Source organism: Flagellimonas maritima, assembly GCF_003269425.1.
In the GTDB taxonomy this organism is placed as follows: Bacteria; Bacteroidota; Bacteroidia; order Flavobacteriales; family Flavobacteriaceae; genus Flagellimonas; species Flagellimonas maritima.
This window is the reverse complement of the sequence record NZ_CP030104.1, coordinates 1,102,843-1,160,513: the sequence shown is the minus strand read 5'-3', so window position 1 is coordinate 1,160,513 and position 57,671 is coordinate 1,102,843. Positions and strand designations below refer to the sequence as shown.

The 57,671-nt window shown below is 37.9% G+C and carries 49 protein-coding genes and 1 tRNA gene (2 of these 50 only partly in view); 15 read left to right on the top strand and 35 right to left on the bottom strand.

The features are described 5' to 3' along the window. From HME9304_RS05085 to HME9304_RS05020, 13 genes are all read right to left on the bottom strand, one after another. Positions 1–445, bottom strand: partial view of an aspartate aminotransferase family protein gene (locus HME9304_RS05085; protein WP_112377550.1) — the 5' portion only. Its footprint begins 725 nt before the window's first position; the window shows 445 of its 1,170 coding nt (coding positions 1–445); the start codon lies at positions 443–445; its stop codon lies off the left edge, out of view. A 124-nt stretch (positions 446–569) separates the two neighbouring features. Next, entirely contained in the window at positions 570–1,364 is a 795-nt protein-coding gene (gene proC / locus HME9304_RS05080; RefSeq protein WP_112377549.1) for a pyrroline-5-carboxylate reductase, read from the bottom strand. Positions 1,365–1,475: 111 nt separating this feature from the next. Then, positions 1,476–2,450: an N-acetyl-gamma-glutamyl-phosphate reductase gene (gene argC, locus HME9304_RS05075; RefSeq protein WP_112377548.1), complete on the bottom strand. Its 975-nt coding sequence runs from the start codon at positions 2,448–2,450 to the stop codon at positions 1,476–1,478. Further along, positions 2,443–3,630, bottom strand: coding sequence for an argininosuccinate synthase (argG, locus tag HME9304_RS05070; protein ID WP_112379730.1), 1,188 nt, complete (start codon positions 3,628–3,630; stop codon positions 2,443–2,445). The genes argC and argG overlap by 8 nt, the downstream gene beginning before the upstream one ends. 106 nt (positions 3,631–3,736) lie before the next feature. Then, positions 3,737–4,351: a GNAT family N-acetyltransferase gene (locus HME9304_RS05065; RefSeq protein WP_112379729.1), complete on the bottom strand. Its 615-nt coding sequence runs from the start codon at positions 4,349–4,351 to the stop codon at positions 3,737–3,739. 205 nt (positions 4,352–4,556) lie between these two features. Then, on the bottom strand, positions 4,557–5,933 hold the full coding sequence (locus HME9304_RS05060) for an MptA/MptB family glycosyltransferase (protein WP_112377547.1): 1,377 nt from the start codon (positions 5,931–5,933) through the stop codon (positions 4,557–4,559). 136 nt (positions 5,934–6,069) lie between these two features. Then, positions 6,070–6,528 (bottom strand): GyrI-like domain-containing protein, encoded by a 459-nt coding sequence (locus HME9304_RS05055; RefSeq protein ID WP_112377546.1) that lies wholly within the window; start codon positions 6,526–6,528, stop codon positions 6,070–6,072. A 584-nt stretch (positions 6,529–7,112) separates the two neighbouring features. Next, positions 7,113–7,835: a helix-turn-helix transcriptional regulator gene (locus tag HME9304_RS05045; protein WP_112379728.1), complete on the bottom strand. Its 723-nt coding sequence runs from the start codon at positions 7,833–7,835 to the stop codon at positions 7,113–7,115. 235 nt (positions 7,836–8,070) lie between these two features. After that, on the bottom strand, positions 8,071–9,555 hold the full coding sequence (locus HME9304_RS05040) for a cellulose synthase family protein (protein WP_112377544.1): 1,485 nt from the start codon (positions 9,553–9,555) through the stop codon (positions 8,071–8,073). Position 9,556: 1 nt separating this feature from the next. Beyond that, entirely contained in the window at positions 9,557–10,246 is a 690-nt protein-coding gene (locus HME9304_RS05035; protein WP_112377543.1) for a glycosyltransferase family 2 protein, read from the bottom strand. A 4-nt stretch (positions 10,247–10,250) separates the two neighbouring features. Beyond that, positions 10,251–10,583: a toxin-antitoxin system YwqK family antitoxin gene (locus HME9304_RS05030; protein ID WP_112377542.1), complete on the bottom strand. Its 333-nt coding sequence runs from the start codon at positions 10,581–10,583 to the stop codon at positions 10,251–10,253. A gap of 132 nt (positions 10,584–10,715) precedes the next feature. Next, on the bottom strand, positions 10,716–12,320 hold the full coding sequence (locus HME9304_RS05025) for a 4Fe-4S binding protein (RefSeq protein WP_112377541.1): 1,605 nt from the start codon (positions 12,318–12,320) through the stop codon (positions 10,716–10,718). Positions 12,321–12,383: 63 nt separating this feature from the next. Further along, positions 12,384–13,745 (bottom strand): NAD(P)/FAD-dependent oxidoreductase, encoded by a 1,362-nt coding sequence (locus tag HME9304_RS05020; RefSeq protein WP_112377540.1) that lies wholly within the window; start codon positions 13,743–13,745, stop codon positions 12,384–12,386. Between the two features lie 270 nt (positions 13,746–14,015). Here HME9304_RS05020 and HME9304_RS05015 point away from each other — a divergent pair, with 270 nt between their 5' ends. Next, positions 14,016–15,020 (top strand): glycoside hydrolase family 113, encoded by a 1,005-nt coding sequence (locus HME9304_RS05015; protein ID WP_112377539.1) that lies wholly within the window; start codon positions 14,016–14,018, stop codon positions 15,018–15,020. Between the two features lie 143 nt (positions 15,021–15,163). Further along, the gene (locus tag HME9304_RS05010) at positions 15,164–16,096 is read left to right on the top strand and encodes an N-acetylmuramoyl-L-alanine amidase (RefSeq protein WP_112377538.1); all 933 of its coding nucleotides are present in this window, start codon (positions 15,164–15,166) and stop codon (positions 16,094–16,096) included. 1 nt (position 16,097) lies between these two features. Here the strand turns inward: HME9304_RS05010 and HME9304_RS05005 are convergent, their stop codons facing one another. The 6 genes from HME9304_RS05005 to HME9304_RS04980 form a co-directional block, all read right to left on the bottom strand. Further along, positions 16,098–17,003 carry a hypothetical protein gene (locus tag HME9304_RS05005; protein ID WP_112377537.1) on the bottom strand — a complete coding sequence of 302 codons (906 nt, stop codon included), beginning with the start codon at positions 17,001–17,003 and terminating at the stop codon, positions 16,098–16,100. 216 nt (positions 17,004–17,219) lie between these two features. After that, positions 17,220–17,927 (bottom strand): TIGR04283 family arsenosugar biosynthesis glycosyltransferase, encoded by a 708-nt coding sequence (locus HME9304_RS05000; RefSeq protein ID WP_112377536.1) that lies wholly within the window; start codon positions 17,925–17,927, stop codon positions 17,220–17,222. Then, on the bottom strand, positions 17,914–18,660 hold the full coding sequence (locus tag HME9304_RS04995) for a DUF547 domain-containing protein (RefSeq protein ID WP_112377535.1): 747 nt from the start codon (positions 18,658–18,660) through the stop codon (positions 17,914–17,916). Before HME9304_RS04995 ends, HME9304_RS05000 begins: the two co-directional genes overlap by 14 nt. Positions 18,661–18,739: 79 nt before the next feature. Then, positions 18,740–19,705: an arsenosugar biosynthesis arsenite methyltransferase ArsM gene (gene arsM / locus HME9304_RS04990; RefSeq protein ID WP_112377534.1), complete on the bottom strand. Its 966-nt coding sequence runs from the start codon at positions 19,703–19,705 to the stop codon at positions 18,740–18,742. Continuing rightward, positions 19,702–20,517, bottom strand: a complete 816-nt coding sequence (locus tag HME9304_RS04985; RefSeq protein WP_112377533.1) for a purine-nucleoside phosphorylase — start codon at positions 20,515–20,517, stop codon at positions 19,702–19,704. Before HME9304_RS04985 ends, arsM begins: the two co-directional genes overlap by 4 nt. After that, positions 20,514–21,137 carry a TIGR04282 family arsenosugar biosynthesis glycosyltransferase gene (locus HME9304_RS04980; RefSeq protein WP_112377532.1) on the bottom strand — a complete coding sequence of 208 codons (624 nt, stop codon included), beginning with the start codon at positions 21,135–21,137 and terminating at the stop codon, positions 20,514–20,516. Before HME9304_RS04980 ends, HME9304_RS04985 begins: the two co-directional genes overlap by 4 nt. A 235-nt stretch (positions 21,138–21,372) precedes the next feature. Between HME9304_RS04980 and HME9304_RS04970 the strand changes: the two genes are divergently transcribed. The 3 genes from HME9304_RS04970 (at position 21,373) to gap (ending at position 25,988) form a co-directional block, all read left to right on the top strand. Further along, on the top strand, positions 21,373–22,917 hold the full coding sequence (locus HME9304_RS04970; protein ID WP_112379727.1) for a glycoside hydrolase family 32 protein: 1,545 nt from the start codon (positions 21,373–21,375) through the stop codon (positions 22,915–22,917). Between the two features lie 110 nt (positions 22,918–23,027). Then, the gene (locus HME9304_RS04965; RefSeq protein ID WP_112377530.1) at positions 23,028–24,842 is read left to right on the top strand and encodes a pyruvate kinase; all 1,815 of its coding nucleotides are present in this window, start codon (positions 23,028–23,030) and stop codon (positions 24,840–24,842) included. A gap of 153 nt (positions 24,843–24,995) precedes the next feature. Continuing rightward, positions 24,996–25,988 (top strand): type I glyceraldehyde-3-phosphate dehydrogenase, encoded by a 993-nt coding sequence (gap, locus tag HME9304_RS04960; protein WP_112377529.1) that lies wholly within the window; start codon positions 24,996–24,998, stop codon positions 25,986–25,988. Positions 25,989–26,811: 823 nt separating this feature from the next. On the opposite strand, the gene HME9304_RS04955 is transcribed toward gap, so the two are convergent. Continuing rightward, positions 26,812–27,039 carry a hypothetical protein gene (locus tag HME9304_RS04955; protein WP_112377528.1) on the bottom strand — a complete coding sequence of 76 codons (228 nt, stop codon included), beginning with the start codon at positions 27,037–27,039 and terminating at the stop codon, positions 26,812–26,814. A 153-nt stretch (positions 27,040–27,192) separates the two neighbouring features. Beyond that, positions 27,193–27,265: transfer RNA gene (locus HME9304_RS04950), tRNA-Phe, on the bottom strand. A 111-nt stretch (positions 27,266–27,376) separates the two neighbouring features. Here HME9304_RS04950 and HME9304_RS04945 point away from each other — a divergent pair. The 6 genes from HME9304_RS04945 to HME9304_RS04915 all read left to right on the top strand — a co-directional run bounded on the left by HME9304_RS04945 (position 27,377) and on the right by HME9304_RS04915 (position 35,144). Further along, entirely contained in the window at positions 27,377–28,105 is a 729-nt protein-coding gene (locus HME9304_RS04945; RefSeq protein ID WP_112377527.1) for a type III pantothenate kinase, read from the top strand. Continuing rightward, the gene (locus HME9304_RS04940; RefSeq protein ID WP_112377526.1) at positions 28,106–29,365 is read left to right on the top strand and encodes a BamG family beta-barrel-assembly machinery protein; all 1,260 of its coding nucleotides are present in this window, start codon (positions 28,106–28,108) and stop codon (positions 29,363–29,365) included. Positions 29,366–29,468: 103 nt separating this feature from the next. Continuing rightward, complete coding sequence (locus HME9304_RS04935) at positions 29,469–30,839, top strand: hypothetical protein (protein ID WP_112377525.1); 1,371 nt, start codon at positions 29,469–29,471, stop codon at positions 30,837–30,839. Position 30,840: 1 nt separating this feature from the next. Beyond that, a complete protein-coding gene (lptC, locus tag HME9304_RS04930) occupies positions 30,841–31,440 on the top strand; it encodes an LPS export ABC transporter periplasmic protein LptC (protein ID WP_112377524.1) in 600 nt (199 codons plus the stop codon). 209 nt (positions 31,441–31,649) lie between these two features. Beyond that, positions 31,650–32,939, top strand: a complete 1,290-nt coding sequence (locus tag HME9304_RS04920) for a hemolysin family protein (protein WP_112377522.1) — start codon at positions 31,650–31,652, stop codon at positions 32,937–32,939. 84 nt (positions 32,940–33,023) lie between these two features. Continuing rightward, the gene (locus HME9304_RS04915) at positions 33,024–35,144 is read left to right on the top strand and encodes a peptidylprolyl isomerase (RefSeq protein ID WP_112377521.1); all 2,121 of its coding nucleotides are present in this window, start codon (positions 33,024–33,026) and stop codon (positions 35,142–35,144) included. A 59-nt stretch (positions 35,145–35,203) separates the two neighbouring features. Here HME9304_RS04915 and HME9304_RS04910 read toward each other — a convergent pair whose 3' ends face one another. Together HME9304_RS04910 and HME9304_RS04905 are read right to left on the bottom strand one after the other, a co-directional pair. Continuing rightward, positions 35,204–36,112 (bottom strand): GYDIA family GHMP kinase, encoded by a 909-nt coding sequence (locus HME9304_RS04910; protein WP_112377520.1) that lies wholly within the window; start codon positions 36,110–36,112, stop codon positions 35,204–35,206. Continuing rightward, entirely contained in the window at positions 36,112–37,428 is a 1,317-nt protein-coding gene (locus HME9304_RS04905; protein ID WP_112377519.1) for a hydroxymethylglutaryl-CoA reductase, degradative, read from the bottom strand. Before HME9304_RS04905 ends, HME9304_RS04910 begins: the two co-directional genes overlap by 1 nt. A 513-nt stretch (positions 37,429–37,941) precedes the next feature. Between HME9304_RS04905 and HME9304_RS04900 the strand changes: the two genes are divergently transcribed. Together HME9304_RS04900 and HME9304_RS04895 are read left to right on the top strand one after the other, a co-directional pair. Next, the gene (locus tag HME9304_RS04900) at positions 37,942–40,101 is read left to right on the top strand and encodes a S9 family peptidase (protein WP_112377518.1); all 2,160 of its coding nucleotides are present in this window, start codon (positions 37,942–37,944) and stop codon (positions 40,099–40,101) included. Positions 40,102–40,118: 17 nt separating this feature from the next. Then, positions 40,119–41,684: a peptide MFS transporter gene (locus tag HME9304_RS04895; protein ID WP_112377517.1), complete on the top strand. Its 1,566-nt coding sequence runs from the start codon at positions 40,119–40,121 to the stop codon at positions 41,682–41,684. Here the strand turns inward: HME9304_RS04895 and HME9304_RS04890 are convergent. The 5 genes from HME9304_RS04890 to surE all read right to left on the bottom strand — a co-directional run bounded on the left by HME9304_RS04890 (position 41,678) and on the right by surE (position 46,635). Further along, positions 41,678–43,705 carry a ComEC/Rec2 family competence protein gene (locus HME9304_RS04890; RefSeq protein ID WP_112377516.1) on the bottom strand — a complete coding sequence of 676 codons (2,028 nt, stop codon included), beginning with the start codon at positions 43,703–43,705 and terminating at the stop codon, positions 41,678–41,680. The genes HME9304_RS04895 and HME9304_RS04890 overlap by 7 nt on opposite strands. After that, the gene (locus HME9304_RS04885; RefSeq protein WP_112377515.1) at positions 43,705–44,253 is read right to left on the bottom strand and encodes a C40 family peptidase; all 549 of its coding nucleotides are present in this window, start codon (positions 44,251–44,253) and stop codon (positions 43,705–43,707) included. Before HME9304_RS04885 ends, HME9304_RS04890 begins: the two co-directional genes overlap by 1 nt. 33 nt (positions 44,254–44,286) lie before the next feature. Beyond that, positions 44,287–45,399 (bottom strand): lipid-A-disaccharide synthase, encoded by a 1,113-nt coding sequence (lpxB, locus tag HME9304_RS04880; protein ID WP_112377514.1) that lies wholly within the window; start codon positions 45,397–45,399, stop codon positions 44,287–44,289. A gap of 182 nt (positions 45,400–45,581) precedes the next feature. After that, positions 45,582–45,866: a hypothetical protein gene (locus HME9304_RS04875; protein WP_112377513.1), complete on the bottom strand. Its 285-nt coding sequence runs from the start codon at positions 45,864–45,866 to the stop codon at positions 45,582–45,584. Then, positions 45,859–46,635 (bottom strand): 5'/3'-nucleotidase SurE, encoded by a 777-nt coding sequence (gene surE, locus HME9304_RS04870; protein WP_112377512.1) that lies wholly within the window; start codon positions 46,633–46,635, stop codon positions 45,859–45,861. Before surE ends, HME9304_RS04875 begins: the two co-directional genes overlap by 8 nt. A gap of 205 nt (positions 46,636–46,840) precedes the next feature. Between surE and HME9304_RS04865 the strand changes: the two genes are divergently transcribed. After that, positions 46,841–49,015, top strand: coding sequence for a carboxy terminal-processing peptidase (locus HME9304_RS04865; RefSeq protein WP_112377511.1), 2,175 nt, complete (start codon positions 46,841–46,843; stop codon positions 49,013–49,015). A gap of 164 nt (positions 49,016–49,179) precedes the next feature. After that, positions 49,180–49,980, top strand: coding sequence for a DNA/RNA non-specific endonuclease (locus HME9304_RS04860; protein ID WP_112377510.1), 801 nt, complete (start codon positions 49,180–49,182; stop codon positions 49,978–49,980). Here the strand turns inward: HME9304_RS04860 and rodA are convergent. The 7 genes from rodA to HME9304_RS04825 form a co-directional block, all read right to left on the bottom strand. After that, the gene (rodA, locus tag HME9304_RS04855; protein ID WP_112377509.1) at positions 49,977–51,260 is read right to left on the bottom strand and encodes a rod shape-determining protein RodA; all 1,284 of its coding nucleotides are present in this window, start codon (positions 51,258–51,260) and stop codon (positions 49,977–49,979) included. The genes HME9304_RS04860 and rodA overlap by 4 nt on opposite strands. Beyond that, positions 51,250–53,118: a peptidoglycan D,D-transpeptidase FtsI family protein gene (locus HME9304_RS04850; protein WP_112377508.1), complete on the bottom strand. Its 1,869-nt coding sequence runs from the start codon at positions 53,116–53,118 to the stop codon at positions 51,250–51,252. The genes rodA and HME9304_RS04850 overlap by 11 nt, the downstream gene beginning before the upstream one ends. 53 nt (positions 53,119–53,171) lie before the next feature. Beyond that, positions 53,172–53,678 carry a rod shape-determining protein MreD gene (locus HME9304_RS04845; protein WP_112377507.1) on the bottom strand — a complete coding sequence of 169 codons (507 nt, stop codon included), beginning with the start codon at positions 53,676–53,678 and terminating at the stop codon, positions 53,172–53,174. Beyond that, entirely contained in the window at positions 53,671–54,486 is an 816-nt protein-coding gene (gene mreC / locus HME9304_RS04840; protein ID WP_112377506.1) for a rod shape-determining protein MreC, read from the bottom strand. The genes HME9304_RS04845 and mreC overlap by 8 nt, the downstream gene beginning before the upstream one ends. A gap of 62 nt (positions 54,487–54,548) precedes the next feature. Continuing rightward, positions 54,549–55,577, bottom strand: a complete 1,029-nt coding sequence (locus HME9304_RS04835) for a rod shape-determining protein (protein WP_112377505.1) — start codon at positions 55,575–55,577, stop codon at positions 54,549–54,551. 54 nt (positions 55,578–55,631) lie between these two features. After that, complete coding sequence (gene purH / locus HME9304_RS04830) at positions 55,632–57,164, bottom strand: bifunctional phosphoribosylaminoimidazolecarboxamide formyltransferase/IMP cyclohydrolase (RefSeq protein ID WP_112377504.1); 1,533 nt, start codon at positions 57,162–57,164, stop codon at positions 55,632–55,634. A gap of 92 nt (positions 57,165–57,256) precedes the next feature. Further along, positions 57,257–57,671 carry the 3' portion of a GAF domain-containing protein gene (locus tag HME9304_RS04825; protein ID WP_112377503.1) on the bottom strand. The gene runs 38 nt beyond the window's last position, so 415 of the gene's 453 nt are visible here — the last part of the coding sequence; its start codon lies off the right edge, out of view; it ends in the stop codon at positions 57,257–57,259.

Sequence of the window (57,671 nt, the reverse complement as noted above, 5' to 3'; positions counted from 1 at the left end):
CCTCTTGCTGTTTGTTTATGGGTGCATTTATATTGGGATTGTCCGTAGCGGCAACTGCGGCCGAGGTTCTTCCATGGAAGCTGTTGTTAAAGGCGATTACCTTGGATTTTTGGGTATGAAAGGATGCCAGTTTTAAAGCATTTTCATTGGCTTCTGCGCCCGAATTGCACATAAAAAGGTTATAAGCTTCACAATTTGAAGCTTTTCCCAGAGCGGAAGCAAGCTCTTTTTGAATTGGATTTTGGATGGAGTTGCTGTAAAATCCAATCTTGTCCAATTGCTCTTTCAACCGATTCACATAATGTGGATGGGAATGCCCAATGGAAATCACGGCATGGCCTCCGTAGAAATCGAGATATTTTTTGCCTTTGTCATCTGTTAGTTCAATACCCTTGGCAGATACTGGGGTAACATCATATAAAGGATATACATCAAATAGTTTCATCTAGAATTCAAGTTCATGTTCAAATATCAAGTTCAAGTATCAAATTCAAACTCAAATATTAAATACAAGTGCAATTTTTTAGGCTTGAGTTTATGTTTGATATTTGAGTTTGTGTTTATATTTTTCATCCTTTTCTGATTTGGCTTATTTTTTCAAAAGAGGTGACTATCCCTCGAATTAAAGAAGAACTCAATCCTTGATGCTCCATTTCGTTCAAACCTGAAATTGTGCATCCTTTTGGGGTAGTGACCCGATCTATCTCTTCTTCGGGGTGGCTTTTAGACTCGATTAAAAGACTAGCTGCACCATTGCAGGTATGCATTGCCAGTTCTTGCGCTTCCTTGGCATCGAAACCCAATTGAATTGCTCCCTGGGTAGTTGCTCGAATCAAACGCATCCAAAAGGCGATACCACTGGCACAGATTACGGTAGCAGCCTGCATCTGCTCTTCGGGAATTTCCAAAGTATGTCCCATTCTATTGAAAATAGCTTTTGAAAGGTCAATCCTTTTTTCCCCCAACTCGTTGCTACAAAGGCATGTCATTGAATTTCCTACGGAAATCGCAGTATTGGGCATACTTCGAATAATGTATTTATCCGAACCAATGATTTCCTCTATTTTGGAAATACTGAAGCCTGTAATTGTACTGATGATTACGTGTTTTTCGGTTAGCAAGTCCAATATATCCTCAAGAATACCTGAAAAATGTCCAGGTTGCACTGCAAAAATCAAGATATCGGATTTTTTTACAGCTTCTCGGTTGTCCCAGGTAACGGTGACGTTGCCATATTTTTCGAAATCCATGATTTCCGTAGTATTCCTTTTAGTCAAGTACATGGTCGTTGCACCATTGCTATGCAAAACACCCTTTGCAATGGCCAAACCCAAATTTCCCGCTCCTATAATTGCTATTTTCATTTTATCTTCTTTTTGTCACCTCTAGCGCAGTCGAGAGATATTTAATTTTTCTCTATAGTCTCACATCTTGACTGCGCTCGATGAGACAGCTCGACTCAATATTTTTATTATCTAAAAAACTCCCGCTTTTAGTTGTAGGCCCGTATTTTCAAAAAAATCGAACATCAAATTCATATTTTGGACAGCTTGTCCCGAGGCACCTTTGATTAAATTATCTATTGCCGAGGTTATCAATAAAATATCTTCGTGTTTGTGTAAGTGAACATGACATTGATTCGTGTTCACTACTTGTTTTAAGTGAATGGGCTCTTCTGAAAGTTGTGTAAAAATGGTATCTGAATAGAATTCTTTGTAAAGCTTCTTTGCTTCGTTCAACGAACCTTCAAATCTGGTATAAGCCGTAGCCAAAATACCCCTTGTGAAATTACCCCGATTGGGCAAGAAATGTAGCTTTGCGGTTTTGTTTCCAAAGGAATTCAAGCTTTCTCCAATTTCACCTAAATGTTGATGGGTGAAGGGTTTGTACCAAGAAGCATTGTTATTTCTCCAACTAAAATGGGAAGTAGATGATAGTCCAACACCTGCACCCGTGCTCCCTGTTACCGCATTTATATGGATATCGTTCTGTAGCACATCCGCTTTGGCCAAAGGCAACAGGGCCAATTGTATAGCGGTTGCAAAACAACCTGGATTTGCAATGGCAGCCGCAGTTTTTATTTTCTCTTTGTTCAATTCGGGAAGGCCATAAATAAATGTTTTTTTATGGTATTCAGCATCTTTTTGTAATCTAAAATCGTTGCTTAGATCAATGATTTTAGTATGTGTATCAAAACTATTTTCCGCTAAAAATTTGGTTGAATTTCCATGGCCCAAGCAAAGAAAAACTACATCAACACCTGAATTTACTTCACCTGAAAATTTTAAATCCGTCAATCCCAATAAATCCTGATGGGTAGCGGTAACAGGTTGTCCCGCACGTGTTGTACTGTAAACAAAATCGATATTGACCTGAGGATGATTCAATAAAAGTCTTACCAATTCACCGCCCGTATACCCAGACCCACCAATAATTCCTGCTTTAATCATTTTGTTGGTTTACATGGTTAGCTATTTTCCCTGAGTTTGAAAGGATTTTGATAAACCCTTTGGCGTCATCCGCTGTCCAGCCTTTGTTCATTTCACCATAACTGCCAAAAGAGGCATTCATTAAATCTTGTTTAGATGAAATTCCGTTGAGTTCAAATCGGTATGGGTGTAGTGTGATATGGACATCTCCCGAAACTTTTTTCTGTGTGTCCGATAGGAACGCTTCAATATTCCGCATAACCTCGTCCAAATAATTTCCTTCGTGTAAAAGCATACCATAAAAATTGCCCAATTGTTCTTTTTGGTATTGTTGCCACTTGCTCAGGGTGTGCTTTTCCAGTAAATGATGCGCTTTTATAATGATGAGCGAAGCAGCGGCCTCAAAGCCCACTCTTCCTTTTATACCAATGATAGTATCGCCTACATGAATATCTCTTCCTATAGCATACTTGGAAGCGATATCTTCCAGTTTTTCAATATTCTCAACAGGCGGAGCGGATTCACCATCAATCGCTATTAGCTCTCCTTGTTCAAAACTTAGTTTAAGTTCTTTGGGGAGTTCTTTTTCCAATTGAGTTGGGAATGCTGATTCTGGCAATGGTAGGTGTGAGGTCAGTGTTTCTTCACCTCCTACCGAAGTACCCCATAATCCTTTGTTGATCGAGTATTTTGCCTTTTCCCAGGAATAATCGATTCCGTTTTCCCGTAGATAGTCGATTTCTTCTTCCCTTGATAGTTTATTATCCCGAATCGGTGTTATTATTTGGATTTCTGGAGCCAAAATTTGAAAGATCATATCGAACCTTACTTGGTCATTTCCTGCTCCCGTACTGCCATGGGCGATAGCCGTAGCACCAATCTTTTTGGCATGATCTACAATTTCTATGGCCTGCACGATTCGTTCAGCGCTTACGGATAGGGGATAGGTATTATTTCGCAGTACATTCCCAAAGATGAGGTACTTTACTACTTTATCATAAAAATTGGATACCGCATCAATCGATGTATAGGTTGTTGCCCCTAGTTCCAAGGCTTTTTGTTGGATATTGAGAATTTCCTGTTCTGAAAATCCCCCGGTATTAACACTTACGGCATGGACTTCATATCCTTCTTTTGATAGGTACTTGGCACAGTACGAAGTGTCCAGACCGCCACTATAGGCTAAAACTAATTTTTTCATTTGGTTTATTTTGTTATTCCTGCTCAGGCGGGAATCCATTTTGCATCTTGGCTTTTATGACGCTTCATGCTTTGACTATACTCAGCATGACAGCTTGAACTGACCACTATTTATTTTTCTTTTTAAGGAAAAGGTTCTGCTTCATTTCTTTTAACCGTTGAAAAGCTTTTCCGTTCAGTTTTCTTGATTTGTATTTACTGGCCTCGGGGTCATACAACATTCCTGTACAAAGGCACATTTTACGTTCCGTTCTTGTAAGGATATCAAAATTTTTACAAGTCTGGCACCCTTTCCAGAACTCGGGGTCATCCGTCAATTCTGAAAAAGTTACGGGCTTATAGCCCAATTCATAATTCATTTTCATTACGGGTAATCCAGTGGTTATTCCAAAGATTTTGGCATCTGGAAACTTTTTCTTGGATAGCTCGAATACCGCTTTTTTAATTTTCTTTGCAAGTCCTTGCTTTCTAAAGTCAGGGTGAACGATCAACCCGGAATTTGCTACAAAATTCTTGTTGCCCCAAACTTCGATATAGCAAAATCCAGCGAATTTTTCACCATCCAAAGCGATTACCGCATTGCCGTTCTGTAACCTTTTGATAATATACTCTGGTGTACGTTGTGCAATACCGGTACCTCGAACCTTTGCAGATTCGGTAATGGTGTCACTTATGATTTGTGCGTATTTATAATGGGATTCGTTAGCGATTACAATTTTCATTGTATGGCTTTTTTTAAACTGATAACTAATTAAGATTTGTGTGGTTGTTGCGGAAATGGACTCACCTATTTCCATAAATTATGTGCACCCTTACGGGCGGCGGCGTGGAGCGAATGGACGTAGTGGAGCAGTGTAGCTCGATGTAGATAGTATGTGATTTTGTCCTTTCATTATGGGATAAATGTACAAATAAATTCTAACTGACCTAAAATGATCCTAACTTTTTAAAGAAATATAGCTTTTTGTCTTTTTTAGCTGCTATTTCATAAATCAAAAAGCCAAAGACTAATATATATTCAATGGCCAACAACCAAAGATTTTCTTCATACTCGGGATTGGAATAGGCATAATAGCTCAGTATCACCAAAAATGACCACAAAATGACATACTTATAATTTGTGAAAACACTAAGAATTAATAGGTACACAATATACCAAGGGTGTATGGTGCTGGTCAAAAAGTAATATCCGGAAAGTAGTACAAGCATTGAAACAATCAGGGTATTGAATTGCTGATTTTTTCTAAAAAATGTTAGCAAGAGTGCTCCGATTATTGTGAAAATTGCAACTAATTTTCCATACACCTTAATCAACTCCCACGGTTTGGCATCAAAATATGTAACTCCTATTTTTTTGACCAGGTTGTACATACTAGCGTTGAACTCAAAATTTGAAAACCAAAGCCCTACCGTTTGTAAATAATTATCGATGAAGGTGTTGTTATAAAAAGGGACCAATAAAATAAAGCACGTTAAACCTATCAAAATGTAAAATCCAATACTTTTCTTGAATCCAAAATATTTAAGGAACAGGGGTAGAAACAGAACGGGCACAAGCTTTACCATTATAGCTATGGCATATATTGGAGCACCCAAAAACCATTTACTTGTTTTGATCAGATAAAGCGACCAAATAAAGAAAAACAACATAACGCCTTCAAAATGAAGATTCCCGGTCAGTTCTATTATCACCAAAGGATTCAGGAAATACCAAAAGACCATGTAGTTGGGACGATTGAGTTTTTGAAGTAATTTCCTTCCAAAGTATAGAATACCTATATCAGCAAGAATAACGGATAAACGCATTGTAATAATTGCGCCAAGAATACTACCATGCCCAACATAGGCCGCCAAAGTAAATATGAATTGATTAATCGGGGGGTAATTGCTAAAATGCCTAGCGCTCAACTCACCCATTCCTGCATATAACTCCTGAGCGTTTGCAATGGGCAAATTATTTTTTAGAATGAGTTCGTTAGGTAAGTGGATGTAAGGATTCATTCCATTTTTAAATAACTCGCCATCCCATATAAAGCGGTAAAAGTCTTGGGACAGATTGGGTTCTGTAAAAAGAAGAACACCACGAAATAAAATGCCGGTAATCAATAAAAACTTGAAATTCCATTTTTCAAATTGTATTAACTTGTAATAAAAGAAGAAAAGGAAAACGAAGATGACCCATAACACGGCGAAGTTCTCGCGTTCTAGATCATAGGCGAAGATAATATAGAAGAGAGTGCTCATACCCACACATAAAATGGGGAGTAGGTGTAGTTTCCAAAATTCTATTTTTTTTAAAGACATTGGCGATGAGCATTTCTAACGCCTTCAAAATGTATAAAATTATATTTGATTGTAAACGCTTTTGTGAAGTAATAACCCGCTACACCGTAAAAATATAAAATAGGTTCACCGGTATAGCGGGAAATGGTTCAAAATATTATTCTATGGCGACTAGAATTTCTGCTTCCCCTTTGGTGGGATTGACAGCTTTTTCGCCATATATTTCCATATCGGCAGTGTACGTTCTTTTCAGGTCGGTATTCCATATTTCCGTCCAAGTATTTATTACTGCATCTTTAGTTAGATTTCCTTTGGCAATAAACTTTTTATAATTAGCGGGGGGTATGATTTTTACGGTCATATCCTCTGGAATGTTGTTTAGACTTGCTACGTTGTAACCGATAACGAGGGTGTAGGGTTTTGTATGGTCGCCCTCATAATCGGTATAAACGGCATAAATGGTGTCATTTAGTTTGTTGGGAACACGATTTGGAATGTTTTCTTCGCTGAATTTTCTCCAAAGCATAGGAATATCGTGTTGCGCCTTTCCTTTTTCGTTGGATGTCCTAATAGCGATGCCAACAATAGTCAATTCATTAGTTTTTGTGGTTGTCATAAGAATAAAATTTAAGATTATGAACAAAAATAATTGCTTGTTGTGACAAGGGTGTGTCAGGGGTGGTTGGAATTCGTCAACTCATACCTATTAAGTATCAATTTGTCTTGGATTTTTTTAGCCATATTCTAAGAAATTTACTTACTGAACAAGGTATTTCTTTTAAAAGAATCATATCTAAACTAGTAGTCAAAACAAAAATGAAAAAAATGAAAAAAGCTCTCATCTTATTATTTTTAATTTCATTACCAGTACTCTTTCGCAAAGAAAGAATTTTAGCTTAGAAATAGGTTATCCACTAGAGTTGTCAAATGGAAATTCAACAGAGTTAAATGGAATTATAAATTCAAAGATTAAATACGGATTTTGGAATACGGAATCATTCAGGATCGGTAGCTCATATTCAATTGATTTATTGACGGTGGACTTATGATATTTTTAAAAATTTTTCATCCAAAACAATTTTAAATTTATCAGATTATGTTGGGAATTTTTTAACTGAAGAAACAAACGGCTTTAATACAAATCGATTGAAATTTGGGATTGGATATAGATTTTAAAAAGATACCAAACAAATCCTTCACTTAATTGTTATCTAAATCAGAATAATCCTCATTGTATATTTCATACGACTTATAATATTCTTCCAAAGTCATATCGTGCGATTCAAACTGCTCATACGTATTGGTGATTTTTTGAATATGGTCAATTCGGAATACCCTAAACGCCTTGCGAAGTCTACAATAAGCTATGAGCAACCAGTTTTCTTGGGTGCTATACAATGCAAAAGGCTCTATATCCCTATCCGAAGATTTCTGATGTATTGATATGTACTCAATATGTAAAACCTGAAAATGCGTAATGGCCGTCTGAATACGCATCAAATAATTACTGGTCTTTTGGTTGGTGTAGTTGTTGCTAAAATAGATACGCTCCGTAAGCAAGCTGGTTTTCTCTTTTTGGGAGCCTTTTAGCAACGCCTTTATTTTAAGAATGGCATCGGAATAGTTCTGGACAAAAGAAGCGTCTTTGTTCTTAAGGATCAACTGTTCCGCTGTAATGAGAGCATTTGCTTCATCTTCCGTAAACATTACGGGTGGCAGTTGATATCCTTCCATCATACTATAACCTTTGCCTTCTTCGGTAACAATCGGTACTCCAGATTTCTCTAGGGTACGTATGTCCCTATAGATTGTTCTAATGCTAACGTTATGCTTGTCCGCAAGTGTTTTGGCCGTTACAATTCTCGAGGATTGTAGTTGCGTTAATATGGCGGTCAATCTAGCTAGACGTGGTATCTCTTCCATGTAGGTCAATTTGATGGTATGCAATCAAACTATATATTTTTTAAATGCCTAGAAAGGTACAAAAAGAACGTATTTAATTGTATTGGGTCTAATCTCCTAAAGCTTGCCATTACCATTTTATTGAGATGAATGGACGCAAATTACACGAATTTTTCGGCGAAACCCTATTTTGGAATTTTAGTATTTAGCAGGCTTGCCCAAAGAGTATGTGCTAGAGAATAGCTATAAAATGCAACTACGCTTTTGCTGTCAAAGATTTAAAGAAAACGAAACCAAAACCGAGGAACAACATCAAATGAAAAGGAAAAAGCCCATAGTCATTTAAGGGTACCGCGCTATACATACCAAAGAGAAAATATACCATTAAAGCAAATTCCAAAATCATGTTTGGCGATAATTTCTTGGCCAAGTATTTGTTGCCTTTCCAGCTATCCGTTAAGTTGTTTATATTGAACTTTGGGGTTCTTACAAATTCACTGCGCTTACCCATATGGCCTTCCAAAACTGCAACGGTATTGTGCAATGAAAAACCTAATGCTACCGAGAAAAATGTAAAAAACAGCTTAATGTAGTCTATGAAATTATCAAATCCGCTACCCTGAATGCTTTTATAGGTGAACCAATAGCAGATAAAAAGAATAATGGTACTTACGATAAAAAAACTGGTCACTTCAAAGATCCAACCTAAATGTCCGTAGCTGTTTTTGATATACAGCATCGGAATGCTTAAAAGGGCAACAATAAAAACACAAAGAAACATGGAACTGTTCAATAGGTGCATGACGCCATGAAACTTTGTTTTGAACGATATATTCTTGGCGGTGATTACGCTCCAAACCGTTTTTCTAAAGTTTTCCGCGCCACCTTTGTTCCAACGAAATTGTTGTGAACGTGCTGCACTTATTACCACAGGAAGCTCTGCCGGGGTTTCTACATCTTCCAAATACTTGAACTTCCAATTTTTTAGTTGGGCGCGGTAACTTAAATCCAAATCTTCGGTCAAGGTATCCCCTTCCCAGTTGCCCGCATCCAAAATGCATTCCTTTCTCCAAATACCTGCGGTACCATTGAAGTTGATAAAATGTCCTTTGGAATTACGTCCTACCTGTTCAAGTGTAAAATGTGCATCAAGTGCAAAAGCCTGTATTCTTGTGAGTGTAGAATAATCTCTATTGATGTGTCCCCATCTTGTTTGGACAACACCTATTTCCTGATCCTTAAAATAAGGAACCGTCTTTTTCAACCAATCGCTTTCAGGAAGAAAATCGGCATCAAAAATGGCGACAAAATCACCTTTGGCAATTTCCAGCCCTTCTTTTAGGGCACCTGCCTTAAAGCCTTGTCGGTTCTCTCTACGTATATGTGTTATATCCAGTCCGGTCTTTTGGAGATTCTCGATTCTTTTTGCCGTTTCTATTACGGTTTCGTCTGTAGAGTCATCCAAGACCTGAATTTCGAGTTTGCTTTTTGGATATTCTATCTTGGCAATGTTCTCAAGAAGCCGCTCCATTACATATTCTTCATTGTAAATTGGAAGCTGAATGGTTACGAAAGGAATTTCTTTTGGATCTAGTAGATTGAACTTAGGCGCCACTTCGTTTAGTCTTTTGTTGCCTAAATAGTTGATCAAAAGATTCAACTGTGCCAGACTGTAGAAGAAAATTAAAATTAAGGCCGTACTGTAAATAGCGATGATAATAAAAGCGATGGTCAGTCCCATATTATTTTATACTGTATTTAAAAATCCAACCCAGAATTTTTATGCCTGCAAATATAGCACCTTTTATGGTTCCTGAAACTTTTGAGATACCTATTCTGCGTTTATAGCGTACGGGTACTTCTGTGTACCTCAGTTTTTTACGTAGTGCCTTTAACTGCATCTCTACTGTCCAGCCATACGTTTTGTCTTCCATTTTCAAGTCTTTTAGCTTATCGTACTTAATAGCCCTAAAAGGTCCTAGGTCCGTGAATTTTGCACCAAAAAACAAGCGCATCAATAATGTAGCCAACTCATTGCCAAAGATTTGGGGAAAGGTCATTGATCCCTGTTCCCGTAATTCTTTCTTGCGTGCGCCTATTACCAAATCCATATTGTTGTTTAAGATCGGAGCCACTACTTTATCCAATTCTTCGGGATAATCAGAATAGTCTCCGTCGATAAATACGATAATATCCGGTGCTTTGGATTGTTTGGCTATGTAATCCATCCCCTTTAAACAGGCAAAGCCATACCCACGGCGGTTTTCTGTTAATACGGTTGCTCCGGCTTTTTCTGCATTAATAACGGTCGCATCGGTAGATCCATTGTTCACCACAATTATTTCTGAAACCGATTTTGGAAGTTCGGACACTACTTTGCCTATGGAATCCTCTTCGTTTACTGCGGGAATGATAACTTTAATATCTGCCATTACTTTAAATCGGATAATTTGTTTTTCTTTTAAAGCCGCTAAAGCTAAACCATTCCTTTATTTTTTTTCTGATTTTATATTTTTCTGCAGATTTTAGTTCTTCATCCATATATTTGAGACAATAGCCTTTTTTGACCCCGTTTTGCAATTGGCACTTGTGATTTAAATTTCCATTGCCATCATAAAAAGGCCACCATTTGACTTTCTTTCCGTTTTCGGAATGACCTTTAATTTCCAATCTTCCATCTTTATCGTAAAATACCAGTAACCTTTGCGTAGATTCATTTTTTGTTGACCTTGTTCCATAATTTTTACGTTGGAGAAATAGTATTTCCAAAATGCTTCTTTGAAATCGTCAACTTCCCACCCGTGAGCCTTTAGGGTACCATTGTTATGATATTCTCTATGCTATTTCTTAATAGCATTGGCCAGGATGAATAGGACAAGCAGAATACTAGAACGAAGCATATTATTTTTTGTTGACCAGTGTCATTAAATCAACATCGTTGCCCATTAATACTTGGTTGCTATCAATACGACCTTGTAATGGGCCGTTCTCCAATTTAAGTACACCTCTTGGGCATACAGCGGAACAAATGCCGCAACCTACACAGCTTGACCTAACAATGTTTTCTCCTTTTTGTGCATAGGCACGTACATCGATGCCCATCTCGCAATAGGTAGAGCAGTTGCCACAGGAAATACATTGTCCCCCGTTCGTCGTAATTCGGAACTTTGAAAACAAACGTTGTTGAAAGCCCAAAATTGCTGCCATGGGACAACCAAATCTGCACCAGACCCTGTTCCCTAAAATTGGATAGAAACCAGTACCGATTACACCGGAAAAAATACTTCCTATCAAAAATGAATAGGATTTGCGCAGTGTTTCCGATTTGAATAAAAAGACATTGCCATCTCCACTAAAAAAATGCATTCCGATAAGTGCCATGATAATAACAAAATACCCAATGGCACCGTACTGTGCATCTTTTTGGAGTTGTTCGCGCTTAAATAGCATTACCAAGGTAAAAACCACGGTCAACAATATGGCCACACCAATTAGAAAAGTATTTTTTGTGAGCCAGTACTTGCTGGTATCGGTACCCAAGTAAGAGTAGATAACGGCCGTTGTCATCAAGGTTACAAAAACAACTACGCTATGCACCACCCAGCGTTCTATGTTCCATGCCTTTACGGTCTTATCGCTTAACTGTCTAAAAGAATCGCCAGCGGTTTCTGCGAGTCCGCCACAACCACAGACCCATGAGCAGTACCATCGTTTACCATATTTATAGGTAAGTATGGGTGTAATGACGAAGATGGAAAGTATTCCAAAAATCAATAAAGCGAAACCAATGTCCCCAGAACTTAAGAAGCTTTTTATTCGATACCCTTCAAAATTATAATAGTTTAAGGGCCAAACATTTTTTAAATCATAGTAGGGCAAGCTTCCTCCATTTAGAATTTTGTCACCGTTTAAGCGTGCCATCAACTCGGGGATAATAAATGCAAAAGCAGTTTGAAAGAACATCACACTCATAGTTCGTATTCGCTCATATCGATTATGGCGATATTTCCACATGAACTTGATTCCGAAGGCTAAAATGGCAACAGTGTATAATGTACCATAAACAAACCACTGGCTTGCGGGATTTCCGCTCAACATTCTACTAAGCGGGTCAAATAAAGCGATTACTCCCTTGTTTTCTCCATCTTTCACCAATCCTAAATACTCAGGATAAAAATAAAGCACAATATAAAATGTGGTCAATGCTATTCCTGCAATCCACCCCCAAAACCCTTGGCTGGAAATAGATTTGAACCATACCCCATCATTCTTGATTCCCGGAAGCTTTTTTGAATACGCTTCCCAAGAAAACCATATGGTTCCGGTAGTAATGGCCGCCAGTGAAATACTTAGCCACAGTGCCTTGTTGGGAAAACTAACATTGAAAGCTGCCAATAAAATGATCGCCAAGCCAGATAGACCGATAAGCGTAGCTATTTTTTGATTTCTACTGATCTCCTTTGGTGGTTGCCCCGTTAAGGCCATGCTTCTATCGTACGTGCTCATATTTTTTTAAGTTCAAGTTTCAAATTCAAGCTCAAATGTCAAATTCAAATCTATTATTATCGTTTAGTGATGTTGAGGTTTTAAATTGAAAATACGTTTAATACTTTTCCTTTTTGGTTTGATGGATTTTCCAAAATCAGCATTGAATTTTGATACGATTTCGTGCTCGTAGTTCTTATAGAATTCCGGGTCAAAATTGGCATCTTGTAAATGCTCAATGACATAATCAATCTTTCTTTTCTCGGTCAACCATCTATCAAAAACCTCGTGACGCATGCGTATACCGAAGGTATTTATGCCCAAGAATTGATGACTGTCCTTATCAAAAGCCATTGTTACGCATAATTTCTCGGCAGCATGTCTCCAGTGAAAGTGTTCTTCATGTTCTTTTTTGTTCCTTTCGGAAAAAACCCACCCGTAGGTTTGGTATTCGATATCCAAAAATTTGGCAGAATTGAACCAATGTCCCGGTTTGTATTCAATCCTGTTTCCACAAATGGTCTGTGCAACGGTTTCCCCCATCATTCTACCTGTGTACCAAACTGCTTCTATAGGTCTTCTATTACCAATAGCTTCATGTTGTTCTGCACAATCCCCTATAGCGTAAACATCCACTATATTGGTCTCTAAAAATCGATTCACTTTTACACCACGACCTAATTCAATTCCTGAATCTTTTAGAAAGTCAATATTAGGAGTCACTCCAGCCGTAAGGCCGACCATATCGCATGGAATTTCTTCTCCCGTTTCTGCAATAATCACCGATTTGACTTTTCCGTTCTCGTCCGCTACAATTTCTTTTAAGTTTGTAGCAAGTCGTAAATCAATATGATGCTCTTTGATATGTTCATTGATGAGTTGCGATTCCCCTTTGGGAAGAACACCGTTCCAAAAGCTGTTTTCCCGTACCAAAAAAGTCACTGGAATATCTCGGCTTCGTAGCATTTCCGCCAATTCAATTCCAATAAGGCCGCCACCAACGATTACGGCTCTTTTACAGGTTTCTTTATTTGGTGCATTCACCTCCAATAAGTCCAGGTCTTGTTTGGAGTATAATCCTTGTACACCATGTAAATCTTGGCCTGGCCAACCAAACTTATTGGGTTTGGATCCGGTGGCGATTATCAATTTATCATATTGTATGGCTCTTGAGCCATCAATCAACAACTGTTTCTCTTGGGGTTGCACATGGGTCACGTAACCTCTGACCAGCTCTATCCTATTCTTTTCCCAAAACCAATTTTCATAAGGTTGGATGTGTTCAAACTTCATATGCCCCATATATACGTACATGAGCGCGGTTCTTGAGAAGAAATAATCCGTTTCAGCAGAAATTATAATGATTCTTTTATCGGAAAGTTTTCGAATATGTCTTGCGGCCGAAACGCCTGCAATCCCATTTCCTATAATAACAATATTCTCCATTGGATTTTATTGGTTATGGATTATGTGTCGTCCTTAAATATAGGAACTTAACACAAGAATCTAATTTAGATAGATTTTAAATTCATTATCATGCCGTTTATACCTTTCTAATTCGGCACAGAAAATCTTACCGAGGTTTATGCCCAGACATTAGGAGTTTTTAAATTTTCCCTATAACCAAAATTTTTCCTGTTCAATAAGTTTTTTTGAACAACGTCCATAAATTCTTGATCTGTAAAATATTACCTTAGAACCTTGACCTTTAGAATTATGAAAAGATTAGGGCTCTTTTGCTTATGCTTGCTTCAGTTTTCCTGCAATAGTCAAAAAGAAGAGAAGATAAACGGATTGAGTTTTGTAGGCTCACGCGAAGAAGTGAAACAAGAACACGTGGAACCCGTTCTTCGTACAAATGCCAACTACGTAGCTATAATGCCTTTTGGTTTTGCCAGAGACCTAAATTCACCAAACATTATTTTTGATACCGATAGACAATGGTACGGAGAAACAAGGCGCGGGGCTAAACAATATATAGAACTCTTGCAAAAAAATGGCATTAAAATAATGCTGAAGCCCCAAATTTGGATATGGAGGGGCGAATTTACGGGAGATATGGCCATGAATTCCGATGAAGATTGGAAAACCCTTGAAGAATCCTATAGCGATTTTATTCTAACCTATGCGGTGCTCGCCGAAGAAACCAAAACCGAGATTTACTGTATTGGTACCGAATTGGAGGAATTCGTAAAGAATAGACCGAGATATTGGCCAATGCTGATTGAGCAGATAAGAAAGGTATATAAAGGGAGGCTTACCTACGCCGCAAATTGGGACGAATATGTAAGAACACCCTTTTGGAAAGAACTGGATTATATAGGAGTGGACGCTTACTTTCCATTGTCCGAAGAACGTTTTCCTACAATTGAGGAACTAAAATCTGGATGGCAGCCTTGGAAAACCAAACTAATCGCTTTATCGGAGAAAAATGATAGACCGATTCTTTTTACGGAATTTGGATACAGAAGCATGGATTATACTGCAAAAAAACCGTGGCTGGTGGATAGGAATAATATGGAAGTAAACCTTGATGCCCAAGCGGATGCCACAAAGGTCATTTTTGAAGAATTCTGGAATGAAGATTGGTTTGCCGGGGGCTTCGTCTGGAAATGGTTTATTAATCATTCCGAATCTGGCGGTGCAATGGATAATCGTTTTACTCCACAGAACAAACCTGCCGAAACTGTTATTTATAAAAATTTCACCAAATTTAAATAGCAAATAGTACTGCTTATTCATTCATATCAAATATTTGCAAATGTTGTTTTTGGTATAGGACAATATTTTTGATACATTTTAAGAGAATTTCGTAAAATTTTTAAGACCTTCGTAAGGCATCCCTCACATAACTTTATTCTATTATGAAATCAATGCTAACATTATTGTTATGGGCAGGTGTATTTTCTTTACTGGTAGCCCAAGAAAAGAATTACCCCGTAGTTGCCGAACAAGGGGATGGGATTTTCTCCATACTTAGAAAACAGGGATTGGATCCTGTTAAATATTACGAAGAATTTATAATTCTCAATGCAAAGAATATTAAAGATGGCAGTAAGCTGCAAGTGGGTAAAGAATACCTAATTCCCATGGCATTGGATTCATTTAAGAAAACAGGGGTTAGAATCGGTTCATCAGAAAAAAAGGAAAGCCCAATTTTCAACTCGGAGCTTTCCACAATGTCCCACAAGAGCAGTAAATTGGTCGATGCTGTATATTATTTGATACCCGAAGCAAAATCTACCAATAATAATGATTTTGTAAATGAAATAACCAAAAATTTAGCTGCCGAACTTTTGGTCCACGGGGCGAAGGTCTTTATCATTGGTGCCGACTCTATGGACAAAAAGGCCGATGTTCTTTCCACAGAACTTGACAAAATGGGATGGTATGTGGAAACCATCAACAAACACTACCTGCAACATTCGGGCAAGTATCAGCGACTCTTAATCATTGAGGCCAACGGTTTGATTGCTGAGGGGGATGTAAAGGTAGCGGTGTACCACCACGCAAAGAGTGACCAAGGCCAAAGGTTTGCCAACAATATTCAGAATATATTTAAAAAACACAGTGTTTCCAACAGTTCATTTGAAGACGTGGACATGATTTTTAAAGATAAGCATAGCCTTTATCTAGCCAAAAACACGCTGCCAGCAGTAAGTCTATTGATGATAGAAAATAATTCCAAATATTCAGGTAAAGGCGTTATTTCTGTACGCTCTGACAAAGAATCCTTTAGTGATTTGATTGCCAATGGCATTCTTAAGGACTATGCCGATCTTGAAATTGAGGATTGATTTAAAGCCCTTCCATTATCTTGGCTTTACTTGGAATGCTGAAATAATCGGATTCCAGTTCTGGCTTAAATTCAATATCGCTTAAGGTGATATCGGTTATATGCTCGCCTGCCGATTCATCCTCGCTTAACCAATGGGTCTTATAGCTTTCTGGGAACAAAATCCCTTGAACGGTTTGTTCCCCATGTAAAGTCATGAATTTTTCTGGAAGGTGTTTGCCTTTTTCAAAATAACCAGGATAGGAAACAATATATCGAATAACCTCCAATCGATGGGATTCTGTATTGAAATGAAGCACATAATAATCGTCGGGCGCATCACCTGTTCCAGCATCAAATGTAACTTTTACGATATCCTGTAATTCACCATCCATTGTTCTTTGGGGCAACAGTTCCAAGTTCACGCCATCACCGTCCAATACAAAGGGCTGGGCCATAAAAAAATAGGGCGTAAGCGACCAAAATCTGGTATTATACGCAAAAGAGGTACTGTCCTTTGCTATTGCCCAAGGTTTTTCTCCATTCCACCCGTATTGAAGTGTGGAATCACCTGCTTGGTAATGCCGTGCCCTGCTTCTCCAAGTATCTATTGCTTGATAAGTGTCCCTTGGAGTACTCCCATCCAAAGGTTGATAGTTGAACCTGAAAGTTATAGGGCCATTATTATACCATTTCTCAAGACCTCCATGTGCCTCCATGGCATTCCAGACAATTTTACCTGCTTCTGTAGAGGTCAGTTTACGCTTAGCATTGGATACTCGTTTCTCGACCCATCCTAAAGGCACTTTCGCCATTTCTTTTGATTCGGCGGGCTCTTTGGCGATAGGCATTATTTTTTTCTCGTTTTCTTTGCAGCCGATGAGTAGTACCAGGACAAAAAGAATAAATAAGCTATTTTTTATGTTCATGATATGAAATTAGGTTAACATAGGTTAAATTCAAAATCCGTTGTCAATTGAATAAAGCCTATAAAACAATGGCTCCTTGAGCCTGGCTTTCTTGGTAGAAAGGCACAGTCATAAGGTAGTAAAATACTAATAAACCGAAAGGGTCTAGACTGCACTCGACCTGACAATCTTAAGTAATCATTATAAAGTTTAAGCTTGAAAGCTATCAAAGTAACATTAGGATAAAATATTCTTGTGGTAGTAACGATATAGATCTTCCGGACTGGCTCCAAAGTAATTCTTTAAATGAATCATGGCAAAGTGGAATTGGACTTTGAGCCATCCCTGCTCCCTATATTTTCTAGCTGATGTAATGACGTAATCCGATAGAATCTTAAACTTTGTTTGTTGATAGAGACGTTGTATAAATTCCGTATCCTCATAAATTAGATAGTCCTCATTAAATCCTTTGGTTTTATTAAATACATGTTTTTTGATAAATAAGGATTGATCACCTCCCCTGCAGAGGGTATGGTTTATTTTGGACATCCACGCAAAAAAACGTAGTATAGGATTTTTAGTATCGAATCGCATTCTAAAACATCCAGATTCATGGCCCTGTTCGACAGCATTTAAAATTTGTCGGTCAAAATCCTTTGGAGTTAATGTATCTGCATGTAAAAAATAGAGAATCTCGCCTTTGGCCTGTTTTGCCCCAAGGTTCATTTGTCTGGCGCGCCCTTTTTTGGAATGCACCACCTTTGCTCCATGTCGATTTATGACATCCACAGTTTTGTCCACACTCCCCCCATCAACGCAGATTACTTCCATAATTTTCTTTGGACTGCTCGTCTTGGATATATGTTTTAGCAACTTCCCAAGATACGCTTCCTCATTCAATACAGGAATTATTATGCTGATTTTAACCGCATTACTTTGTTTCATTTAGGCTCCAATCATAATCCAAATATTCAACTTTTGCATTTTTGTCAATGGGATTATCCAGATAGACATTTATATATTCCAGTAGTGAGGTTTTTTTTGTAAAATCACTTTTGAACCACTTAAAAATTCTTGAAAGTTCTGCTGTTTCATTTTCAAAACGATTTCGTTTTTTATCATTTACAAAATCTACCGTTGCTTTTGAAAGTAATTTTTCAATATTTTGAGCTTTGAACGCTGTATTAAGTAGTTTTGGACACGATTCTGATGCGCAATTGATGGCAAAATGAATTCGGGGTTCGTTCATTTTACGCAGTATTTTATGTTCAATATCATTCAAGGATGTTGTTTCGCCGCCAATGGAAATCCATTCTTTTTCCCATCGGTTCGGAATGTCCTTGATGCTTTTCAAGGGGTAATTATCAACAATTAATTTTACGGTTGCAGCATTGTACAGGTTGATGTAGTAGGCAAGCTTTTCATTCTTGCCCCAAGAGGATGAAGGTGGGTTTTGTGCCAGTGTTTCCAAATAAACATTTAGGTCAGCAACGTTATTTTTAAATCCTGTATAGTTTACATTTCCTTCTTCATCAACATACTTCTTTAGTAATTGATCCCAAAAATCATGGTCCGGCAAAACAGTTTCCGTATTAAGGTTTTTACTTGATTTTGCTTCCAAGGTTCCATTGCACGACATCAAAAGAAATCCAAAGAAAAGATTTAGGACGAAATTCATGGGCAGATTTTTAGAATCGGTTATTACTTTAGTAAATAGTCATAAAAAGCAATCCAACCTTTCAAAAGGTCTTAAAAAACTAACAGCATCCCCCACCATTGTAGTGCCATGTGCTTTCACTGATATGGATTTCGTCCGATGCATTGCCAAGTGCTTTTGCTGTTTTATCGCAGACAGCCAAAGGTTGGTTCTGAAGTAGCACGTGGCCCAAACCATCATCAAAATATTCTTCATCGCCATAATAAATGGCTGTTTTGCCCGTAAATATACAAGGCCCGTCTTTTGGCATTGGGTCTTTTATCGCTGCAATTTCAATCGATTCAATATAAATCAGTTCATCCGTTGGGTAGTGGTTGGGGGACAAGACCCTGTAGGATTTTCTTGCTCTTATCTCAATGGTGCCGAAACCAGCATCTGTCAATACTTTTACATAATCCTTAATGGGAATACTGCCACTAAGACAAAGTGCTCTTAGCCTGTCATCATTTCTCAGTTCTTCGTTCATGGATTGTTCACAAGTAGGATCGCTCATGACCAGACGTCCATGGGGTTTTAACACCCGATACATTTCTGAAACCGCTTTTTTTAAATCTTCCATCTTAAAAATGTTGAACAAGCAGTTTTGTGCCGCTACATCAATACTTTCATCCGCAACGGGAAGATTAAGTGCATCACCTTTCACCAAATCCACAAATTCGCTATTGAACCATTCATTCTCTTTCTCGGCAATTTTAAAATTTTTTCTGGAAGCCTCTAGCATCTCATTGACCGAATCTACACCGATAACACCAGCTTTTTGTCTTGAAAAATAGGAGAACTGCAAAAGTTCCATACCACCTCCTACACCGACATAGAGTACCTTGGGATTATTGATAAGGTCCTGTGCAGATACCGTACTTCCGCAGCCATAGTTCATCTCTTGCATTATTTTTGGAATGGAAAGCCCTGGAAATTGCCAAATGGGGTTTGTTGTGCAACAAAGTCCTACATCTGGGGTAAGTGCCGCTTCTTTGTACAAATCTTGTGTGGCGTTTAGATAACTCATATTTCTCGTATTAATTCTTTAAACAATTGTATCATTTTTGGTTCTGTCCTGCCCGCAATTTCAATAATTTCCTTAATGTTGACAGGTTCAAGATTATCAGGGTCGCACTCATCGGTCAAAACAGATACGGCTACAATAGGTAGTCGTAAATGATTCGCGACAATTACTTCTGGGACCGTACTCATACCTACGGCATCTGCTCCTAAAATTTTCAACATTCGATATTCAGCTTTGGTTTCCAATTGTGGTCCTACTACTGAGGCATACACGCCTTTTTTAATCAATATCCCCTCTTTTTTGGCAATTGCACTTATCTTTTCACGCATATCCAAATCGTAGGGTTCGCTCATATCTACAAACCTATCGCCAAATTCGGCAACGTTTTTAAAAGCTAATGGCGAACCTCCCTGGAGGTTGATATGGTCCTCAATAAGCATTATCTCCCCCTTTTTAAAATCCAAGTTGATGGCGCCCGCAGCATTGGAAACGAATAATTTTTTAATTCCTAATTGATGCATTACACGGATAGGATAGGTTATGTCCAAAAAATCATAACCTTCATATAAGTGAAAACGCCCCTGCATGACCACTACCTTTTTATTTGCGATAGTCCCATAAATTAGTTTTCCAGAGTGGAATTCAACGGTCGCTAATGGAAAATAGGGAATATGATTATAATGCGCTTCAATGGAATCTTCAATTTCGTCTACTAATTGCCCTAATCCTGTGCCAAGTACAATGCCGATTTCAGGAGCTTCGAATCCTTTATTTTTTAAATATGTTACGGACTCTTCAAGTTGTTTTTTGGTCATTCTTTGATATGTTTTAAAAAAGGCTCAAAAGCCCTGATATTTTTTATATCCTCATAGTGGTCCACATCGTTCTTAACGGAAAGTTGAACTAGGTTTTCCCCGTTCAAATCCTTTAAGGTATCCGCTAAAACGGTTTCTGAGCCCCATTCTTTATTTTGAAAAGGCGTATTGGTAAAAGTGGTCATTCCCAAAAGGTAGTACCCACCGTCCTCTGCCGGTCCTATGACAAAGTCATGGTCTTCCAATTTCTTGAAAGCGTTTTCCAAATCCTGTTCAGAAAGGTCGTATAAGTCACTGCCAATTACAATGATTTTTTCAAAACCTAAATTAAAGCCCTCTTCAAAGGCATTTGCCATTCTGATCCCTAAATCATCTCCTTTTTGAAGCTTTTTTCGATATGATTCTTCATCCCATATGTCATTTTCCCAAATCTTTTCAGAGTAAAGCACCCATTTATCCGCATTGAGGCTTTGTGTTACCGAAACGGTATGGTCCAATAAAAATCTATAGATATCCAAAGCAGCTTCATCACCTATCTTATGGGCCAATCTGGTTTTGCATTTACCAAGTTCTGGATTACGGGTAAAAATTAAGAGTAGGTTGCTATGGTTCTCTTTCAAGCTATTTTGATTTGGTTAAATATAAGTTTTAGCATTGGTCTACAATTATTCTTAATGCTTACGGATAACAAAAACACTTTAAGAGTATGTTTTTTAATTTTACAATATTTTGATGTAAAAAAGGAGGCTATGCTTAAGTATGCTCACTTTATTATAAATCAGTTTCAAATATAGTGTTTTGCCAATTTGAAAGTTTATAATGGTTATCTTAAAGCTTCAATTTTATAAAGACAAAATGCTTAAAAGGATTTTCCCCTACGCAATTTTAATTTTAATTATTTCGTGCAAATCAAAAACGAAAGAAAAAGCGGTTGTGCATCAAGAATCAAAAATTTATACGGAACAGTATTGTCCCCAATATCACTTTTCCCCTCCCGAAAAATGGATGAACGATCCCAATGGATTGGTCTACAACAATGGACTGTACCATCTTTTTTATCAATATTATCCTGAGGACATTGTTTGGGGACCCATGCACTGGGGGCATGCTGTCAGTCATGATATGGTCTATTGGAAGCACAAGCCCATAGCCTTGTATCCTGATGAGCATGGATTGATTTTTTCTGGAAGTGCTGTAGTGGATAAAAATAATACTTCAGGATTTGGCGTGGATGGTAAGGAGCCTTTAGTAGCCGTTTTCACCTACCATCTTATGGAAGGTGAAAAAGCGGGAAGAAACGATTTTCAAACCCAGGGCATTGCCTATAGTCTTGATAACGGAGACACTTGGACAAAATATGATGGCAATCCCGTAATCGATAATAAAGGAATACGGGATTTTAGAGATCCAAAGGTGTTTTGGCATGATAAAACCCAGAGTTGGATATTAGTCTTGGTAGCGGGGGACCATGCTAAATTTTATACCTCCAAGGATTTGAAAAAGTGGAGGTATCTAAGCGAATTTGGAAAATATAGGGGGGCTCATGGTGGAGTATGGGAGTGCCCTGATTTATTTCCTCTTAAAGTTGAAGGCACTGATAAAGAGAAGTGGGTTTTAATCATAAGTATAAACCCTGGCGCACCCAATGGTGGTAGTGAAACACAATATTTTATTGGGGATTTTGATGGAATTACTTTCACTTCCACTCAAAAGAAGCAAAAATGGTTGGATTATGGAACAGATAATTATGCTGGGGTTACCTATAATAATACACCGGATGGTAAGCGAATTTTTATTGGCTGGATGAGCAACTGGGATTATGCCCGAAATACGCCTACAAAAAAGTGGCGAAGCGCCATGACAATTCCTAGAGAGCTTTTGCTTAAAAAGATTGAAGATGATTACGTATTAGCGAGTATGCCATTGGCTGAGATAAATACATTGGCAACAGCTGTTTTAGAAAAATTCAAGGTCGCTTCAGGTAACTCCGATACATTGAACGTAAAAGATTTGAATCAAAGCAAAATTACTTTTACAACTGCATCCCGTGATTTTAAATTGATTTTTTCCAATGATTTAAAAGAGACCTTGGTATTGGCAATGAATTTTAAAAACAATGGTTTTATAGTCGATAGAATGAAATCTGGAGACACAGGTTTTCAATCTGAATTTGGTAATAAAAAACATTTTGTCCCAATTAAAGAATTTACCAATGAGTTTTTTGATGTAAATATTTTACTGGATTGGTCTTCAATAGAAATATTCTTAGATAATGGGATTTATTCAATCACGGAACAAATTTTTCCCACAGAACCTTTCAATCAATTAATCATAGAAAATTCAGATTATCAAGCAGAAATTGAAAATGGTGAGATACAATTCATGAAATCAGTTTGGTAAACTTTTAGCTATACTTTTTCCTTTGGTCAAATCTTGATGTTACTGACTTTTATCAGGCTTTTTAAACCATATCATCCAGACCTTTACTACCTCTAAACTTTCGCTAAAGTATGAGTTCTAAAGCCCTGGATGGAATAGTAAAACAGATTGATGCCATAGTCCATGAAATTGAAATTCAGGAAAAGGCAAACGGAGAAATTATCAAAGATGTTTGCGATGTATATAGAGAAAGCGCGAGAAATTTATTGCACTACACCACTTTCAGAAACTTTGATGTAAGGGAAATGCAAGAAAAACTGAAGCTATTGGGCCTTACACGGTTAGCCAATGCAGAAGGAAATATTTTGGGGAGCCTCCTGAACACAAGAAAAGTTATAAATTATTTAAATTCAAATACGGAAAAAGCAAAAAACTATAATTATTTATCCATCGGCGAAGGGAATCATCTCTTAAAAAAAAATACCGATAATCTCTTTGGAAATAGTGAAAATGGCAGAAGGGTTAAAATTATGGTCACCCAACCTAAAGATGCTGCATATAATTATTCAATGGTATTGAAAATGGTCCAAAATGGCATGGATTGCGCACGTATTAATTGTGCGCATGATGGACCCGAAGTATGGAGTGCCATTATTAATAATGTAAAGCGGGCCGCCAAGGAATGTAATACCCCTGTTAAAGTTGCAATGGATTTGGCAGGGCCCAAAATCAGGACAGGTAAGCTTGTTTCTGGTCCCAGAGTGAAAAAATTCAAGCCAAAACGTACCGTTTCCGGGAAACTGAAAAGTTTTGCATTCATAGAACTTGTTCCCAACACATTTGGTCCTTTGGCGCAGAATACAATACCTGTAACAGAGCAATGGCTGAAGAAACTGATTATTGGGGATATTATTGGAATAACGGATTTAAGAGGAAAATTCCGAAAACTGGAAGTTATGGAAACTAGAGAGCGAAGTGTTATGGTTCGCTGTAAAAAAACACTTTATATTGGAACAGGCATCACTTTGCACCCAATACGCTCAGGTTTAGGCATTGGAATTATAGGTGAGCTTCCTGCTGTAGCGCAAAGCATAAGTCTGAAAAAGGGCGACGTTTTGATGGTGATGGGGCAGGATATTGAGGGAATGTTGCCCGTGTTTGACAGCGATGGCAAATTAATTGCGCCAGGTAAGATATCATGTATTCCATCAGAGGTCGTTTCAAAAGTAAAAGAAGGAGAGCCTATCCTATTTGACGATGGAAAAATCGAAGGAATTATCGAAAGGAAACATGCGAGTTTCTTTGAAGTTCTAATAACAAATGCCAAAGAAAATAGATCTATTCTAAAGGCTGAAAAAGGCATCAACTTTCCTACACTCGATATAGGGAGAAGCGGCTTGACCGAAAAGGACAGATTAGATCTAAAATTTGTGGCCAAACACGCAGATATAGTCAACTGTTCTTATATTAATTGTGAAGCAGATGTAAGAGAGTTGATTGAAGAGATGGAAAAGTTGAAGATCAAAGATAAAATCAGCGTTATTCTAAAAATAGAGACTCGGTTTGCTTTCAGAAATTTGATAAAAATACTTTTAGCCGCTATGCACAGTAAATATTTGGGCATTATGATTGCTAGAGGAGATTTGGCCTTGGAAGTAGGATGGAAAAATATGGCAAAGGTGCAAGAAGAGATTTTATCGTTCTGTGGCGCTGCTCACCTTCCAGTTGTCTGGGCCACACAAGTTTTGGAAAATTTGGCAAAAAAAGGATTTCCCTCCCGCTCAGAGATAACGGATACCACTTCATCCATACGTGCCGAATGTGTTATGTTGAACAAAGGCCCTTACATTAACGAAGCAATAAGCTTTTTAAACGAAATCCTTCAAGCAATGGAGCATCTACATGAAAAAAAAGAAGGGATGTGGCCTAAAATGGAATGGCTGTAATTTACTGTTGATTAGTAAATTAAAAACATTTGCAATAGTTAACTATTGTATTGCATTTCATGCTTCTCAAAACAGTACACTCTTTGTAATTTATAAGATTTAATTCAGACTAATAGAACGTAAAAACAAGTAATAATTCTAAGAACATTTGTAATGAAAATAGGAATAAACGGAATGGGCCGTATTGGTCGTGCGGCATTAAAAGTAATAAATGAAACTCCAGGTTTGGAAGTAGTGGCCGTGAACGACATTGTTTCCATAGAGAACACAGCATATCTTTTAAGATATGATACAGTCTATGGAGTGTATGAGAAAGAGGTTTCCCATGATTTGGATACTTTGGTGGTTGACGGTCAGAAAATTCAATATACTTCTATTAAAAACCCTGAAGAATTACCTTGGGATAAGAATGAGGTGGATTTGGTCATCGAAAGTACGGGGGTTTTCACCAAAGGTGAAGATGCTGAAAGACACTTAAAAGCGGGTGCGAAAACTGTTATTATTTCGGCTCCAACCAAAAGTATGGATACTCCAACGGTGGTTCACGGAGTTAATTCAGAAGATGGTAACACCAGTGTTTTTTCATGCGCCAGTTGTACTACAAATAACATAAGTCCTGTAGTTGAGGTATTGGGACGCAGGATAGGTATAAAAAAAGCAATCATGACAACAGTGCATGCATACACTGCATCTCAGGGTATAGTTGATGCACCTTCAAAAAAGAACTTTAGGATGGGAAGGGCAGGGGCACAAAATCTGATTCCGACAACTACGGGAGCTGCAATCGCTACCACAAAAACTTTGCCCGAGTATTCCGGTAAATTTGATGGTGTGGCAATACGTGTTCCCATACCTGTTGGTTCAATTTCAGATTTGGTTTTTGTTACCGACAAGCCTGTTACAGCAGAAGAAGTAAACCGAATTCTTATTGAGGAATCAAAAACAGAACGTTATGCAAATGTTCTGGATACTACTGATGAGCCTATTGTATCTTCCGATATCATCAAGAGTCCTTATGCTTCAACAGTTGATTTAAGTATGACCCGGGTGGTTGATGGCGATTTGCTCAAAGTGATGACCTGGTATGATAATGAGTGGGGATTTACCAATCAGATGATACGCCAGATTTTGGAAATAAAGGGATAACAGAATTAGATTTGTGAATAGTGTTGCGTAAATCGACGTTCTTTTAGTTTATATAATGGTATAGGCTGGTAATGAATGCACAAATAGAACATGCAACAACAAAATACCAAAAAAGGTAGCCTACTTTTTCATCTATAGTGTTCATAATTAAATAGAGGTTTTTGGGGTTGAGTTTTGATTTATTCTTCGAAGTTACAGAATATGTCGCCTTAGCGTTTTAAGGTTTTCATCGTTTGCAATGAAAAAGATATAATTGGTAAAATTTTCCTTGTGGATTGCATTATCGATTGAAAATAAAAACTGCCATTATTGATTTGAGGAGATGATATAGCAAAATCATATCAATTTATAGTATTTTGTTCGAGACCAATTGCATGATCTTTTCGTGACAGGTAAAATGCAATTAACTACTATCAATCTGACCATTCCTGAAAAATGAAAAGATGATGAGTGCCGGCTGTAAGTATCTGATTAGCGATACTCTTTGTTTTGATTTGATATTTTAAACCTTTTAAATCGTGTTCCTTTATCCGACTATTAACTATTACCGTAACGTGGCACTAATGGAAAACCAAAACATGGCTTATTATGATTGGATGGTGGAGAATTATAACGAGAGTCACATTTTTATTCAACAAAACAACAAAAAATCCCTACTGCGCTATTATTTCTTCAAATAATAGGAATTACCTGCTTCCAACTTTGGTAGGACAGTTATCATAAAAAATATTATGATTATTTCTGCAGTACTTATTGCAGTATGAAATTTTATGAATCCAATAGCAATTCTCGAAATCCCTGAATCTGATAAACTCTGGCTTGATTAAACCAAAGGAGTTCCTTTTAAGCGCTTTTCAATCTTCTTCTTCTTTTCGGTAAGACGCTTCATCACGTCCATTAAGTCAGGGTCCTTTGTTTCTTTATAAATTTCGTTAATGGAAAGTATAAGTTGTTTGGCCTCTCTTGAAGCTGCTACTCTATCACTTGTTGACATATGACTCAAAGTTCTGTTTTCAAACTCCTTTGCCTTTTCTAATAAATCTTCGGTCATTTTTATTTAAAATTAATCTAGATCGGCTAAATATAAGAGTTAGTTTCATATTTTATGCCTATTGGGGTATACGATTTTTATATTTATGAAATTATTAAGAATCTTACTACAATTAAGAGAACAAAAAAACCGGCAATTTTGCCGGTTTTTTTGTGGTACCTCCAGGAATCGAACCAGGGACACACGGATTTTCAGTCCGTTGCTCTACCAACTGAGCTAAGGTACCCTTAAAAAGCCTTTTGCAAAGGCGGGTGCAAATATAATTTCAAAATTAGGATATCCAAACAAAAACGTGAAAAAAGGCAGTGGTTTTTTTTCAAATTGTCATCTTTGTACTATGAACTTGGTTATAGATATTGGCAACACCTTAACAAAATATGCTGTATTTCATGGTAGGAAGATCATATTTGATGAAAGTTCCACATCAAACTTGTTTTTATCAAAGGTCAAGGAGCTTTTTGAACAATATCCAAAAATTAATCGGGCATTGATAGCTTCAGTAGCTAGTTTAGATGGTAATGAGCTTGACGTTGTTTCACTTTTTTGTAAAGTTCATTTACTTTCCAACGATTCCAAAGTTCCTTTTAAAAATAGCTATGCAACTCCTAAAACATTGGGTACGGATCGTATTGCATTGGCAACTGCCGCCTTTTATCAAAATCCAAGGGGAAATACGTTGGTAATTGATGCCGGTACTTGTATAACATATGATATGGTCAATGATGTTGGGGAATATGTGGGCGGTGCCATTTCACCTGGGGTACAAATGAGATATAGGGCCATGCATGAAATGACCAATGCACTTCCATTGCTTCAGCCAGAAGAGATTTTGGACTTTATTGGCAATTCTACTAAAACCAGTATGCACAGTGGCGTCATAAACGGCGTTTCTTTGGAAATTGACGGAGTTATAAACCAGTATAATTTACGCTTTCAAGATTTAACAGTTATTTTAACAGGCGGCGACTCCCATTTTTTTGCCAACCGATTAAAAAATACCATATTTGCGAATTCTAAATTTCTCTTGGAGGGGCTAAATTACTTGCTGGAATACAACAAACGCTAGATGGTTAAGAAATTTTTGATTGCTTTTTTTTGCGTTGTCGCACACGGCATATTCGCGCAAAACGGTACAGTATCACCTTATTCGTATTTTGGAATAGGAGACTTGAGGAACAGTGGTACTGTGGAAAACCAAATGATGGGGGGAATAAGTATGTATGGCGATAGCATTCATATTAGTTTGCGTAACCCCGCTGCGTACTCAAAATTGAGATTGACCACATACACAGTTGGGCTGTCCCATACCGAACTTAGATTAAAGGATTTTTCTCAGGAACAGAATACATCATTCACCAACTTGGATTACTTGTCCATCGGTTTTCCAATAGCTAAAAATCTTGGACTTGGATTTGGATTGATGCCTTTTTCATCTGTTGGGTATAATTTGACCGATGAAATAGAAGGTGATCCAACCATTACGAACGCGTTTGCGGGGGAAGGCGGATTGAACAGAATTTACCTTTCTTTAGGATATGAGATTATTAAAAATCTAAGTGTAGGAGCAACTGTAAATTTTAATTTTGGAACGTTGGAGTACCAAAGAATCCAGAGCGTGGAAAATGTTCAGTTTGGGACTCTGGACAGGAGAGAATCACGCATCAATGGCTATGATTTTAATTATTCCCTTAATTATACCCCTACCATAAAGGATAAATACACGTTGTACACGTCTGTCATGGTAAACACTCAAGGAAATCTTGTTTCTGAGAACTCTGAGCGCATAGGTTCTTTCTCATTGGTAAACGGACAGGAAATCGAAGTTATCGATGTTGATCTGGATGCTGTTAATCTTAGAAATACCGAACTTAAAATACCAACTAGGACAACAATAGGGCTCGGTTTTGGTGAAAACAAAAAATGGTTTTTGGGCGGTGAATACAGTTTTCAACAGTTTAGCGATTTTCGAAATGATTTCTTGGGAATAGAAAATGTTAATTATAAGGATGCCAGTAGCTTTGCTTTTGGAGGTTACTTTGTACCTGAATATACATCTCTGTCAAGTTACTTTAAAAGAATTACTTACAGAGCAGGAATACGTTATGATGTTACAGGCATAGAGGTCAATAACAAAGAGATTAATGATTTTGGCATAACTTTTGGACTTGGGTTACCGTTGGGCAATTCATTCTCCAATCTTAACCTAGGATTTGAATTGGGAAGAAGGGGCACAACAGATCAGAACCTTATCGAAGAAAGTTATCTAAAATTTAATGTTGGCTTATCTTTAAACGATAGATGGTTTGAAAAAAGAAAAATCAATTGATGTAAGCTTTTTTTTCAAAATCAATAAATAACCACCAATATATGTTTCATTAAGATGATTTTTTCATTAAAATTTGTACATTAACCACTTTAAAATTAGTAAGATGAAGAAGAAATACTACTTGACGATGTTAGCTGTCATTATGTCGATGGGATTAAGTATGGCACAGGCACAAAATCCAGAGTGCATGACAAACCTTTCCATATATGCAGAACATGCAAAAGTCAAAAATTACGATGCAGCCTATGAACCTTGGAAAATGGTCTATGAAAGTTGTCCAGATATTAACAAGGCCAACTTTTCTTATGGAGAAAAAATTCTTTCCCATAAAGTAAAGAACTCATCAGGTACGGACAAAGATGGCTATATTCAAGATTTGATGTCCCTATATGACAATAGCTTAAAATATTTTCCAAATAAGTTCAGTAAAGCAGGAGTGGCCATAGATAAGGCGCTGCTCATGTACGATAATAAAATGGCCTCTGATGAACAGCTTTACACAATGCTGGACAAGGCATTTAAGGAAGATAAAAAGAACTTTAAGAACCCAAAAGCACTCTATCTTTACTTTTCCAGCTTGGTAGATTTGCACAGTGCCAACAAAAAAGACCTTCAGGAAGTATTTGATATTTATGATGATGTTACTGAAAAAGTCGGCGAGGAAAATAAAAAATTAAAAGATGTCGTAAACAAACTTCTCCCCAAAGATTCACTGGGGACTTTAACATCAAAGGAAAAAAGACAATTAAAGGCGGCAACCATAAACTCCAAGTCCTATGGTAAAATTGCTGGTAGCATTGACTCCAAATTGGGTGCTCTTGCAGATTGTGGCAATTTAATACCCTTATACGAGAAAAGCTATGAAGCAAAGAAAGGTGATGTAAGTTGGGTAAAACGCGCAGTTGGCAGAATGTTCTCCAAAGAATGTACTGATGATCCATTATTTAGCAAAATGGTAGAACTGCAAGCCGAGCTTGACCCGTCTGCCGATGTCTATCTTTATTTAGGTACCCTTAAGCAAAAATCGGGAGATAGTAAAGGTGCTATTGCGGATTTTAATAAAGCAGTTGAACTGGAAACGGATTCGTACAAAAAATCCAACATCTTGTATAAAATTGCAACTACGGTAAGAAGAAGCAGTAAATCCCAAGCCAAGAATTATGCACTAAAAGCGATTAATGCCAATTCTTCACAAGGTAAAGCATATTTATTGATAGCCAATCTGTATGCTACCAGCGCAAACGATTGTGGGACAACTCCTTTTGAGAAAAGGGCGATTTATTGGAAAGCAGCTGATATGGCCAGAAAGGCAGGTAGGGTAGATCCATCCCTAAGTGGTCGCGCAAGTCAATCGGCATCAAGTTATGATGCAAAGGCACCTACAAAGGAAATGATATTCAGTTCGGGAATGGCTGGTAAAACAGTTTCTTTCAGCTGTTGGGTCGGGGGTAGCGTAAAGGTACCTAGTTTATAGCGTGAAACAGAAAACAATATATAATTTAAAATATTTTGCCACGGTCTTTACCGTGGCAATCCTTTTTATATCCTGTCAGGACAACTATAAAAGGGTCGGCGAAGAAGCGGTAAAACCAGTTTTTCCACAAGGTATCGCCCAAAATTTTACATTGACCTACACGGAAACTGTCGATGAAATGAATACGGAAGATGAATCTGATTCCAGGGTTATTGCCGTTTTAAGCAGTCCTGTCACTGAGGATTTTGATAATCAAGATTTCAAATATCGTACCTTCCCAGAAGGATTAAAGGTAGACTTCTATGATGAAAAAAATCAAAAAAGTGTGATTACGGCAGATTATGGAATTGTGTACTCACAGACCAACTTGATAGATTTGCAGGGTAATGTTATAATAGAGAGCCATGATGGTAAAAAACTGGAAACCCCACAGTTATTTTACGATAGGGCCAATAATTGGATTTTTACCGAAGAGACCTTTACATACACAAATCCCCAAGATGGTACAATAATGGACGGGGAGGGCATGGATTTCAACAGGGACTTTACTTTCTTTAATGCACATAAAACATATGGTCTCATGACCCTAAAAGAAGAATAAATCATGGGAAAATACTTGAAATATACTGTTTATATCAATTTGGTGATAGGAATATTATCTGCCTTCATGGCTTTTAACTTATGGGGAGTGGATAGAAATAGAGCTTACATTTTTATTTTCTTGGCAGTAATCACAATATTTATGTTTTTCTTTAGAAGACATTACTATAAAAAATTTGAACAACGCAAAAAAGATAGCCAGCAATAATCTTGGACAGTTCATTGATCATTATAATCCTTTCATTGATCTTTTCCGCCTTTTTCTCGGGAATGGAGATTGCTTTTATCTCGGCGAACAGAATCCACATCGAAATTGAAAAAAAGCAAGAAGGCTTTTTTGCCAAAGTATTGACATGGATAACGGAGAAACCTTCTAAATTTATCGCTACAATGCTTATTGGCAACAATATAGCTTTGGTGATATATGGTCTTTTCATGGGGGAGGAACTTATGATATGGTTTCAAAGTCTTGTGCCAACTTCCAATGAGTTCTTAAATTCTTTCTTGACGGATTTCAGTTTACTCTCGCAGACCATAATTTCTACCTTGGTGATTTTAGTTACAGCAGAATTTTTGCCAAAAGTGCTGTTTCAGATATATTCCAATACACTTTTAAAAGCTTTTGCTATCCCAGCGTATATCTTTTATGTTTTGTTTTCGTTCATTTCTTGGTTCGTGATAAAGGTGTCGGACTTTATCCTTCGTGTATTTTTCAAAACTGATGGTGACGAAGTCCAACTCGCCTTTAGTAAAATGGAACTTGGGGATTATATTACAGAACAAATGGAAACTGTGGAGGAAGAAGATGAAGTAGATTCTGAGATTCAGATATTTCAAAATGCATTGGAATTTTCCACTGTAAAAGCTAGGGAGGTGATGGTTCCCAGAACAGAGATTACTGCTGTAGAAATTGACGAAACACCAAAAAACCTTACCAAACTTTTTTCAGAAACAGGGTATTCAAAAATTTTGATTTATAAAGAAAGTATAGACGAAATTATAGGGTACGTTCACTCCTACGAGCTCTTTAAAAAGCCTAAAACGATCAAGAATATTTTACTTCCCGTAGAGTTTGTTCCCGAAACCATGCTAATACAAGATATTCTGAACGTACTGACCAAAAAACATAAAAGCATAGCTGTGGTTTTGGATGAATATGGAGGAACTTCAGGAATTATGACCGTAGAAGACATTATTGAAGAGTTGTTCGGTGAAATTGAAGATGAGCACGATACTACGGATTTGCATGAAGAACAACTTAGCGAAAACGTGTACAAATTCTCTGCACGTTTGGAAGTTGATTATCTTAATGAAAACTACAAGCTCGGGCTACCGGAAAGCGACGAATATGAAACCTTGGGCGGTTTGATCATGAACGAGACGGGAGAAATTCCAGAATTGGATTCCGAAATAAGAATAGATAATTTTCTCTTCCACGTTCTCGAAGTATCGAACACAAAAATTGATTTGGTAAGCGTAAGCGTCACAGGTGAGGATTAAGAATTTCCATCATTGTTTTAGCTTTCCTATTTGAAAAGAAAATGGTATTTTCGCCCACTCAATTTATAGAAAACAAGCAGTAAAATGGCAATATTAGAGAATATTAGAAAACGAACTACCGTACTGATTTTAATTATCGGTCTAGCGTTGTTTGCATTTGTAATATCTGGTGTTTTTACCAGCAATGATTTTGCGGGTACCAAAGTAGGCTCCGCAGTGGCAGAAGTAAATGGGGAAAGTATTTCCATAGATGAATTTAGAAGGGATGTGGAGAATGCATCCAGAAGATTTGGACCTAATTTATCGTCCACACAGTTGGTCAGTCGTGTATATGATCAAAAAGTTAGAGAAGAGATTCTTGGACAACAGTTTGAAGATTTGGGCATAGATGTTGAAAATGATCAGATCGTTGAATTCGTCAAAACTTCAGGTTATGCACAGATTCCTGATTTTCAAGATGAGAACGGCATATTTAATGTAGAAATTTTTAAAAGTGCCATTGCAGATTGGAAAGCAAATGACCCACTTCGTTACGATGCCTGGTTGCAGGATGAAAAGAATATTATACAGTCTGCAAAAGAACGTATGTATTTTAATTTGATAAAAGGGGGTGTGGGAGCAACACTATCAGAAGGTGAGTTTGATTATAAAATGTCCAACCAGAAAGTAGACATTCAATATGTGCGCGTGCCTTACAGTTCTATACCGGATAGCACTATCCAAGTTTCAAAAAAAGAGATAGAGTCCTACATGAACGATCATAAAGAGGACTTTAAGCAGGAAAAAGCAAGGGACGTTCGTTTTGTATATTTTGAGGAAAAAGCATCATTGGATGATGAAAAGGCAGTAGAAAATGCTATTGCCTTACTTCTTGATGACAGTGTTGAATATATTCAAGAAACAAATACTACAGATACTATTGCCGGATTTAGAAACACAGAGGATGTAGCGGCTTTTTTAGATAGAAATTCAGACACAAAGTTTGATACCATTTATAAAGCAAAAAAAGATTTACCGTCAGTTGTGGCAGATAGTCTAATGTCATTAAATGTAGGTGATATATATGGGCCTTATCGGGATGGTAATTTTTTCAGGATTTCCAAGATGATGGACAAAAAGCCTAATGGAACTGTCAAGGCAAGCCACATTTTATTCGCCTATGAGGGTGCAGCAAGAGCAAATCCAAATGTTACCAGGACAAAAGAGGAAGCTGAACAAAAAGCAAAGGAAATTTTAGCAGAGGCAAAAAAAGAGGGGGCTGTGTTCACAACATTGGCAAGGGAGAACTCAGACGGTCCATCCGCACCAAGAGGTGGGGATTTGGGTTATTTCCAAGAAGGTGTAATGGCAGATGCTTTTAATGATTTTGCTTTTGGGAATGAAGTGGGGACCATCGGTTTGGTAGAAACTGATTTTGGTTTTCACGTAATCAAAGTAGATGACAAACAAGATGTAGTGCAGATAGCTACGCTTTCAAGAGAAGTTGAACCCTCGGAAGAAACCGTGAATACATTGTTCACCGACGCTACAAAATTTGAAATGTCCGCTATCGATGCAGAACCAGAATCTTTTAGCACTATTGCAAAAGAGTCTGACCTAACAGTAAGGCCGGTCAATAAAGTAAAGGAAATGGATGAGAATCTTCCTGGCCTTTCCGCACAACGCGGCATAGTACAATGGGCTTTCAATGAAGATACTGAGGTGGGCGCCATTAAGCGTTTTAATATTAATAATGGCTATGCCGTAGTACAGTTGACAAAGAAGTATGAAGAAGGTTTGATGGCTTCAGAAGATGCATCTGCTACAGCATTGCCAAAAATCAGAAAAGAACGTAAAGCAGAAAAGATTATGCTTGCCAATCAGGGCAAAGACATGGATGCTTTTGCAAAGGACAATAATGTTACAGTTTCAAATGCTTCGGCTCTTACCATGAAATCTCCAACAATACCGGGAGCAGGACGTGAACCATTGGTCGTCGGTACAGCTTTTGCTCTCGAAGAAGGCAAAACTTCCAGCTTAATAGAAGGAGAAACAGGCGTTTTTATGTTGAAGGTTACCAAAAAAGAGGACGCTCCAAAAATTGATAACTTCAGTACATATGCAAATTCGCTAAAAACCAATGCATCGAATAGGGTAAACAATGAAGTTTATAATGCGCTAAAAGAAAAAGCGGATATTGAAGATAAAAGAGCTACGTTTTACTAGAAGCAACGAAACAACCAAAAAGTATGAAGCCTCCAAAATGGAGGCTTTTTTTTACGTTTTTAAAGTACCATATCAATAAATGGAACAACAGTTTCAAACCCTTTTGTTCTAAAATAACTTGGAACATCTGCATCGCCAGTTACCATGATAAAATCCCCTCCCCATGCACCGAGACTTTTCATGGCTCCTTCAAAATCAGGAAAAAATTTGGACTTTACAGTTTCCAACCCCAATACTTTGGACAAAATGTCTTCATGCAGTAGTATTAAGGATTCAAACTCTGGAAGAGTTGCCGTATTCACCAACTTTTTGGTAATATTAGAAACTTCAGTAATCAATTCATGACTATTAAACTGCTGTTTCCTATACGTTGCAATAGCCTCTTTGCTGCTTTGCTTTTGATTGAGATGGACAAAGTATATTGAATCTGCAAAAGGAGGATGAAATGTTACTTCTTCAACCTTAGGCACATTGTTTTGTTTTTGATACAGAATCGCTCGGTCGTGCTGTGCGCAAGCTATATCATATCCACTGCCGCCAAAGGCATTCCATAGCAATCGATATGCGTCCACTTCTGCCCATTGGGCAATATTGTTTATGAGTGTGGAAGAGGTGCCCAGTCCCCATATTTGTGGAAAAGTAAGTTTGGTTTCCACCTTTAAACCCAATGAATTCTCCAAGAATTGGGAATTTTGTGATTTGGCTTCTGTTAATAAACCTTGTAATGTTTCGGCAACGTTTATATCTGTAGTGTCGATTACCTTTAGATTTTTTATATCGAAACTTCCATTAAACCAAGCGGCGTTGGTTTCGTCAAAACTTTCCCACTCTAAAAATCCTGTATTTGTTATGGTCGCTTTTAAGGATTGCCCAAATTTTGTTGGTATTGCAAGGCTCAAGGCACCATCCAAGACAACATACTCACCTGAGAGCAATAACTTTCCATTACTGTAAAATTCTTTTTCCATTAGCTGGCCTGAATCTTCTCCAAAGCTTCCCTAACAGAAGCGTTGGTAACTGTTTTATCCTTAAAGTAATCCACAAGCTGCTGCTTTTCGTTTTCCGTTGCGCCCATTTGGTTGAGCATGTTGAGCAAGTGCATTTTCATATGTCCTTTTTGTATGCCCGTGGTAACCAAAGAACGTACTGCGGCAAAATTTTGCGCTAGGCCCGCTACCGCAATTACTTGCATCAAATCTTTAGCCGTCGGATTTTGTAAAATCTCCATAGCTAATTTTACCAAGGGGTGAAGTGAGGTTAATCCTCCTACCGTACCTAAAGCTAAAGGTACTTCAATCCAAAATCTGAAAACACCATCTTCAATGCTGGCATGGGTTAAACTAGAATAGCTTCCATCTTTTGCGGCATATGCATGAATTCCTGCTTCCACGGCCCTAAAATCGTTTCCTGTAGCGAGCACCACGGCATCGATACCGTTCATGATACCTTTGTTGTGGGTCACGGCCCTGTAAGGTTCGGCTTTTGCAATTTCCACGGCCCGAACCATTTTTTTTGCAAACTCCTTGGATGATATGGTTTCTCCAAGCAGTGTTTCGACCGGGCAGCTCACTTCCGCCTTTACCAAACAATTGGGGACATAGTTGGATAATATGCTCATGACGACCTCAATGGCCTTTTCTTCATCGGTGAAGTTAGTGTAGGAAGCGGCACTTTCTTGCAACGTTTTTGCAAACTGTTCCAAACAGGAGTTGATAAAGTTTGCACCCATAGCGTCCAAGGTCTCAAAAGTGCAGTGCAATTGATAGTAGCCTTCAATTTTACAATTAAGGTCCCTAAGTTGGATGTCGCTGATACCTCCGCCACGTTTTTCCATACTTTTAGTAATGGAAGCAGTGTCCTTATAAAATTCAGGTTTTATGGTATTGAAAAATTGACGCAGTTTAGTGCTATCGCCATTAAAAATAAAATGAACTTGCCCTACTTTTTCCGTACCTAGTATTTCGGCTTTAAAGCCGCCACGTTCCAACCAGAATTTGGCAGCTTTGCTCGCTGCCGCAACTACGGAGCTTTCCTCGATTGCCATGGGAATGGCATATAGCTTTCCGTTGATCAAAAAATTCGGTGCTACGGCAAATGGTAGGTAATAATTGGAAATCGTGTTTTCTATGAATTCATCGTGAAGCTTTTGAACGGCCGTGTCATTGTTCCAATACCGTTCCAATATTTTTTTTGATTCCTCGGGATTTTTGGTGTAATTGGTTACTAACCAGTCAATTTTTTGATTTTTGGAAAGTTTGGAAAACCCTTCGACAGGAGTGCTCATAATGTTTGGTTAAAGGCCTCAAATATAAGGATATTGAAGCTTTTGGCTTTTGTTCGATTACGATCGGTTTTTTAATTCTCATTACAATCGTAATATCAATGTGAACTCATTAAACTTTTATTGAATGTCCGTTTTTTGTCATGATATAGTTTTGTCGTCATGCTGAACTTGTTTCAGCATCACATAATAGTTTCAGATCAATATTTTGTGATGGGACCCTGAAATGAATTCAGGGTGACGATTAGTTTTATGAATGATTACGACAATCAGAAATTTATTGCTTTAAGGCAAAAATCAGTCATTTTATGTCCATTTGAAGTCATTCTTTTTGCATCCGTCTGAACGGAAGCGTAGGCAGCATGGCTACAGAATGACAAAAATCGGTGCAATAAGCCAATTTTTAGCAAATGGAAAAAGTTTAAATGAGTTCAATTGAAAAAGTTTAAATGAGTTCAGTATATATTCTGAATAAATATTAGTAAACTTGATGGTTTTTAATCAATTTTTTACTTCATGAGAAAACAGTTCCTTCTGTTCTTGTTCACTTTCGGATTTTTAACCATAACTATAGCACAAAAGAAAAAAATTGCCTTGGAAGATATCTGGGGCGGTACATTTAGGGCCGAATATATGGACGTGCTCCGTTCCATGAAAAATGGGGAACAATACACTATCTTAAATTTTGACCGTTCGCCACGCTCCAGTAGCTTGGACAAGTATGACTATAAAACTTCGGAAAAAATAGAGACCATTGTGGCCTCTTCGGAAGAGGTTCCCTTTTTTAGTTCTTATACGTTCAGTGCCGATGAATCCAAAATAATACTTGCCACGGAAACCGAAGCAATATTCAGGCGTTCAAAATTGGGAATCTTCTACGTTTATGATGTGGCCAGTAAGGATATCGTTAAGATTTCGGATCAGAAAATCCAAGAACCCTTGCTTTCCCCAGATGGTTCAAAAGTAGCATACGTGCGGGACAATAACCTGTATGTATTTGAAATAGCGGCAAATAACACAAAGCAAATTACAACAGATGGTACTAAAGGAACTATAATAAACGGGGTTACGGATTGGGTATACGAAGAGGAATTTGCCTTTGTACGCGCCTTTGATTGGAACAGTGACGGAACCAAGATTGCATTCCTACGCTTTGACGAAACAAACGTGCCCCATTTTTCAATGGACGTATATGGTCAGGAACTGTATCCCTATCAGCATGAGTTTAAATACCCCAAAGCAGGAGAGGAAAATGCTAAAGTTTCATTACATATGTATGATGTGGCTTCAGGAAATAGATCGGACATTAATTTAGGAGATGCCTATTACGTACCTAGAATAAAATGGATGAACGATCCCAATCATTTGAGCGTTCAAACCCTTAACCGCCATCAAAACCATTTAAAACTTCATGAGGTCAATGCAAAGGACAATACAGTCACAACATTGATTGAAGAGAAGGACAATGCATATGTTGATGTCACGGATAACCTCACTTTTTTGGCAGATGATAGTTTTATCTGGACCAGTGAAAAAGATGGTTATAACCACATCTATCTTTACAATGAGGATGGAAAGTTAATGAACCAGGTAACCCAAGGAGAATGGGAAGTGACCAACTATTACGGTTACGACCAAAATGAGGATAGAATCTATTATCAATCTACGGAAAACGGCTCCATAAACAGAGATGTATACAGTATTGGAACGAATGGCAAGAAAAAGAAAAAGCTGACAACCAGAACAGGTACCAATACAGCTGATTTTAGTGCGAACTACACCTATTTCATCAACACATTTTCTGATGCTACCACACCGTATCAATACACGCTGCACAAGGCCGAAGATGGAGAAAAAATAAAAGAAATCAAGAACAATTCCATCTTGGATAATAAATTGGAGGAATATGAATTAAGCCCAAAAGAATTCTCTACCATCAATATTAATGGGAACGATTTGAATATGTACATGATCAAACCTGCAAATTTTGATAGTACAAAAAAGTATCCACTTTTTATGTTTCAGTATAGTGGACCGGGTTCGCAGCAAGTAGCAAACAGATGGTTGGGCTCTAACGATTATTGGCATCAATTATTGGCTTCGGAAGGTTATATTATAGCTTGTGTAGATGGCCGTGGCACGGGATTGAAAGGTCGTGACTTTAAAAAGGTCACCCAAAAAGAATTGGGAAAGTATGAGGTTGAAGACCAAATCGCCGCTGCAAAAAAACTGAGCGAACTACCGTATATCGATGAGAACAGAACTGGTATTTGGGGCTGGAGCTATGGAGGCTTTATGTCCACCAATTGTTTGTTAAAGGGTAATGATGTCTTTGAAATGGCGATTGCCGTGGCACCAGTAACTTCTTGGCGTTTTTACGATACCATTTATACGGAACGTTACATGCAGACCCCGCAAGAAAATGCTAGCGGATATGATAATAATTCTCCGTTCAATTATCCGGAACTCTTAAAAGGAAAATATTTATTGGTGCACGGTTCTGGCGACGACAATGTACACGTGCAGAATACCATGCGCATGATCGAAGCGTTGGTACAGGCCAACAAACAGTTTGATTGGGCCATTTATCCAGATAGAAACCACGGAATCTATGGCGGAAATACACGATTGCACCTCTATACCAAAATGACCGATTTTATCAAAGCAAACCTGTAACCTAACACAATAAATATATGTCAGACCTTGTAAAACCAGCGCATAAGAAAGAACTTTTTGGACATCCCGTTGGGTTGTACGTGCTCTTTTTTACAGAAATGTGGGAGCGTTTTTCATATTATGGAATGAGAGCCCTGCTAACGCTATACATGACGGCCCAAACATTGGAGAACGACCCCCAAAGTGGATTGGGCTGGACGAAAACAGAAGCTTTGGCACTCTATGGTTGGTATACTATGCTCGTGTATTTAATGAGTATTCCTGGCGGATTTATAGCAGATAGATTGATCGGTCAGAAAAAAGCGGTAACCATAGGCGCTATATTGTTGACAGCGGGGCATGGCGTGTTGGCAATAGATGCCATTTGGGCTTATTACACGGGTTTGGGCTTGGTAATCTTAGGTGTGGGTATGTTAAAGCCAAATATTTCTACCATGGTAGGAGGGCTCTACAAACAGAACGATATTAGAAGGGATAAGGGTTTTAGCATATTTTATGTAGGTATAAATCTTGGGTCTTTCACGGCATCTTTATCGGTAGGCCTTGTAGCTGCCATATATGGATGGCATTATGGTTTTGGACTTGCAGGTATCGGAATGTTATTGGGTCTGATAGTATATCTATACGGGCAACGTTTTTTGATACATGTCGGTAACGAACCTACGGTAGAGGAGAAATCTTCGGATGTTAGCTTGGCTACGTTGTTTTCACAATTGTTTAAGTCCCCGTTACAATTAGGTATTGTCGTTGTCCTATTGGTACTTTCGTTGTATGCCGGATTCACTTTTGAAGGACCGGATAATTGGGGGTACGGTATTCTGTTTATAGTACTTTCTTTGGTCACGGGGCTTATGATGATGATTTACAAAAACCTGAATGGCCAAGTAGAAAAGGACAGATATGTAGTACTGTTGTTATCGTTACTTATGGTTTTGGTCTTTTGGGGCTGTTTTGAGCAAATGGGTGGTTTGATGAACCTATATGCGGAAGAAAAAACCAATAGGATGTTTATGGGATGGGAAGTTCCTGCAGCTTGGTTTCAAGGCGCAAACGCTGGCTTTATAATCCTATTTGCAGTTCTTGTGGCCAATTTTTGGGCCAAAAGAAAATTGAAAGGAAAAGAAGCATCCTCACTTTTTAAAATGGCCGTTGGGGTGATTATTATGGGAGTTGGTTTTGTATATATGGTTTTTGCATCCCTTCAGTATGAGGCGAATGGAAGTTCGGCTATGTATTGGTTGGTTCTTGCTTATTTGTTCCATACGTTAGGAGAACTCTGCCTATCACCGGTATCGTTGTCTTTTTTCACAAAACTGGCACCAGTACGATATATGGCGTTGATGATGGGGGTATACTGGGCTGCGACCGGACTGGGAAATAAAGTGGCCGGAATAATTGGTGAAAGTTCTGTAAAAGCAGGTGAGCTTAAAGTGTTCGGGGGATTATTTATATTCGCGGTACTTTTTGGGCTGTTGGTCATTTTATTGTTGAAACCGTTAAAACGATTGACACACGGAGCGGAGGATAAGGAAACTGTTGTTCAAGATGACGAAACGGAAGGTTTTGAACTGGCAGATCATTGATTGACTTTAGGATTAAAAAAATAACTTCCCTTTTCACGAGTGCTGTGGAAAGGGATTTTACTTTTAATGCAAGTGGCTTTCCATCGAGCAATATAACTTTTAAAATTACTTCCGTCGGCAATCACTTTTCTAGGTTGAATGGAATCAATAATTCGCTCTAGATTTATCTTTGGGGATTGTGTGAGCAATAGAAAATCCAGGTTTTTCTTTGGTGGATACACGCTGGCACTGTCCATTATATATAACTCTTTCTTACCAAGAACAAAGTTATGTTTTAACGGTAAAAAGTTTATAGAGGGATTCCGCTCCGCTATTGTATAGTTGTCAACTATTGATGATATACCGAGGCTGTCCGTTGTATAAACCGTTAAAGAAACGCCCTTTTGATGCAATAGCGAAGTATTCTTCGATTTATGCAGCAACACAAAGCTTTCTTTTCCCTGTAATCGAAATTGATCCCAAATGGTCCATCCCTGGAATAAGATAATCCCGAGTAAAAGTGGTGCGAGATATTTGAATGTTGGTTTTGAAAGAAATAAAATAAGGGAAATTATAATGAGATACCCTAAAATCATTTGGACACTATCGAACGGAATGTTTTTAATGATAAAACCTTCTTGGTGAGCGACCCGATCAATGATGAAATTCATGCTTTTGATGACCGAATTATAAATCTGAACCATAAAATCTGGGAGACAATCCAGTAGGGATAATACAATTACTAGAATTCCAAGCCCAAGAATAAAACCCAAAAAAGGAACTATCATCAAATTGGAAACAAAGAACAAGGCAGGAAACTGATGAAAATAAAATAGACTTATTGGCAGAACGCCCAATTGTGCCGAGACACTTACCGATAATAATTGCCAAATCTTACGAACTATATAGTGTTTGGGAAACCAAAAACGTTGCAGTTTTGGATAGATCCACACAATTGCAAAAACCGCGGCATAACTCATCTGAAAGCCTACTTGGAACAAAAACAACGGTTTGATCAGTAAAATAAAGAGCATGGACAAGGCCACGATATTGAATGAATTCGTTGGTCTGTTCAAGTACATGGCATAGGCAAAAAACGAGAACATGGTCACCGCTCTTAGTATGGATGGGGAAAGCCCTGCTACAAAAGCGTAGCTCCAAAGCAAAATAACTATCAATGCCAACTTAAGCGTTCTTCCTTTTGGAACCCACTCCAAAGGTGATAGCAAGAACTGCAATAGCAACAATAGAATACCAACATGAAGTCCAGAAACAGCCAGAATATGAACAGCCCCTGCATCGATATAACTGTTATAGGTTTCTTCTGGGATATCGCTTCGTTGACCTAACAAAAGTGCTTGAATGACGCCCAATTCATCTTTTCCAAAGTCCTCTTTCTTAAGTTTAAGAATAATACGTTCCCTTAAATTGGCAGCTAACCCCCTAAGCGTACATGATGCTTTATCTTTTAAAGTAATTGCTTCTGGATCACCCTGGATTTGATGATAAATTCCTTGTTTTTCCAGATACTTTTTATAATTAAATTGATGAGGGTTAAGAGGAGGGGCGATTGTTTTTACAGATGAAAAAATAAATAATTCATCATCTAATTGAAATTTTTTTGCTGTTGAATCAGAAGGAAGGCTTAAAATTATCTTTCCAGAACTTCTTCTGTTTTCAAGAGAAATAACTTTTACCACATAACGCTGTGAATATTGATTTTGTTTAAGCTCTTCCTCAACCTTAAGTTCCCATAAGTTGTGCTTATCAAGATTCCGTTTTGAATAGTGGTTCGGCAAATCCTCGGATTTTGCCAAAGTAACGATTACAATACCAAGGGCTATCGTAGTGGAAATTGTTGTAAGCTCAAAAAATGGAAACCCTTCACGGGTCTGTCTTTTATGTGCCCAGTATAGAAAAGGTACTAATGCAATTGTAATAGCAAGCGATAGTGATAGAGGTATTTCAAAATAGAAACCAATAATAATCCCCGCAATTAGGCATAGGGTCAGCTTAATGGAAACAAAATTGAAAAACCGCATTACAAAAACCGCGTAGCCTTCACAAAAGAATAGTTCCAGTAACCTTCACGTAAAGAAGAAACGATAACCCCCCTTGATGTTGTAGAATGAATGAATTTGATGTCATCCCCATTTACATCGACAACAAGTCCAACGTGATTGATGCGTTTTCCACTTTTACTGGTCTTAAAAAATAGGAGGTCCCCTTTTTGAACTTGCGGTATTTTTATTCGCTTTCCTTTTTCCGCCATTTGATAGGAAACCCTGGGGAATATTATGTCATTTTTTTTAAGCGAAACATACAAAAGTCCGGAACAGTCCATTCCTTTTTTTGTGGTACCGCCGTATTTATATCGTGTTCCCGAAAAAGTCATTGCCGTGGCGATAATATCATCCGCCCTTCCGTCTTTCCTTTTTTCTTTTTTGGGTTTTAAGACCGGTACACTTTCTTCTTCTTTGGTCCCTTCAACAGAAATGGTTTTAGGAGCGCGGTAGGTTCTTTTTTTCTTGGTCGTGCCACAACCAAAAACAAGTAAAATAGCGATAAGATAGAGGGCTCTATGTAACATCCAAGAATAGCTTTTGATTCTTGGGCATTAAATCTAAGCATTTTCCGTGATTAATTTGGCTGCTAATTGACTGGCACCTTTTCCGCCTAATTTCTTTCTTAACAGGGCGTAGTCCTTTAACATGCGCTCCCTCTCATTTCCATCTATTATTTTTGACAGCTCTTTTTGAAGGTTTTTCGTTGTCAATTCACTTTGAATCAATTCTTTAACAACTTCCCTGTTCATGATTAGGTTCACTAATGAAATATAATCCAGGGTGATGATTCGTTTTGCGATTTGATAAGAAATCCAATTGCCTTTATAGCATACGACTTGAGGGATGCCAAAAAGTGCGGTTTCCAAAGTTGCCGTGCCACTTGTAACCAATGCAGCGTGCGAATATTTCAAGAGGGAGTAGGTTTGGTTGGAGACGTAGTTGATGCTTTTTTCTTTCAAAAAAGAAGTGTAAAAACTATCCGATAAACTTGGTGCGCCCGCAATTACAAATTGATATTCTGGAAAGCCATCGCTTACGGAAAGCATGATCTCCAACATTTTCTGTACCTCTTGCTTTCTGCTTCCGGGCAGGAGTGCAATTACAGGTTTTTTTAAGTCTAACCCGTTTTGTTCCCTAAACGTAGGCTCATCAACAATTTTGGTATTTGCTATGGCATCGATTAGGGGGTGACCTACAAAATGCACTGGATAATTATGTTTCTTTTCGTAAAAATCTTTTTCGAAAGGAAGTATCACATACATATTATCGATATCACGTTTTATCTTTTTGATTCTCCCTTCCCGAGATGCCCAGATTTGCGGGGATATATAATAATTGGTCTTGAAATTATTCTTTTTTGCCCATTCGGCAATGCGAAGATTAAAGCCTGAAAAATCTATGAAAATTATCAGGTGAGGATTAAAATTTAAAATATCTTCTTTACAAAAAGAAATATTCTTGAAAATAGTTGGAATGTTCTTGATGACTTCCAAAAACCCCATAAAGGCCATGTCCTTGTAGTGTTTGGCCAAATCGCCTCCCGCCTCCCGCATTAAATCTCCGCCCCAACAACGAATAATCGCATCGGCGTCTTGCTCTTTAAGCGCCTTAATGAGATTGGATCCATGGAGATCTCCCGAAGCTTCACCGGCTATGATGTAGTATTTCATTATCTAAGTTCGAGTGTCAAGTTCAAATTCAAGTGCCAAGTTCATATACTATTGTGAAAAGTGTTCTAATTGATTTTCAGCTTTTTTTTTATCAGATTTCGTGCATCGGTTTTAACCTGTATATAGAAGGTTTCCAAAATTTTAGCATTGAGTTTGAGCTTGAATTTTACATTCGCCCCCTTTTAAAAAATCTTATAATACAATATTACCATTGCCGTAAGTAAGGTCGCAATCAAAACACCCTTAGCTCTGTAATCTCGTTTTATTCGTAAGAACCCAAAAAATGCAACCAGATTCAGGATAGCCCCCAATGCCAACAAACTTCCTATGTGTTCTTGGGCAACAGCAGCTTCAAATGTCTCTGTAATACTTAAATCGGAAAAAATAATGACATACAGCAGCGTGCCAAAAGTATTGGCTATGATACCTACGACAAAGCCGATGAGAATTTCTTTTCTGCTATTCATTTAAGCTCCAATTGTTTACTTGCTGAATAATATGATGGGCGGTAAGGTCAAATTGTGTTGGAACTACGGAAACAAATCCATTTGCCAATGCCCATTCATCCGTATCCTCGCCCTTGTCCAATAGTTCAAATTCCCCAGTCAACCAATAATAGTCCTTACCAGTTGGACTAGTGCGCTTATCAAATTTTTCTTTCCAATTTGCCCTCGCTTGTCTACATACTTTGATGCCCTCTGGTTCAGTAGTTGTTTTCGGGATATTTACATTAAGTACCGTTCCATTTGGTATTCCATGTAGCAATGCTTGGGATACGATTTTCTTGACTGATTTTAGGGAATGGCTGAACTCTGCTTCCCAAGAATAGTCGCAAAGGGAAAAACCGATTGCAGGGATACCTTCAATTCCTGCCTCAATGGCAGCGCTCATCGTACCGGAATATATGACATTGATAGAAGAATTGGAACCGTGGTTGATACCGCTTACGCAGATATCGGGCCTTTTATGCAATATTTCTTGAAGAGCTAACTTTACACAGTCAGCCGGAGTACCGCTACAACTAAACTCCGTAGGTGCATCTTCAGTTTTATCTATAATTACTCTTTTGGAATAGAGGGTGTCATCTATAGTTATTGCATGCCCCATTCCAGATTGCGGGCTGTCCGGTGCCACCACAATTACCTCTCCAATTTCTTTCATTGCACTTATCAAAGCCCTAAGACCTGGGGCAGTGATTCCATCATCATTGGTGACAAGGATGAGCGGTTTTTTCATTTTATATAATTAAAAGTATAAAAATACGTTTTTCATAAGGATATGGAGCTCTAGCCGTTTAACAAAAAATTAGAAACCATGACCTAAACTGGCACGGTTTTTTCAGTATCTTAGGGAATTCATATGAATAAAAAAGAAGGATGACGTAATGATGATCTGACAAATTGCTGTCAATCAATTTCACCTCCAAATAAATACAGCTTTCATGAAAAAGAATTTTGTTCTGGGCTTTTTGATTATTCTTATTGCAGTTGCCTCCTGCAGTTTTACAAATAAAACTTTTGAAAACGATGACAAGGATAAGTTGTTGTTGGATCTTATTACCTACGTCTTGGAACGTGGGCATTATGAGCCAAAGGATTTGAACGACAGTTTTTCCTCAAACGTATTTGATGATTTTATAGAAGTACTCGATCCTACAAAAAGGTATTTTTTGGGAAGTGATATTAAGGAATTTGAGAAGTACAGATTTCAAATTGATGATGAAATAAAGAATACCGATATTACTTTTTTCAATATTGTATACCAACGCTTGATGAAGCGTATGGACGAAGCAAAAGTTATTTATGCGGATATTCTTTCCGAACCTTTTGACTATACTAAAAATGAAAGTATAAATATTGATTACGAGGACCAAGAATTTGCATCCAATAAAAAACAGCTTATAGAACGTTGGAGAATGCAGTTAAAATACAATACGCTGGGTATTTTCGACAATAAGGTAGAAAATAGAATTGCTGAAGCCAACCAATCTCCAAATACAGAGATGCCATCTAAAATTTTAACTTTTGATGAAATTTCTGAATCTATTGATAAAGAATTAACAGAAGAAGAAGCAAGAGAAAACACAAAGAATACTCTTGATGAATTCTTTGATTTCGTTGCCGATCTAGAACGAAAAGATTGGTTTGTACAATACATAAACACCATAGTGGACGAATTCGATCCCCATACTTACTATTTTGCCCCAGATGATAAAGAAAAATTTGATATTGGAATGTCCGGTAAGTTTGAAGGAATAGGTGCGCGGTTACAAAAAAAACCGGAAGGGGCCAGAATTATGGAGATTATCTCCGGGGGACCTATTTGGAGAGAACAAAGCCTGGAAGTCGGAGACGAAATTTTAAAAGTTGGGCAAGATGGAGAAGAGCCTATTAACATAGTAGGTATGCGTTTAGATGACGCCATTAAGTTGATTAAAGGCCCAAAAGGCACTGTTGTTGACTTAACGGTAAGAAGAGTTGACGGAACCATAGAAAAAGTTTCGATAACCAGAGATGTTGTTTTACTTGAAGAATCTTATGCAAAATCAGCTACTGTAAAAGATGAAGAGCATAAATATGGCATCATCAACCTCCCAAAATTTTATGTAGATTTTGATGATTATACAGAAAGAAATGCAGCTTCGGACGTTGCCAAGGAAGTGGAACGTTTAAAACAAGAGGGTTCTGAAGGAATTATCTTGGATTTAAGAGACAATGGGGGAGGCTCTTTAAAGACTGTTGTGGAAATGGCAGGTCTCTTTATAAAAGATGGCCCAATAGTACAGGTAAGGTCTTCGGGCCAAAGAAAAGAAGTTCATGAAGATAAGGACGAACGCATTCAATGGGACGGTCCATTGGTTATTTTGGTGAATGAATTGTCAGCTTCTGCTTCAGAAATCTTAGCTGCTGCAATGCAGGATTATAAAAGAGCAGTGGTAATCGGTAGCAAACAGACTTTTGGAAAAGGTACTGTTCAAAACGTGATTCCCCTTGATAATATTGTCAGAAGCAACGAGCATGGAGATTTAGGTGCAATAAAGCTTACAACCCAAAAGTTTTACAGAATCAACGGAGGATCTACACAATTGGAAGGAGTCAAGAGCGATATCGTAGTACCGGACAGATACAGTTATATCGATCTTGGTGAAAGAGACCAACAAAACCCCTTGGGCTGGGATAAGATTACTCCTGCAGATTATAAAATCTGGGATGGCTATATCGATTTTGAAACTACTGTGGAAAACAGTAAAAAGCGCATGGCTAATAATCAACATATTAAATTGATAGAAGAAAATGCAAAATGGTTGAAAGAGCAGCAAGATGAGGTATTGGTTTCGCTAAACTATAATGAATACAAGCAAAGAGAAGAAAAAGCAAAAAAGAAATCGGAACACTTTAAAAGTTTACGCGAGTACGATTCCAAATTGACTTTTGAATCTTTGAAATATGAAACAGAACTGTTTACAAAGGATTCTGTTCTACGGGAAAAAAGAAATAGATGGCACAAAAACCTTGCGAAGGATATTTATGTAGAGGAAGCTGTTAACGTTCTGAAGGATTTAAAGATGAACAATATAAAAGCCAACGAGAGAAAGTTGGCAAGTGTAAAGGGATAAATATTCCTATTTAGATGATTTCAATAGCCACTTCAACCGAGGTGGCTTTTTATTTTTACATTAAAAAAGTAGGTTGATAGACTGCAACAGCATTCTTAGGCATGAAAATGATGAAAAGATAAATAATCGATTAACTTGGTTAATAAATTGTTGTCACTGGCTAAATGAAAAATAGGACTTTATATGCGTTACTTCTAGCAATCTGTATTGTTGGATTTTGGTTTTTTGATAACTTTTATACCCCAGATGATTATACTAGTTCAAACAGCAAAATAGATTCAACTCCTTTTAATGTCAATTTCTTGCCCAGTTCAACTACGGGAGCGATTATTGAACATGAACATTTCATACTTTCCTATAATGAACCGTACGAGCAGGCAGAATGGGTAGCTTACGAACTTCAGCCAGGGTATTTGACCTATGATGATAGAAAAAGACCTTATTTTATCCAAGACCCAAAAGTAAAGACTAAATCCGCGGACTGGAAGAATTACAGAGGCTCGGGATATGACAGGGGTCACCTCTGTCCTGCAGGGGATAGGCGTTTCTCTGAATCTGCCTACAATGAAACATTCTATACAAGTAATATTAGTCCCCAAGATCGAGATTTTAATGCAGGTGTGTGGAATAGATTGGAAAAAAAGGTACGCTTTTGGTGCAAAAAGTATGGTAAGCTAAAAATTATTACAGGCGGAGTGTTAACAGACGGGCTTAGAGAGATAGGGAGCGAAGATGTAGATGTTCCCGATGCTTTTTACAAAGTAATTTTTAGGGAAAATGAAGGTGAGGTAAAGCTTCTTTGTTTTTTGATTCCAAATAAAGAGAGCCAAAAACCATTGGAAAGTTTTTTAATTACCATAGATCAACTTGAAGCAATGACCGCAATAGATTTTTTAGAAAAGCAATCCAAAGTTTGGCAAGAAGAGATCGAGGGCAGAGTTGATACTTCTGGCTGGATTTTTTAAATACCGTCTTTTAGACGGTTGGAATCCAGTTTTAAGAAAATAAAGAGCAACATGGTAAAAAAGATAAGCCCAGAACCACCATAACTGAAAAATGGTAAAGGAACTCCTATTGTGGGCAACAATCCAATGACCATACCTATGTTTATAAAGTAATGAATCAAAAGTATGGAAATGACACCGTAGCCATACATTCGGCTAAAATCACTTTTCTGTCTTTCTGCAATGAAAATCAAGCGTAGAAAGAAAAAAGAAAAAAGCAGAATTACGGTTACTGTTCCCAAAAACCCCCATTCTTCTCCCACGGAACTAAAGATATAGTCCGTATGTTGCTCAGGAACAAAATCCCCCTTGGTTCGAGTGCCTTCCAGAAAACCTTTTCCAAAAAATCCCCCAGATTCAATTGCTTTCTCTGACTGGTAAGTGTTGTAACCTATGGTTTTCCTAATTTCTTCCAATTTATTTTCATCTTTCTCCAAACTCAACCATAACGCAAAACGATCGCGATGACGTTGTTCAAAAATATTTTCATAAACGAAACCAACGGACAATGAAAACAGAATCGACACGACAATAATTACACCGAGAGGTATCAGGGGTATTTTGGTAGATTTCTTTTTAAAAACAAAAACGAGAACGGTTACAATTCCTAGGCCAATTGCAATCCATATGGTTCCATACATCAGTGTTGTTGCAAATAAAACTACCATAACCAATAAAATGCCAAGATAGTACAATGGAAAGCCTTCCCTAAACAACACAAAAAAAAGTGAAAAGTAAATGAGCGAACTTCCCGGGTCTGGCTGTGGCAATATTAAAATTGCAGGCAAAAGAATTATTAACAAAGCATACAGTTGGTGCTTTCTATTTTTTATATCCGTTTGTATATCGCTTAAGTATTTGGCCAGTGCAAGAGCGGTAGCTACCTTGGCCAGTTCAGAAGGTTGTAGGTTGAAAAAACCTAGGTTATACCAAGATGTGGCACCTGCAATCGTTTTTCCAAAAACAAAAAGTCCTAATAATAGGATTATTGAAATTATATAGAAGATGGAAGCAAACCGTTCAAAAAAATTGGTTTCTATAAAGAGAACAAGAAGAATTCCCGCACCTGCAACACCTATAAAGAAAAGTTGCTTTCCATAAAGTGTTGAAAAATCAAAAATAGACGTATCTGGGTCGCTAAGGGTTGTGGAGTAGATATTGATCCATCCGATAAGGACCAAAAATGCATAAAGAAAAACGGTGAGCCAATCTATTCTGCCAAAGAGTCCCCTACCAGACATATTCATTTATCTTGAAAGGTTCTCCGCTATATGGTTTGGCATATTCGTGTTCCAGCGTTTTTTCGAGCATACGTTTTTCGAGATCTTTTCGAGTTATTTTTCCTTTTACATATTTCTCAATGAGCAATGAGGCAATATGACCGGCATAGCGCGCACCATAATATCCATTTTCTATATAAACGGCAAGAGCAATTTCCGGGTTTTCCACAGGGGCAAATGCTATAAAAATGGAATGGTCCGTGAGTTGCATACGCTCCCCGTTGATTCTGACGAAATTTTCAACCGTTCCCGTCTTTCCGGCAATTTCAATATCGGGTACCTGGACCCATCTTCCAGTACCAAATTTGTAAACATTGGCCATGCCTTCTATCACAGGTTCAAAATTTTCTTTATCGATGGTTGTTTCACGGCGTTCGGTAAATCTTGCATCTATGGCACCTGTATTTCCAACATTCTTTATAATATGTGGAACATAAAAATGACCTCGGTTTGCAATTGCAGCGGTCATATTGGCAAGTTGTAACGGGGTTGCGGCGACCTCACCTTGCCCAATGGCGTTTGATATAATTGTAGATGAACCCCATCTTCCATCTCCGTACCATTTATCATAAAAAGCTGTTCCTGGGATTCTTCCTGGTCGACCAGTTGGAATATCTGTGCCCAAATAACCACCAAGTCCAAAACTCTTCATATGTTTTTCCCATACTTCCATACCTTCATCCGTAGTTGGGAATTTTTCATAGATTTTTCTAAAAGTACCAGCAAAATAAGCATTACAGGATTGATATATACCTGTATTCATATCACGGACACCACCACCACAATGGCATCCCTTCTTTTGACTGCCCACATAGAATCCATTATAACACCTAAACTTTGTAGTAGGATCAATGACGCCCTCTTGCAGTGCAACCAGTGCATTCATTGTTTTAAAAGGTGATCCTGGCGAGGGCTCGGCAAGAATGGATCGATCCCAGGTAGGTTTGGAAATAGTATCGTAATGTAACTTACTGTAGTTTCGCGATCTCTTTCTGCCTACTAGAAGGGCGGGGTCGTAGGTTGGCCCGGATATCATGGCCAAAATTTCACCTGATTTCGGTTCAATAGCAACAATTCCACCTCTTTTACCATGCATTAATCGCTCACCATATTCTTGAAGTTTTTTATCCAAGGTAATATGGATTTCCTTTCCCTGTTCTGGCAATGTATCCAGTTTTCCATTTTTATAGGGACCAATGTCTCGGTTAAAACGATCCTTTTGGATATGTTTGACTCCTTTTCTACCTCTAAGTATTTCTTCGTATTGCTTTTCGATACCTGTACGTCCCTTTAATTCACCTGCTACGTAATATGGATTGTTCTCTAGATCTCTTTCGTTTACTTCACTGATGTAGCCCAGTACATTTGCGGCGCTATTTGTGGCGTAATAACGCAATGACCTTTTTTGAATGTAAAAGCCTATAAAATGCCGCATCTTTTCTTGAAGTCTTGCATAATCCTCTTTTGATAATTGTGGCACCAAGACCGAAGGCAATCTTGGAGAATAGATTCGTGCTTTCTCCATCTTATCGATAAAAGATGTTTTGTCTATTCCTAAAAGACTACAAAATTCAAGGGTATCCAATGGTTTTACTTCGCGGGGGATTACCATGACATCATAGGCGGGCTGGTTGCCTACCATAAGTTCACCATTTCTGTCATAAACATACCCCCTCTCTGGATAATCATATATTTTTTTTATAGCAGGATCGTCCAGAATTTGGTTTGGCGAAAAACTGAAAAGTTGTAAATAGGAAAGTCTACCAATGAAGGTGAAACCTATAATGACAATAATAGAAGACAATAATAGCTTTTTCATAGAAAACTGAATTTTACCGACCCTGTTCTATATCCAACGAAAGAGTAACGAGTTTATTCGCTTTTTGGGCTAAAAAGTGAACTAAAAAGCGTACATAACAGCAAAGTTACGATACCAGTGGCAAAAACCTTTTTCAAAATTAAAAGGATGTGGGTTATACTTAACATTTCCAATGAAAAGAAAACGACTTGATGAATCAATATTAATAAACCTAAAAAGGTAATCCGCTGAACCTTTGTGGTATTTTTGAAACTGAAATTTTGGAACTCATAGTTTACACCAAAGCAGAACCTCATTATAATTGGCCTTATGTATGCAACGGTCAATGTTGCAAAGGCATGTAATGCCATAGTATCCGAAAATACATCGATCATAAATCCTAAGAGAAAAGCTGTCACCAGAAAAAGTCCCCTATTACCTTTAATGGGATACCAGTAAAGGAATATCACATAGATCAAAGGGTTTATAAACCCTAAAAAATTGAGCGTATTAAAAATCAGGACCTGGGTCAAGACCAATAAAATGAATCTTAGAATATTTAAGGCTATTGTACTATTCATTAATTGTGCTTGCTTCTAGTTCTTCAATTTCTTTTTTATTCTTGTTTTTAATCAAATAAATATTCTTGATGTTCGCCATGTCATTAAAAAGTTCAACATCGATATTGTAGAAACTTTTTGATGCGTTAAGATCATATCTTTTAATGGTACCTATTGGAATATTCTCTGGAAAAATACTGGACATGGCGCCAGTAACTATAGTATCGCCCACTACTAGAGGTACCAATCTGGGGATGTCTATCAACTGAACGGTATTGTAATCCTTTGCATCCCAAATGAGCGAGCCAAAATAGTTTGTATTCTTGATTTTTGCATTGATGTTGGATTTTGTGTTTAAAACACTTTGAACCGTTGAAAAATTTGCCGATGTATTTTCAATGATTCCCAAAACACCTTTGGTGGTCATAACCCCCATATCTTGGATCGCACCTTGTTTTCTGCCTTTATTTATAGTGAGATAATTTCTTGGGGAAGAAAAACTGTTCTTTATCAATTTGGCACTGATTACCTCGTAATCAATGGTAGCAGTATCCAATTCTTGGCCTACGATTTCTTTTTGGTTGAAAAGTAATTTTCGCAACTCCTCATTCTCTTTAACGAGCCTTTTGTTTTCGTCTTTAAGTCCAAAATAAGATGAAACATCTGCGGCAGCACTGTAAACATTGCCAGTGACCCATTTTGAGGAATTAAAAAACTTCGATTGATGGTACGAATGCGATCTAACGGTCAGTATAAGGGAAATGACCATGAGAAAGCCATATAGGAACGTGTTTCTGTAATTTAGAATAAAATTGATGATGCGCTGCATGCAATCATATCATTAAGAAAGTACAAATACTTTCAAATGGTCAAAATGGCGATTTGACCGAATTATTTTATCAATATACTTTTATATCGCTCTAAATTTTTAAGCGCTATGCCCGTACCGCGCACAACGGCTCTTAAAGGATCTTCGGCAATATAAACGGGCAAATCTGTCTTTTGGGAAAGTCTTCTGTCCAATCCCCGTAACATTGATCCTCCACCAGCTAGATAGATACCTGTATTATAAATATCGGCAGCCAATTCGGGGGGTGTTTGGGAAAGTGTTTCCATAACAGCGTCTTCAACACGTAAAATACTTTTATCGAGTGCTTTGGCAATCTCCCTGTACGATACTTGGACCTGTTTAGGTTTTCCCGTCAAAAGATCCCTTCCTTGAATGGATTTATCATCAGGGGGTGATTTTAAATCTTCGGTGGCGGAGCCAATCTCAATTTTTATGGCTTCAGCAGTACTCTCCCCAACATAGAGGTTATGCTGTGTACGCATATAATAAATGATATCGTTTGTAAACACGTCGCCCGCAATTTTTACTGATTTATCGCATACGATTCCGCCTAAGGCAATGACTGCAATTTCAGTAGTTCCACCGCCTATATCCACGATCATGTTTCCCTTGGGCTGCATAATGTCCAATCCTATACCAATGGCTGCAGCCATTGGTTCATGAATTAAATAGACTTCTTTCCCGTTTACCCGTTCAGCAGACTCACGTACCGCCCGCATTTCCACTTCTGTAATCCCAGATGGTATACAAATCACCATTCTTAGAGCAGGGGGAAACCATTTTTTCTTTAGCGCTGGAATATTCTTGATGAACATATTGATCATCTTCTCAGATGCATCAAAATCCGCAATAACCCCATCTTTTAACGGCCTTATGGTCTTAATGTTTTCATGGGTCTTTCCCTGCATCATATTGGCTTCCTTCCCAACAGCTATGATTTTTCCCGAGATACGGTCTCTGGCAACTATTGAAGGACTATCAACTACAACTTTATCTAAATGAATTATCAGGGTGTTTGCAGTACCAAGGTCAATTGCAATTTCCTCGGTCATGAAATCAAAAAATCCCATAAAAAGTGTCGGTTTTTTGGATTAAAAGTAAATTTAAAGGCTAAAGTACTAAAATTAATGCTTAAAATGTCTAGTGCCTGTCATTACCATTGACAACCCATTTTCATTGCAATAATCTATGCTCAATTGATCTTTGATCGACCCACCTGGCTGAATTACACTTTTTATTCCCGCTTTGTGGGCAATTTCAACACAGTCCGGAAAAGGAAAGAAAGCATCACTTGCCATTACGGCACCTTCCAATTCAAAATTGAAGGAACCTGCTTTATGAATTGCTTGGTTTAAAGCGTCTACACGTGAGGTTTGTCCCGTTCCACTTGCACAAAGTTGTTTGTTCTTCGCCAAAACGATGGTATTGCTTTTCGTGTGCTTGCAAAGTTTGGAAGCAAAAATCAAATCCTCGATTTCCTGCATATTGGGTTCTTTTTTTGTAACCGTTGTTAAATCATCCGATCTATCTGTCTTTAAATCTTTATCCTGAACCAAAAAGCCGTTCAGGCAGGTTCTGACCAAGATATCAGGTAAGGATACATCATTTTGGATCAGGATGATTCGGTTCTTTTTCCCTTTCAGAATTTCCAAAGCATCATTTGAATAGCTGGGCGCTATCACCACCTCACAGAATAATTTATGTATCTCCTCGGCAGTTGGGCCATCAATTTCAACATTTGAAATAAGAATGCCACCAAAAGCCGAAACAGGGTCACCTGCAAGTGCGTCAACATAAGCTTCTTTAATAGTTTTTCTAGTGGCCAGACCACAGGCATTGTTATGTTTTAGAATGGCAAAAGTTGGCGCATCGTATTTGAACTCTCCCATTAAATTTACCGCGGCATCAACGTCCAAAAGATTATTGTAAGAAAGCTCTTTGCCATGGAGCTTGGTAAACATCGCTTCAAAATCCCCGTAGAAATAGCCTTTTTGGTGAGGGTTTTCCCCATAACGAAGTATTTGTCCGTTTTGCTCACTGATTTTTAAACCTATTTCGGTTCCATCACCATTAAAATAATTGAAAATAGCCGAATCATAGTGGGAAGAAACATTGAATGCTTTTGCCGCGAAACGCTTTCTATCTTCGAGCGTGGTCGTGCCATCTTCCTTGGAAATTACATTCAAAAAGTCTCCGTAGTCCTCCATTGATGAAACACAAAGTACATCTTTAAAGTTTTTGGCCGCGGCCCGAATGAGCGAGATACCGCCAATATCTATTTTTTCGATAATATCTTGTTCAGATGCGCCACTGGAAACCGTTTTTTCAAAAGGATAAAGATCTACAATGACAATATCCAACTGGGGAATTTCAAACTCTGCCATCTGTGCCACATCACTTTCGTTGTTCTGTCTGTTCAAAATTCCACCAAAAACCTTGGGGTGCAATGTTTTTACACGGCCTCCCAAAATAGAGGGATAGCTTGTTACATCTTCGACCGGGGTAACATTGATGCCTAGGTCTCTGATAAATTTTTCCGTGCCACCTGTGGAATAAAGGGTTACGCCAAGTTTTTCAAGTTTTTTTACAATAGGTTCGAGTCCATCTTTGTGAAAAACGGAAATAAGTGCGGCAGTTGCTTTTTTGGAGGTGTCCATTATATGTCTTAAAGATCAATTAATTAAGCACACAAAAGTAATTTTTTTGTTATTAAAAAATTATAGGGGTTATCAACAAAATAGAACTAGTTTTAAAGAATCTGCGCTACTTTTTCATTTACAAATTCTAAAAAGCGCTCATCTTCTTCTGTAAATGGATCTGGTGTATTGGAATCAATATCTATTTGTCCTATATTTTTGCCGTTTACGAATAACGGAACCACAATTTCAGCTTTAACGGTAATACTACAGGCAATATAATTATCCTGAGCGGCAACATCCGGAACCACAAAATTTTCATTGCTTACAGCAACTTGTCCACAGATTCCTTTTCCAAAGGGAATTATCGTATGGTCCGTGGGTTCTCCTGCATAAGGACCGAGCTTTAATTCATTTTTATTGCCATTTTTAAAGTAGAAGCCAACCCAGTCATAATGATCAACAGTATTTTTTAACAACCCGCATAATTCTATCAGACGATTTTCTACGCTCTTTTCGTTTTGCGAT

Coding starts and splice junctions, on each gene's coding strand:
- surE (WP_112377512.1), bottom strand. CDS start 46,635: ATGAAAAAACCGCTCATCCTTGTCACCAATGATGATGGAATCACTGCC.
- HME9304_RS05060 (WP_112377547.1), bottom strand. CDS start 5,933: ATGTCTTTAAAAAAAATAGAATTTTGGAAACTACACCTACTCCCCATT.
- HME9304_RS04845 (WP_112377507.1), bottom strand. CDS start 53,678: ATGAATAGTACAATAGCCTTAAATATTCTAAGATTCATTTTATTGGTC.
- HME9304_RS04995 (WP_112377535.1), bottom strand. CDS start 18,660: ATGAATTTCGTCCTAAATCTTTTCTTTGGATTTCTTTTGATGTCGTGC.
- purH (WP_112377504.1), bottom strand. CDS start 57,164: ATGGACACCTCCAAAAAAGCAACTGCCGCACTTATTTCCGTTTTTCAC.
- HME9304_RS04850 (WP_112377508.1), bottom strand. CDS start 53,118: ATGAAAAAGCTATTATTGTCTTCTATTATTGTCATTATAGGTTTCACC.
- HME9304_RS05005 (WP_112377537.1), bottom strand. CDS start 17,003: ATGAACATAAAAAATAGCTTATTTATTCTTTTTGTCCTGGTACTACTC.
- HME9304_RS05055 (WP_112377546.1), bottom strand. CDS start 6,528: ATGACAACCACAAAAACTAATGAATTGACTATTGTTGGCATCGCTATT.
- gap (WP_112377529.1), top strand. CDS start 24,996: ATGAAAATAGGAATAAACGGAATGGGCCGTATTGGTCGTGCGGCATTA.
- HME9304_RS04905 (WP_112377519.1), bottom strand. CDS start 37,428: ATGAGCACTCCTGTCGAAGGGTTTTCCAAACTTTCCAAAAATCAAAAA.
- arsM (WP_112377534.1), bottom strand. CDS start 19,705: ATGAGTTATCTAAACGCCACACAAGATTTGTACAAAGAAGCGGCACTT.
- mreC (WP_112377506.1), bottom strand. CDS start 54,486: ATGCAGCGCATCATCAATTTTATTCTAAATTACAGAAACACGTTCCTA.
- HME9304_RS04890 (WP_112377516.1), bottom strand. CDS start 43,705: ATGCGGTTTTTCAATTTTGTTTCCATTAAGCTGACCCTATGCCTAATT.
- rodA (WP_112377509.1), bottom strand. CDS start 51,260: ATGTCTGGTAGGGGACTCTTTGGCAGAATAGATTGGCTCACCGTTTTT.
- HME9304_RS04940 (WP_112377526.1), top strand. CDS start 28,106: ATGGTTAAGAAATTTTTGATTGCTTTTTTTTGCGTTGTCGCACACGGC.
- HME9304_RS04900 (WP_112377518.1), top strand. CDS start 37,942: ATGAGAAAACAGTTCCTTCTGTTCTTGTTCACTTTCGGATTTTTAACC.
- lpxB (WP_112377514.1), bottom strand. CDS start 45,399: ATGAAATACTACATCATAGCCGGTGAAGCTTCGGGAGATCTCCATGGA.
- HME9304_RS04885 (WP_112377515.1), bottom strand. CDS start 44,253: ATGTTACATAGAGCCCTCTATCTTATCGCTATTTTACTTGTTTTTGGT.
- HME9304_RS04875 (WP_112377513.1), bottom strand. CDS start 45,866: ATGAATAGCAGAAAAGAAATTCTCATCGGCTTTGTCGTAGGTATCATA.
- HME9304_RS04910 (WP_112377520.1), bottom strand. CDS start 36,112: ATGGAAAAAGAATTTTACAGTAATGGAAAGTTATTGCTCTCAGGTGAG.
- argC (WP_112377548.1), bottom strand. CDS start 2,450: ATGATTAAAGCAGGAATTATTGGTGGGTCTGGGTATACGGGCGGTGAA.
- HME9304_RS05010 (WP_112377538.1), top strand. CDS start 15,164: ATGAAATCAATGCTAACATTATTGTTATGGGCAGGTGTATTTTCTTTA.
- HME9304_RS04955 (WP_112377528.1), bottom strand. CDS start 27,039: ATGACCGAAGATTTATTAGAAAAGGCAAAGGAGTTTGAAAACAGAACT.
- HME9304_RS04915 (WP_112377521.1), top strand. CDS start 33,024: ATGGCAATATTAGAGAATATTAGAAAACGAACTACCGTACTGATTTTA.
- HME9304_RS05000 (WP_112377536.1), bottom strand. CDS start 17,927: ATGAAACAAAGTAATGCGGTTAAAATCAGCATAATAATTCCTGTATTG.
- HME9304_RS04945 (WP_112377527.1), top strand. CDS start 27,377: ATGAACTTGGTTATAGATATTGGCAACACCTTAACAAAATATGCTGTA.
- argG (WP_112379730.1), bottom strand. CDS start 3,630: ATGAAAAAATTAGTTTTAGCCTATAGTGGCGGTCTGGACACTTCGTAC.
- HME9304_RS04965 (WP_112377530.1), top strand. CDS start 23,028: ATGAGTTCTAAAGCCCTGGATGGAATAGTAAAACAGATTGATGCCATA.
- HME9304_RS05025 (WP_112377541.1), bottom strand. CDS start 12,320: ATGAGCACGTACGATAGAAGCATGGCCTTAACGGGGCAACCACCAAAG.
- HME9304_RS05015 (WP_112377539.1), top strand. CDS start 14,016: ATGAAAAGATTAGGGCTCTTTTGCTTATGCTTGCTTCAGTTTTCCTGC.
- HME9304_RS04860 (WP_112377510.1), top strand. CDS start 49,180: ATGAAAAATAGGACTTTATATGCGTTACTTCTAGCAATCTGTATTGTT.
- proC (WP_112377549.1), bottom strand. CDS start 1,364: ATGAAAATAGCAATTATAGGAGCGGGAAATTTGGGTTTGGCCATTGCA.
- HME9304_RS04935 (WP_112377525.1), top strand. CDS start 29,469: ATGAAGAAGAAATACTACTTGACGATGTTAGCTGTCATTATGTCGATG.
- HME9304_RS05035 (WP_112377543.1), bottom strand. CDS start 10,246: ATGGCAGATATTAAAGTTATCATTCCCGCAGTAAACGAAGAGGATTCC.
- HME9304_RS05065 (WP_112379729.1), bottom strand. CDS start 4,351: ATGAAAATTGTAATCGCTAACGAATCCCATTATAAATACGCACAAATC.
- HME9304_RS04970 (WP_112379727.1), top strand. CDS start 21,373: ATGCTTAAAAGGATTTTCCCCTACGCAATTTTAATTTTAATTATTTCG.
- HME9304_RS04865 (WP_112377511.1), top strand. CDS start 46,841: ATGAAAAAGAATTTTGTTCTGGGCTTTTTGATTATTCTTATTGCAGTT.
- HME9304_RS04985 (WP_112377533.1), bottom strand. CDS start 20,517: ATGACCAAAAAACAACTTGAAGAGTCCGTAACATATTTAAAAAATAAA.
- HME9304_RS05020 (WP_112377540.1), bottom strand. CDS start 13,745: ATGGAGAATATTGTTATTATAGGAAATGGGATTGCAGGCGTTTCGGCC.
- HME9304_RS05040 (WP_112377544.1), bottom strand. CDS start 9,555: ATGGGACTGACCATCGCTTTTATTATCATCGCTATTTACAGTACGGCC.
- HME9304_RS04895 (WP_112377517.1), top strand. CDS start 40,119: ATGTCAGACCTTGTAAAACCAGCGCATAAGAAAGAACTTTTTGGACAT.
- HME9304_RS05045 (WP_112379728.1), bottom strand. CDS start 7,835: ATGGAAGAGATACCACGTCTAGCTAGATTGACCGCCATATTAACGCAA.
- HME9304_RS04835 (WP_112377505.1), bottom strand. CDS start 55,577: ATGGGATTTTTTGATTTCATGACCGAGGAAATTGCAATTGACCTTGGT.